Below are 57,671 nucleotides of genomic sequence, written 5' to 3' on the forward strand. Positions count from 1 at the left end.
TGATTCCGACGCTCTATGCGATGCCGTTCGTGATCAACAAGTTCCTGCCCGAGCGGCTGACGAGCTGGGTGCTCGCCACCTTTGCGCCGCGCCGCGCGATCAACCCGAAATTCCCGGCTTATTATTCGATGTGCTACGGCGATCCTGAGAAGATGGCGCGCAAGTTGAAGCAGATCGGATACAGCAAGGTCGAGGTGCGCAGCTTCTACGGCCATTTCTATTACGAGAAGATTCCGGTGCTGCGCGGTATCCACCGCTGGTTTTCGGATCTCGCCGCGCGCAATGAATGGACCCGGCTGAGCAGCTACGCCTATATCAAGGCAGAGAAGTGATCGGTTCTAACCCCCCAGCAATGGGTTGATCGGACGCCGCGTGACCGAGGCCGCACCGTCGTTGAAACCGCTTGCCGGCAAGGCGCTGGCGGCGACGCGCGATCCACTCGTGCGCCGTGCGGCGTGGCTGACGCTGCCGTTCGGGGTGCAGCAGGTGATCCGGCTCTGCACCAGCATCGTGCTCGCTCGTCTTCTGGCGCCGGAAATGTTCGGCGTCATGGTGCTGATCAACACGCTGCGCACCGGCACTGAATTGCTGTCCGATCTGGGCATCGGGCAAAGCGTGGTGCGCAGTCCGCACGCCAACAACCAGACGTTTCTCGACACTGCCTTTACCGTGCAACTGGCGCGGGGCGTATTGTTGATGACGGTAGCGTTGCTCGCAGCGTGGCCCGTCGCCCACGGCTATAACAACCCCGAACTTGCGAAAATCATCGTCGTCGCGTCGCTGACCTTCCTGCTCACCGGCCTCCAGTCGCCGGATTTGTTTCTGATGCAACGAGATATTCGCGTCGCGCATCGAGGCATCTTCGACATGGTGACCGTGGTGGCGTCGAGCGTCATCACGATCGGGCTGGCATGGTGGTGGGGCAACGTCTGGGCGCTGGTCTGGGGACTGGTGCTCAGCACCTTCTTTTCGACCGCGATGACCTTCGCCTTCGCGCCGCTCCGATTTCCGCGGCTGACCTGGCATCCGGAATATTGGAACGAGATTTTCCATTTCGGTAAATGGGTGTTCCTGTCGACCGCGATCTATTTCGCCGCGATCAGCACCGACAAGATCTATTTCAGCGCGGTGCTGCCGCTGGGCCTCGTCGGCATCTACGGCGTCGCGCGCACGTTTTCGGACATGTTGACGTCGCTGGCGCAGCGTTTCGGCGCGTTCCTGGTGTTTCCTAAGGTGGTCGAACTGCGCCAGCAACGTGGCGAAGTGTCGGAGGCGTATCAGCATAAAAGGCGGCTCGCGCTTGGCGCGATCGCCGTGGGGATCGCGGTCGCGCTGGCAGTGTCCGACCGCGCGATCCTGATACTCTACGATGCGCGCTATCACGCGGCCGCGTTCATTCTGCCGGTGCTGTTCGCCGGCGCGTGGTTTGCGGTGCTGGCGGCGTTCGGCGAATCCACGCTGTTTGGGCTTGATCGTCCGCGCGCCAGCGCTGCGGGGAATCTGGCGAAGTTCGTCATCATGATCGTCGGCCTGCCACTGGCCGTGGCGCGGTATGGCGTGTTCGCCGGGCTGCTGGTGTTGATGCTTGCGGAAGCCGGTCGCTGGGCGGCGTTGTCGGTGGCGTTGCGCGCGGAGCGGCTGACCTCGGTGCGCGACGATGTGCTGATGACCATCGGCGTGTTCGTGCACGCGGTGATATTGAAGGCCGGGCTGGGGGCGATCGGACTGGTGCCGACGTTCCAGCAATGGTGGGCGTTGGGCGCATCCGTCCATGGCTGACGGCGCGACCTCGATTGGCATCGTCGCGATCGGTCGCAACGAGGGGGAGCGGCTGGTTCGCTGCCTTGCGTCGATCCCGGCGGGCGTGCCGACCATTTATGTAGACAGCGCCTCGACCGACGGCAGTCCGGAGAGGGCCCGGGCTGCCGGGGCGACGGTCCACTCGCTTGACATGGCGCGACCGTTTACCGCAGCGCGCGCGCGGGCGGAGGGCGTGGCGGTGCTGTTCGACCGGCATCCCGGCATCGAGTTCCTGATGTTCGTCGATGGCGATTGCGAGATCGAGAAGGACTGGCTGAAGATCGCCGCCGATTTCCTCGAGCAGAACACCGATTTCGCCGCTGTCTGTGGGCGGCGGCGCGAGCGTTTCCCAGAGGCGAGCTTCTACAACGCGCTGGCCGATTACGAATGGTCACAACCGGCGGGGGAAGCCGAGGCTTGCGGCGGCGACGCAATGATGCGCGCGTCGGCCTATCAGGCGGTCGGCGGGTTCGATGCGAAGATGATCGCGGGCGAGGAACCCGAATTGTGCGGACGGCTGCGCGCGGCGAAATGGCGGATCATGCGGCTCGATGCGCCGATGACGATCCACGACGCGGCGACGTTCCGTTTCAGCCAATGGTGGAAGAGGGGCGTGCGCAGTGGTTTCGGCTATGCCCAGGCGTGGCGCGTGACGCGCGCACAGGGACAGCCGCTCTATAATCGCGAACTCAGCCGCGCCTTCGGCTGGGGGGCGATCTTGCCGCTCGTCAGTATCGTTGGCGCGGTGGTGATCCATCCGCTTGCCGTGCTGCTTTGGCCCGGAATGAATCTACTGCAGATCGCGCGCTGGTCGCCGCGCGTCGGGGTGCGGCACGCGACGCTCGCCGCAGTGGCGCATTTCGCCGAGTTGGCCGGGGCGCTGCGCTATATCGGGCGCGCCCTGCGTGGCGATGCCGGCGGAACACTGGTCTACAAATGAATGGCGAGACCCTGACGGTCGGGTATGTGATGACGCATTACCCTCGCAACGCCCAGACGTTCATCGCTGGCGAGATCGACGGCGTGCGTGCGGCGGGGGTCGAAGTCGCATGCTTCGCGATGAACCGGCCGGACGCGCGAGAGTTGGCGGTCGTGGGCGCGCAGGAAAAAGCGTCGGTGACAACCTATTTGAAGGACAGCCCGCTCGGCGCGATCGGCGACGCGCTGGCGATCACGCTGCGCCATCCGGTGGGAATGAGCCGGATCATTGGCGCTGCGATCAACAGCGGGGGCGGCAGCGTGAGGCGGACGATCCGCCGGCTGGCGCATCTGGCCCAGGCGGCGCGGCTGGCGCGCGTGGCGAAGGCGCAGGGAGTACGGCATCTTCATGCGCATTTCGCGCTCGCCCCGGCCACGATCGCCTGGTTCGCGAGCCGGATGATGTCGCTCGACGGGCAACCGGTCGGGTTCAGTTTCACGATCCACGGTTTTCACGATTTCGTCGATCCGGGGGAGACTCGACTCGACCTTAAGGCGCACGCCGCCGACGCTGTCGTGTGCATCAGCGATTTCACGCGCGGGCAATTGTTCCTCAACAGCGATCCGGCGGTCTGGCCGCGCGCGCGCGTCATCCGGTGCGGCATCGATCTGGCCGCGTGGCAGTTCGCGACTCCCGAGCGTGTTGCAGGGGCGCCGACCATTGTCGCGCTCGGGCGGCTGTCGGCTGAAAAGGGCTTCGGCATCCTGATCGAAGCGCTCGCGCAACTGCAGGAAGCAAAGCTGCGGCTGGTCGGCGACGGTCCCCAACGCGCCGTATTGACCGCGCTGGCGGATCGGCTGGGGGTGTCCGAACGCGTGACCTTCGTCGGCGAACTGCCGCCAGAACAGGTTCGTGCCGAACTGCGCGCCGCGGACATTTTCTGCCTGCCGTCGTTCAGCGAGGGCTTGCCGGTGTCGATCATGGAGGCGATGGCGGCGGGTGTGCCGGTCGTTGCCACCTGGATCGCGGGGATACCCGAACTCGCGCAGGACGGCGTGACCGCGCTGACTGTGCCGCCAGCACGCGTCGATGCGTTGGCGGAGGCGTTGCGCCGGCTCGCCGACGATCCTGCGCTCGGCAGGAAGCTGGCGGATGCAGCGCGTGCGCGGGTCGAGGCGCATCACGATCAGGCGATTAACGGTCGGGCGATGGCCGATCTGCTGCGGAGCCTTGTAGCATGAACGACCGCAAGCTGAACGTCGCCATCGTCGGCTGCGGCGCGATCGCCTACGAGCATTTGCCGTTCGTCGCCGCGACGCCCTTCGCGCGGCTAGCGGCCGTGTGCGACACCTCGCCCGCACTCGCCGCGGCGGCGGGAGAGCGGTTCGGGGCGGGGGTGATCCATACCGATGTCGCCGCGATGCTGGCCGATACGAGCCCCGACATCGTCCACGTCCTGACACCGCCGCACACGCACGATTCCATCGTCCGCCAGTCGCTGGCTGCCGGCGCGCACGTGCTGTGCGAGAAGCCGATGACGGGAACCGAACGTGAGACGGCGGACTTGCTGGCGGCAGCAGACACGGCGGGTCGCAAGCTCGTGGAAAGCCGCAACCTGTTGTGGAACGATCCGATCCTGACGCTCCAGCGGATGATCGCGGATGGCAAGTTCGGCCGCGTCACCGAATGCGATATCCTGTTGTCGCTCGATTTCCTCGCGGGGCCGTTCGGCGACCGCAACCTGTCGGGCATGGTCGATCTGCCGGGCGGGGCGGTGCACGATTTCATGCCGCACTTGGTCTATACGTTCCAGATGCTGGCGGGACTCGGCGACGACTATGAAGTGCGCGGATTCCTGCAGAATCGCAGCGACAATCCGCGCGCGCGGTTCGATCATCTCGACGCGCTGATCGACGATGGCCAAGTGCGCGGGCGGTTGCGCGTCGCGACCGACGCCTATCCGGAGGCGTTCCGTGTCGTCATCCGCGGGACCGAGGGAACGGCCGAGACCGACCTCTATAACCCCTATCTGCGCTATGACGCCGCACCGAACGTCGGCAAGCGCGCGCCGTTCGGGCAGGTAGCCAACGGTCGCAGCCTGAAGAAGGCGGGGTGGACCAATTTGCGCAACAAGATCATGCAGCATGGGACGATGCACGGCCTGCCGCGCATGGTCGAGGCGATCTATCACGCGGTCCTGGACGGGACGGCAATGCCGATCACGCCCGCAGAAATGATCGCAACGGCGCGGCTGTGCGATCGGCTGGTCGCTTTGGGCGATCCACGATGAAGGTTCTGGTGACGGGCGCCGGCGGCTTTCTAGGCCGTGCGGTCGTGGCGGCGGCGGCGCGTGCGGGGCATCACGTTGTCGCGATGGTGCGTCCTGTCTCGGCCGGGCGAGGTGGCTATCCGGACGGCGTGACCGAGGTTGCGGGCGACTTGCGTCAGCGGGGGGCGTGGACCGGGGCAATCGGCGACGTGGATGCGGTGGTGCATTGCGCGGCGGCGTTTGGCGATTTGCCGTCGCAACTGGCGGGGACGGTACTAGCGACCGAGAATCTACTCGGTGCGCTGCCGGTGACGCTGCGCCGGTTCGTGCACGTCAGCAGCTTGTCGGTCTATGACTTCGACGCGCCACGCTTAGGGGGCGTTCTTGACGAGGAAACGCCGCTCGAGACCGCTGCGCTGCGCCGCGACGCCTATACGCAGACCAAGTTGCTGCAAGAGCGGTTGGTGCGCGAACATTCCGCCCGCGTCGGGACGAAACTGGTCGTGGTGCGGCCAGGGGCGATCTATGGCCCGGGCAAGGATTGGGAAGCCGGAACGGGGCTGAAGGTCGGGCGGTTCGATCTGGTCTTTGCGCCGCTGGCGAAGATGCGGCTGATCCATGTCGACAATTGCGCCGATGCGATCGTCGCCGCGCTGACTGCGCCACTCAACGGGCCGCTCACCGTCAATCTGATCGATCCGGAGCAGCCGACGCACTGGCGCTATCATGCGCTGGCCAAGCGCGCGGGCGTGCCGACAGGCGTGGCGATCCCGGTGCCGTATCTCTTCGTGCTCGCTTTGGGCGGGTCCGCGCGGCTGGCGAGCAAATTGTTCTTCCGTGGCCGCGCGCGATTACCTGAACTGCTCGATCCGCCGCGCCAGCGGGTAAGGTGGCGGCCGCTCAGCTATCCCAACGCGCGGGCGCGCGCTGCACTGGGCTGGGCGCCGCGGATCGGGTTGCAGGACGGCGTCGCCACGCTGGTCACGACGCCGAGCATCTCCGGCTGACGCCGCTAACGGCTGTCCTTCAGGGCGCCCTTGGTCTTGTCCACGACCAGTTCGCCGCGTTTCTCATCGGCGCGTAAGACAGGCGGCGGCGCAGCACCGGGAGCGTCGGGCAGCTTCGGCTTGCCGAGCAAGTCGTCCTTCACGAGCGTGCGGTTTGGCGACAGCACGCCCAAGGGGTCAGTCGTCTCACCGCTGCGGCCGACGCCGACCAGTTCAGCGTCAGGATCGGCATTCGGATCGATCTCCGGCAGCAGCGTCGGCAACACCTCGGCGCTGGCGTTGTAGCGTTCGCCAAACCCGGCGGGTCGGCCCAGCCCGCCGCGCATCGTGTAGAAAATGTGCGCCCCGATCGTCGCCACCTTGTCGAGCGATCCGGCCCAGTACGGCACGACATAATTGGCATGGTAATGCGTCGATAGGCCGACCGACCGCTCGACCGCGCCCGACAATGCCGCCAGCGCGATGCGCCGGGCCGATGCCCAGCCGGCGATGCTGGGCTGGCGCGCCAAGCTGCCGTCGCACGTGAAGCTGAACTGGCATCCGGTGCGCTGCTCCGATCCCTGGAACACCACGCCGCAGACCGAGTGAGGGAAGATGGGGCTGCGCATGCGGTTGAGCACCACCTGGGCGACCGCGCGCTTGCCGGTGTCGCTCTCGCTCGCGGCTTCGTAGTAGATCGCCTTGGTTAGGCAATCGAGCGCCGCGTTGGTGCCGCCGGGTGGCTCGATCGCGGCGGGAAGGAAGAAGGGTCGCGCGAAGCTGGTGGGCGTGCTGTCGAGCGGGCGCGCCGCGTTGAGCGCCACGGCGTCGGTCGACGTGATCGCGAGTGGCGTGTTGGTCAGGAGAGTCCTGATCTCATCGGCGGACGGCGGGACCGGCAGCGTGGCCGCGGGCGTATTCCGGTGCGGGAAGCCGAACCGCTGTGCGACGTCGCGCTGCACCAGCAGCGAGCCCATGATGACGAGCAGAATCGTCGCGACCAGCCATAGCTCCCGGCGGGTCGGCATCGCATGTCGGTGGATCACGGTCGCCATGTCACCCGCTCAGCGCGCCAGATTGTCGGCGATGACGCGATCGAGCGCCTGCGCAAGCCGCCGATCATTCTCGTCGGTGAAATGCGTATCCGGTAAATAGTTGGCGGGATTGTTAGGGTCCACGACCGTATCCGAGCTCAAATAGGGAATCCTGTCGCGCTGGATCGTCATGCGCAGCGCCCGGAACAGTTGATTCCCATAGCCGTAATTATTGACGATATAAATGACTGGAAGCTGACCGTTGCGGCGCGCCGTCGCGGCGAATTCGGCGATGATCGCGTTGGCGACCTTCACCGCCTCGCTGTCGGGGTTGAAGCTCTTCGCGGTCAGTACGTCGCTCGCGGTTTCGCGGTCGCGCTTGTTGATCCAGGCGCGCCGGGCAAGGCGCACCAACGTCGAATGGTCGAGCGGCGTCGCGCGGAACATCAACGGATCGTAGAACGGGTCGTAGCGCTGGAACTTCGCCACAGCCGCAGCCCATTTCTGCGGATCGTTCAGCGTCGCGGTATAGTCGGCGAACGATTCATAGGGCGGCGTGACGACCTGCAGCTTGCCCGCGCCATCGATGAAATAGCGATCCTGCGTGTAGGCGAGCGGGAAGCTGACGTTCCATGTCATCGGCGTCATCGAGGTGATTTCGGGAAGTGTCGAGGACATGATCGCGAGGACCACGACCTTGCTGGCGCGGTTGCCCGTGTCGCGCCGGAACGCGCCGAACGACCAGTTAGTCGTCGCCCCCGGCCCGGCGACGGTGCGCACGGCGTAGTTGGGGAATTCGCTATGCAGTGCATCGGCCAGGCGGACGGCGTGCGACATGCCATAGACGGTGATCGGGACCGCGCCGGGTTGGGCAGGGCGTTCGACCGCCTTGAGCGGACTGTACCAACCGGCCAGCGTGATCGGCGCGGTCTGGTTCGGGTCGGCGCGCGTCATGCGGCGGACGCGGGCCTCCATCGACCGGCCGTAATCGAAGAACAGTTGCAGCTTGCCCGGATTGACGTTCTTCACATCAGCCGGGAACGCGAACGCGAGGCTGGCGCCGACGTCGAGCACGATCAGCCACAATAAGGCCCAGAGCAACGTCGCCCAGCGGCGGCGGCGCTCGCGCGGCGCGTCGGCCTCAGAACTGGAAGTAGATGAACTGTGCGGGTGCATTGCTAGAGCCCATGACCAACAGGAACGCCATCGCCGCCATGGCGAAGCCGACCGTCCAGGCCGGATAACGCTGATAGAAACGGCCGTCGCCGCCGGCCCGATACTGCCCGATTTCCCAAGTCGCCAGCACGACGATGCCGAGCAGGGTCGACAGCGGCGGCAGCGCGGCGGACAGGCGGAGACCACCCGCACCGGTCAGCAGCGTGCGGGTGAACGTCGCGATCTGATCGAACGAATGCGCGCGGAACAGCAGCCAGCCGTAGAGCGTGACGATGCCGAAGCCGAGCGTCTTGAGCACCGCCTCGATCCGCCCGTCGGGGCTTGCCGGGCGGCCCTTGCCACCGGTCAGCACGCGATGCGCGCTGAGCGCGGTGCCGTGATAGGCGCCCCACAGGATGTAGTTCCACGCGGCGCCATGCCACAGCCCACCGAGGAGCATCGTCAGCATCAGGTTGCGGCAGGTGAACGCCATGCTGCCGCGATTGCCGCCCAGCGGCTTGTAGAGATAATCGCCGAGCCAGGTCGACAGGCTGATGTGCCAGCGATTCCAGAAATCGCGCGGGCTGCGCGCGAAATAGGGCAGGCGGAAATTGACCATGATGTCGACGCCGAACAGCTTCGCGGTACCGCGCGCGATGTCCGAATAGCCCGAGAAATCAGTGTAGATCTGGACCGCGAACAGGATGGTGCCGACCACGACCTCCAGCCAGCTGACCGGGCCGGAGCTGTTGAAGATCTGGTCGACCGTCATCGCCGCGCCGTCCGCGATCGCGATCTTCTTGAACAGGCCGAGCAGGATCAGGAACAGGCCGCGCGTTGTTTCGGTAAAGCTCAGCGTGCGCGGCTGGATGATTTGCGGCAGCAGGTGGCGCGCGCGTTCGATCGGGCCGGCGACGAGCTGGGGAAAGAACGCCACGAACAGCCCGAAGTCGAGGAAGCGTTCAACGGGTTTCAGCTCGCGTTTGTAGATGTCGATCGCGTAGCTCATCGACTGGAACGTGTAGAACGATATACCGACTGGCAGGACGATGTCGAAATGGCGCGGCTGGGCGGCGATGCCGATGTCGTTGAGTGCGGTGACCGCACTGTCGACGAAGAAGTTGAAATATTTGAACGTCCCCAGGATCGCCAAATTGACGCACATGCTGAGGATCATCGAATATTTGCGGCGTTTGTCCTCGGGCAGGCGCGACAGCCACGCGAACGCTCCGGCGGCGAGGGCGAGGCCGAGCGGCAGGTAGAGCAGCACCGAGGGCATCGCGGTGCTGATGATGGGCCCGGTCGCGTGCATGCCGACGGCGGTCCGCACCAATGTGCCAAAATTGCACCCGACGAGCAGGAACGCACCGACGGTGAGGAACGTCAGCGGCAACCACACCTGCTGCCGCGTCATCTTGGCGCGTTCGAGGATCAGCCCAGTCCAGAAATCCAGACAGGTCGACACGATCATCAGGAACAGGAAGCGCCAGTCCCACCAGCCGTAGAACAGGTAGCTCGCAGCGAGCAGCATGTAATTCTGTGCGCGGAACGGCAACACGCGATACAATGCGTATACGACCGGCAGGAACACGGCGAAGGTCAACGAATTGAACAGCATCGCCCTTGCCTTATTGCCCCTGAAAAGCCCTACCTACGCGTCTGGTTCACGCGCCATGACTGCGGCTATCCGGGTCGAACTAAGCTGTCCAGATTGTTAACCCTGATACGGGGTTAACGGGCGTGTCAGTGGCCGTCGCCGTCGATCTTGTTGGGGCCGATCGGTGGGAATTTGAGCACTTTGAAGACGTAGACTCCGACCAGAACGAGCACCAGGCCCGCGCCGATCTGGCCGACCGGTTCCAGATAATGGTTGCCCAGATAGTTCGAGACCGCGCAGCCGAGCGCTGGGAACAGATATTCCATCAGGTGGTCACGCGTGCGTTCTTCGACGGACCGCTGCAGCATCAGCACGACGAGCCCGCCGAAGCAGATGATCGTCACCCAATCCCAGACAGTTTCCATCGCCGTGCAAGCTCCCCGTTCGGGCTGGCGATCGCGTTCCCGGCGACCCATGGCCCATGCCTTTGCAGCTAAAGCACCATGGCCCTATGTCAATGCAAAGGCGATGTAACGATTCGACACAGCGCTTATTGCGGCGCGCATTGTCGTATTGCCTGAAACAACGATTGGATGGCATTGGGCACGCGTATATCGCGGCGCGAGCGGCGGTTTGGGGATATTGTTCGCGCATGCGCATCCTATTCGCCCTGCCGGGTTTCCATGCCCAGGATCGTGGCGCCGAAGTGGCGTTGCTGTCGGTCGCGCGTGAGCTGGCGCGCGGCGGGGACGAAGTGACGGTGATGGGTGGCGGGCCGGAGCGACCGGGTGAAACCTATCGATTCGTCCATGTGCCGATCATCGACCGGCGGAAGTTCGAGAAGTGGCTGCAATTCCCGCCGTTCCGGTCGGACGTGATGTGGGAGGATGCGACCTTCGCCGCGAGCCTGCTGACCAGATACAGCCCCCGCGACTATGACGTCGCGATCACCTGCAACTTCCCGTTCTCGCATCTGGCGTTGCGGCGGCCGACCACGGGGCAGGAACCGCTGCAGATCTTCGTGACGCAGAACGGGGATTGGGCGGCGCGGAGCGACAAGGCCGAGTTCCGGCTGTTCCGCTGCGACGGGCTGGTGTGCACCAACCCCGACTATCAGGAAGCCAACAAGGATCGCTGGCCGACCGCGTTGATCCCCAACGGCATCGACATTGCGCGCTATGACGGGGTGGCGCCGGATCGCGCCGGGCTGGGCCTGCCGGAGGGCGTGCCGATCGTGCTGATGGTCAGCGCGATGATCGATACCAAGCGCGTCGCGGACGGCATTCGGGCGGTCGCGAAACTGCCCAACGCGCATCTGGTGGTGGCAGGCGACGGGCCGTTGAGGGCCGACGTCGATGCGCTGGCGGCGCAGATGCTGCCGGGGCGGTTCAAACGGTTGACCCTGACCGCGCCGGACATGCCGCGGCTCTATGCTTCGGCGGACGCGTTTCTCCACATGTCGCTGCTCGAATCGTTCGGGAACGTGTTCGTCGAGGCGATGGCGAGCGGGTTGCCGATCGTCGGGCATGACACGCCGCGGTTGCGCTGGATCGTTGGGGATCGCGATACCTTGTGTGACACCGAAAACCTCGATGCGGTCGCGGATGCGCTCAAACGGGCGCTGGCGACGGGACGTGGCGCGCAGGACCCGCGGTCCGACGAATTCGCCTGGCCCAAGATCGCGGAGAAATATCGCGCGTTCCTGACGGAGTTGCTCGATCGCCGGAAGGCGGGTTGATGCTGCTGACGATCCTCGCCTGGCTGCTGGCGCTGGCGGCGGCGGTGCCGCTGGCGATCTTCGTGCTGGAGGTCGCGGTCGGGCTGCCCAATGCGCGGCGTCGGGCAGCGGCGGGGTCGGGTGGCCGTGTGGTTGTCCTGATCCCCTCGCACAACGAGACGCTGGGGGTCGCACCCACGATCGAGGCGCTGAAGGCGATGGCGCCAGCGGGCACTCATATTCTCGTCGTCGCCGACAATTGTTCGGACGACACCGCCGCAGTGGCGCGGGCGGCAGGCGCGGAGGTAATCGAGCGTAACGACGCGACCGCGCGCGGCAAGGGCTACGCGCTGGCGTTCGGGCGCGATCACATCGCGAACGGCGAGGCGCCCGACGTGGTCGTGGTGATGGACGCCGATTGCCGGCTCGCGCCCGGCAGCGTCGAGGCGCTGACCGCAGCGGCGATGCGGGGCCAGCCGGCTCAGGCGATCAATCTGATCGCGCCCGATCTCACGGCGATGCCGATGACGCAAATCGGCAGCTTCGCGATGGTGGTGAAGAACCTCTATCGCTCGCGCGGGATGACGCGGATGGGCGGGTCGGCGCTGCTGACCGGGACCGGGATGGCGTTTCCGTGGAAACTGTTCGCGGCGGCGGATTTGGGATCGGCGTCGCTGGTCGAGGACTTGGGACTCGGGATCGAACTCGTGAAGGCGGGGCATGCGACGTTGCTGGTCGAGGAGGCGGGAGTGTCGAGCGCGCCGCCACCGCCCGATGCCGCGCTCGCACAGCGGACGCGGTGGGAACACGGCTTCATGCATACCGCGCGCAACACAGCGATGCCCTTGCTGGGGTCGGGGTTACGTCGCGGCGCGCTGAAGGAAGTACTTCTCGCGTGCCATCTGCTCGTGCCGCCGTTGGCGTTGTTGTTGATGGTGGCGACTTTGGTGCTGGCGATCACGCTCGGCCTTTGGGCGGTCGGCGGGAGCATCATTCCTGCTGCGATGCTCGCAACGATCTATGCCACGGCGCTCCTTCTTGTCTTTATCGCCTGGCTTCATGGCGGACGGCGCTGGTTGAGCGGAACGGCGTTGCTGACCGCGCCATTATACATCCTGTGGAAACTGCCGATCTATCTGGGCTTCGTGCGCCGTCGTGAGACCGAGTGGCGCCGCACCGAGCGCACGGACGGATAGGGTGTCCCGCAGGCCGCGACGCTGGCGCCGGGTGGTGGCGTTGGGAGGCGCGGCGATGCTCGCGCTGCCTTCTGTGTCGGCAGGTGGGCAAAGCGTCTCGGCCTTCACTCCCGACCCGATCGTCGCGCCCTCGCCGGAGGGCCTTCCCGACATCCCGACGAATTTCGACCGCGCGACCGAAATCGAGCGCGATCCCAGCCCGGTGGCGCGCGACAATAATGTCGAGGGCGCGTTCCGCTTCATCTGCCAGCCGGGCCAGCTTAACTGGGACGACCCGATCGTCTATCCCGGCCAGCCCAATGCCAGCCCGCATTTGCACCAATGGTTCGGCAATGCTCTCGGCAGTGCCCTATCGACCTACGAGTCGCTTCGGCGTGCGGGCGAGAGCAGTTGCATGGGGCCGCTCAACCGATCGGCCTATTGGATGCCGGCGATGCTCGACGGCCGGGGGCATGTGATCCGGCCCGACTGGATCTCGATCTATTACAAGCGCGTGCCGAACAGCGCGCCGATCTGCGGGAAGAACGGCGCGAACTGCCGCCAATTGCCGCGGGGGTTAAGATATATTTTTGGGTTCGACACCAAACGGATGACCGACCGCCAGCCCGAGAACTTGTTGTTCCACTGGAAGTGCGTGACGCCGCAGAACAGCTATATCGGCGGGCAGGAGACGCGGTTCGACAAGCTCGACTGTCCGGCGGGCAACAGCCTGATGGTGACGCTGTCGTCGCCCAATTGCTGGGACGGCAAGCGGCTCGACAGCCCCGATCATCGCCGCCACATGGCCTATCAATTCTATGACGGCACGCGCCCGGACGCGGTGTGTCCCCGGTCGCATCCGATCATCGTGCCGCAATTCACGATCGGCGCGGTCTATGCGGTCGGTGCGGGGGAGCGAATTCAGGACTGGTTCCTGGCGAGCGACCGCATGGTGGGGATGCCGCAAATGCCACCCGGCAGCACCTTTCACGCTGACTGGTATGGCGCGTGGGACGAGCCGACGCTCAAGACCTGGACGGCGAACTGCATCGACAAGGTGCTGAGTTGTTCGGCGGGCGAGCTTGGCGACGGGACGATCATGCGGCGGCGGGCGGGGTATACTCTGGTTGCCGATCCACGGCTCGTGCCCGCGCCGCCGCGCCCGGAGGGGCCGATGGACGCTATGCCCGGCATGACCGGCATGAAGAAATAGGTCCGCGAAAGTTTGTCTTAAGGACTTGGCCGTTATCGTCGCGGTCCGGCGGCACGGGGGCCGTCACGGAGACCTAGCGGATGGCCGCACAACGCAAGCTCGTCGATCAGAACCTGACTGCGTCGCCCGAAGGCATCGCGCTGGTCGAACGCGCGCCGATGGAAGACTATCGGTCGCCGCGTGCGCTCGATGGCACGCTCCCGACCTCGCCGGCGATTGTGTTACAGGAAGAGCTGGCCGCGCGCATATCGGGCGGCGAAGCAGTGCTGGAGAGTGGCGACGTCAAAAAGTGGCCGATGCCGCTGCGTATCGCGACTATCGTGGGACTCAGCCTGGCGTTGTGGGCCGGCGTGGTTTTGGGCGCGGTCGTAATTATAACCTGATTGGTTATATTTCTCTTTCCTACAGAATATCGACTCCTGTAGCGCCCAGTCCTTAGGGCGCCGTGCGGTTTCGCTTGGCAGGCCCTCTCGGAAAGGGCCTCCATGACGAACATTTTCCCGAATACTTCCTTGGTCGTAACTTTGCGGATCGCTCGCTGATGGCGGGCCTCGGTCTTTCGCTACCCGACGTCGCGAGCCGCCGGTCGGGCACAAGCGCGCCGCCGGTCGCGTCCGTCGCGATCACCAATATGGTGATCGAGGGTGACAGCCAGAGCAGCACCTCGCCCGACCAGTCGACCAATCGTGACGCCTTTTACAGCTACGCCTATGCCGATGATCCCGCCAATACCGGCGTGACCTTCCACATCCGCGCGCAAGTTAGCCGGACGGTGGGTGGGCCGGCATATAGCGGTCCGCCGCCAGAGGGCGCGGACACGGGCACGCCGACCGGCAACACGTTGCTCGATCATCGCGGCGAGGACGTTGGCTATGCCCCGCAACTGCTGACGGCGATGCTCGGCAGCAACGATCTCGGCACCTTCTCGGTCGGCAATATGATGGCGAAGTGGCTCGCTTATGCGCCCACGGTGCGCGCGGCGGGGATCAAGCTCGCCGTCGTCGCGCCGCCGCCTTATCACCCCGCAAACGGCAGCTATGCGACGTTCAATCCGCGCTGGGTCGATTATATCGATCGGCTGCGCGATCCGGCGATCCGCGCAGCCTTTGCCGACTATTACATTCCGCTCGGCGAGCATCCCGACTTCCGCGACCCCGCGACGGTCGATGCGATGTTCAATGCGAGCGACAAGCTGCACATGACACCGGGCGCGAGCGTCATCACGTCCGGGCAATATCGTGCGTACCAAGTCTACAAGGCGGCGGTCGACACGATCCGCGATGCCGACCGCACCTATGCCACGTCGATCTACGGTGCGGCCTGGCCGGTGAACGAGACCAACCTGGCGCCGGGCGCGACGATCGTGCGGCGCGTCATCGTCAGGGGCATCGCTCATGCCGGGCTGACCTCCGGCGCGAGCGTCAGCGGCCCGGCGGGGACGACGATCGCGCTGAATGGCGGCGCGCCGGGATTGCTCGTCGGTACCAGCAGCGGCAACGGCCGCGCGCTCTACAATGGCGACGTGCTCGACATCGCGATCCCGCTCAGCGCGCTCAACAGCACCGCGGTCAGTATTGCCCTGACGATCGGCGGCGAGACGCGGACGATCAGTTATACGACGACCGCCAACGTGACGCCGGCGAGCTACGCGCATCAGGATGTCGTGGGGCAGACGGCGACCGATTCGGTCCACACTTATGCCGGGTGCGCGTTCGACAATGTCGGTATCGGCCTGATCGCGGTGCGCGGGCCGACGCCCAGCGGTATCAGCGTAGGGGGCGTCTCGGCTACGCGCCAACGCGTGCAGACGACGCCGTTCGGCGGCAACCTGTCGCTGTGGACCGTACCGATCGGCGCAACGGGCGCGCAGAGCATCGTCGTCACGTTCGCTTCCCTCACCGGCCAGTCGGTCGTTTCGTGGGGTGTTGTCAAAGGCGCGGATGCAACGATCCAGCAGACGAGTCCGGCCGCCGACGGCGCGGGTCCGGGCAGCGAATCGTCACCGCAATCGACCGCCAGCCTGACCGTGCCCGCCAACGGAATCGCGATCGGCTTCCTGGGCGAATATGGTGGGGCCTCGGTCACGCCGGCGACGGCGGGCAGCGGCACGACGCTGATCGATGAAGGCCAGAACACCTATCTGGGCGAGACGCTGGGCATCGCGGTGGCGACGCGGACGACGAGCGGCGCGATCAACTTCGTCGCGGCGTTCGGTGACTATGCGCGCGCGGCGCTGGTGTTCAAGGCGGCGGGGACATGACCAGTCAGCGCGGCCGGCGCGCGCCGCGCCATCGCCACCAGATCGCGAAGATCGGCGGGCCTTCGACCAGATAGCGGCGCCACAACCTGCGCGGCTCGCTGAGCAAGCGGAATGCCCATTCGAGTCCCAAACGCTGCATCACGCGCGGCGCGCGGCGTTTCGCACCGGTCAGAAATTCGATCGACGCGCCGATGCACAACGCGACGCCGCGCGCCCTGCCGCTTTGCTGGATCCGGTGCGCGACGATCTCGCTCTGTGGTGCGCCGATCGCGAACAGCGTCAGGTTGGGCTGCTCGGCCTCGACGAAATCGACGATCGCCTGTTGGGCGGACGCATTGTCGCGCACGCCCATCGGCGGCTCGAAATGGCGGATGGTTGCGTCGGGGAGCTGTGCTTGCAGCCACGTCGCGTCCCGGGCGCTGCCGCCGATCAGCGCGACGATCGTGCCTGTCGGCATGCCGCCTTCGATCAGGACGCGCGTCAGGTCGCTGCCCGGCACGACCGGCAGCGCCAGGCCAGACAGGCCAGCGAGTTTCGCGAGGATGCGGCTGTCGTTGATGCACAGGTCGGCCTCGCGCTCGGCCGCGGCGAACGCAGCGTGCCAGGGCGCGTCGCCATTGTTGTGCAGCCGGACCATGTGATCGACGTTGGGGGTGACGACATAGCGGAATCGCGGCGCCGCCAGTGCATCACGCACCCAAGCCGCGACCTGGTCGATATCCAGCGCCGCAAAGTGCAAGCCGAGGAACCCCACGTCATCGCGCGGCGTCGCGCCGCTGTCGATCACCGCCAGCTACTGCCAAGCAAGGGGTTCGGGCGGCGCACGCCGGGGGGCAGATCGATCACGAACGTCTTGCGCGCCGCCGCTTCTCCAGCCTTGGCTTCGTTGAGACAGATCTGGTCCGACAGCCTTGTGCAGATCTTGCCCAGCAACACCCAGCCGCTGATCTTCGCCGGTGCCCGCTGAGTCAGCCGCCGCGCGACATCCGCCGCTTCGCTGACGTTGCCGTTATTGACCAGCCACGCGGCGTAATGAGCCACCGGCTTGCTATCGAGCGGCCGGGCGCGCGTGCCGTCCAGGAAAGCGCGGCGAACGCCCGCCGTATCGCCCTTGGACGCATAAGCGCGCGCGAGCAGATCGAAACCGTCGCGATCGGGGCACTGGCTGGCAATCTGTTGCGCGGCGACGACGGCGTTCGCCGCCTGGCCGCGACGGATCGAATCCTCCACGCGCACCGCCAGCGCGTCGCAATTGTTCTTGTCGCCCGCCAGCACGCGTTCGGCGGCGGAGACGTCCGATCCGCCGCTCTGGACATACGCGATCCGCGCCCGCAGGCCATCGGCTTCGCCGCCGGGCGTCGACCCGATCAGGTCGCCTGCGGTCCGGCCGTCGTTCGCCAGCAGATAATAGCGCGCCGCCATCAGACGCGCGGGCACCGCGCCGTTGGTCGCGAGCGTGGCGACCTGATCCGGGCTCAGCGGAGCCGGATCATACTCCGTCCAAATGTCGTTGAGCCGATCCATCGCGTCGCGATTGCCGCCGCTCTTGGTCAGCAGCGCCCAGACCCGCTCCCGGGCATCGTCGTTCCGGCCGAGCTTGTAGTCGACATTGGCCTCGTCGATCGTCAAGTCGACATTGTCTGGAACGATATTACTGAGCGCCTTGAACTGCTGCAGCATGACGTCTGAATCGCCCTGATCGCGCGCGTTTTCCAGCAACGCCGTGACCACCATCTGGGTCGGGCCGTTCCGCTTCAGCGCTTCGGTCAGCAGGGTCAGCGCTTCCGGCCGCTTGTTGTTGAGGAACATGGCGCGCGCCTTCAGCACCATTCCCGCTTCGTTGTTCGCGTCGACCCTCAGCATGTGATCGCCGACCGCCTCCGCGCCGTCAAAATCCTTGCGGCCGATCAATTGCACGCCCTTGACCAGCAAGGCGGGGAGATTGTCCGGGTCCGCCACCAGGATGCGGTCGGTCGCGGCCGACGATTCCTTGTCGCGGCCCATCGACGCGCCGATCTGCGACACGGCCTGCAACGCTTCGGGGTTGTTGGGATCGATCGACAGCGCCAGACTGTAGGCCTCGAACGCGCCCTGATAGTCCTTGCGCGCGTAGTTGATCCGTCCGTTCAGGATCTGGAATTCCATCTGGTCGCCGCGCAGCGTGATAGCGTGCGCGATCGCCATTTGGGCGCCCATCACGTCGCCGGCGTCGAGCAGCGCCTGTGCACGTGCGGCCTCCGCATAAGCCTGTTTAGTGCGGTCGCCGCAGCCACTTATTAACACTGTGGCGGATAATGCCACAATGACACAGTGGCTCCGCAAACGGGTTTTCAGGCGGGTTTTGGACTGGAAGGCGAACATTCGCGCTGCTATAGCGCCGCCATTATCCCAGTCGAGCAGAATGGAGTTCAAGTATTGCGTTTTTGCGAGACAGGGGTGGGGCGGCAAGTCGCGGCCATGGTTAAGATAATCGGGTGCGCCGCAGCGTTGATGGCAATCCCGTTTTCGGCGCCGGCCTTCGCGCAAGCTGCTGCAGACCCCGCAGCTTCGGGTCAATCCAGCTATACGATCAATATCGGCGATGAACTGGAGATCTACGTCTGGGGCGAAGAGCGGCTTCAGCGCGTTCTTCACGTATTGCCCGATGGTACGATTGCCTTTCCGCTGGTCGGTCAGCTCAAGATTCAGGGGCTGTTGCCCCAGGCCGTCGAGAAGCTGGTGAGCGAGCGCCTCAAAAGCCAATATAAGGGCGACGTGCCGAACGTCACGGTAACGGTGCGGTCGGCCGCCGGCCTGTCCTTCTCGGTTGTCGGCAAAGTTCGTTCGCCGGGCTCGTTTGCGCCCGGTCGTTTCATTAACGTCCTCGATGCGGTGAGCTTGGCCGGGGGGCCGGCGGAATTCGCCAACCTCGACGGCGTGACGATCATCCGCCACAAGGGCGATCAGCTGATTACCTTCAAGGTCAAGCTGGGGTCGCTGTTCAAGGGTAGCACCGGCGGCGGGGTCCTCGACAAGAACAACATTGTCCCGCTCGTCGCGGGCGACATCGTCGTCGTTCCGTAAATCCAACGGCGGCGGCAAGGGGGTTTGGGAACATGCGTAGTCGAGTAGTTCGGCACGCCGGACGGTGTATCGGGCTGGCCGCCATGGCCAGCGCGCCGGCGATCGCGCACGCGCAGGATATTCAGGCGAGCGCGGTGGCGTCCGTCGGCGGTTCTGCAGAGAGCAATCCCTACAACGAAGCGAATCCCGGCGGCGCGGCGGTCGCGGCGACCGCGGAAATCCGCCCGACGCTGATCGCTCGCGATGAGCGCACCACGGTCGCGGTCAACGCGATGGCGCAGTTTCGTCAGTTCCTTCGGCGGTACGGACTGGAAGACAATTATTCGGTCGATGCCAGCATCGTGCGGCGTCAATCGGAATGGCTGACTCTGCGCGGAACCAGCTCCTTCGCTTACACGCAAGGCGGTTTCAACGGCATCGGCCGGCCCGGCCTGTCCGTTGTTGGGCCAACGCCGATCAATCCAGACCCGCTCGATCCGACGCCGGTGGTAGACCCTTTGACCGGGCTGAGCGACGTTAACATCCTGGGTCAGCGCACCCGGATCACGTCATACGGTTCCGGGGTCGGAGCCGACTTCGTACTCGGGGCCTACACCAACCTGTCGGCCGATTTCGATGCGCGCGCGATGCGCTTCGGCTCGATCGGCTATGACGAATACAACACACTGCACGGCGGGTTGAACCTATCACACAAGCTCAACGAGTCTATCTCGGTCGGCCTGATCGGCGGATATAGCGTAACCAACTATCTCAGCCTCGCCCAGGGCGATGCGCGGACGGCTGATTTTCTTGCGTCCGTGGACACTCGTTTAGGCCCCCGCTGGACGGCGACGGTGGCCGTGGGCGGTTCGTTCACCACGATCGATGGACGCGGCGGACGGCCCGACATCAAGTATTCGTCGATTTCGACGCGGTTGAAGCTTTGCTGGCAGGGCGAGTTTTCGCAATTCTGCCTCGGCGGGCAGCGAAGCCCGCAGCCGGCGGCCAATGGCAACGTGCGCGTTTCCACCACGATCAATGGCGATTTCTCGACCCGCTTATCGGAACGGGGGCGGCTGTCCTTGACGGGATCCTACGCACAGACCGGCCGTTCGCGTGACCTCATCACCGGCGGGCAACCGGCGCTCGATTTCGCGGCGGGATCGGCGCGCTACGACAATCAGATCAACAACAAGCTGACGGCGTTCGTTTCGGCCAGTGTGTCGAAGACGTGGTCGCCGCAGGTTCAGCGCAAGGCGAATGTCGGTATCGCCTTGGGGTTGCAGTATTCCTTTGGGGCTGGGCAGTGAACGATTATTATAGCGGAGACGACCAGAGCGTAGTGGCCGCAAGCGATGGCGGCTTCATTGCGCAGCTGCCGTCGATTGTCTGGCAGCGCCGATGGTTCCTGATCGTGCCGGTTCTCGTCGCGGCGATCGCGGCGCTGGCCACGGCGTTCCTGTTGCCCAGGGTGTACGATTCCACCGCCACCTTGCTGGTCCAGTCGCCCAGCTTGCCGAACGACGTGATCGGCACGGGCAACGACGCCGACCTGATCAACCGCCGGATCGAGAGTCTGCGTCAGCAGATCGTTACGCGTCCCAAGCTGCTCGCGCTGATCGAAACCAACGATCTCTATTCCTCCGACCGCGCGCGCAAGCCGTTGTCGCAGGTCATCGACACGATGCGGGACGACATCACGCTCACGTCGATCGACGCCAATCTCAACGCCAGCAAGCCCGAAGACCGGACGATCGCGTTCAAGCTGTCGTTCGCTTATTCGGATCCGACCAAAGCCCAGGCTATCGCGCAAAGCCTGATGGAACAGATTGTCGAACTCAATTCGACCGCGGACGTCGCGAACGCCAACCAGGCCGTCCAATTCCTGACCGAACAGGGCAACAACCTGAAGCGTGAGATAAGCGGGCTGGAAGAACAGATCGCAAAGCTGAATCTGCAATATGGCGGCGTCCTGGCGCGGTCCAATACGCCGATCGGCGGCAACAGTGTCGGGTACGACATGCAGATCGCCGACCTGATGCGCGCGAACCAGACGCTGCAATTGCAGAAATCGGACGTCGCCACGTCGGATCAGCGCGACCCGGCGGTGACCGCCGCCGAACAGGCTCTGGCCGCGGCGCGCGCGCAATATTCGGAGGATCACCCGGACGTCCGGCTCGCGAAGGCGCGGCTGGCGGAGGCGAAGCGCCTTGCGACCGACAGCATCAAGAAGGTGCCGGTCAACAATATCGACGAGCAGATCAAGTTCAACAACGAGCAGATCGCGAAGCTGCGTGCGGCCAAGGCCCAGGAAATGAGCGCGGTGTCGGCGACGATCAACTCGCAGTCGCGCGCGCCCGCCGTGCAGCAATTGACCCTGCAACTGCAGCAGAAGCTGGACGGCCTCTACAAGCAATATGACGCGATTTCGCAACGCCTGATGACTGCGCAGGCCGGCGCCCGCGCCGCCAACGAGCAACTCGGCGAACGGCTGGTCGTGGTCGATCCGCCGGTCGTGCCGGACAAACCCGCGTCGCCCAACCGCCTGCTGATCATCGGCGGTGGCATCGGCGCCGGCCTTGGCCTCGGCGTCCTGCTCGCGCTGTTGATCGAAATGTTCCTGCAACCCGTCCGTACGCCGGGATCGATCTCGCGGATTACGGGCAGCCCCACGCTGGCCCTGATCCCCGTGATCGCCAGCAGCGGCGATGAGCGTCCCTCCCTCGCCGAGCGCGTATTCCGCAACCCGTTCCGCCGCCGACCCAAGGAAGACCAAGAATGACCGATCCCGTGATCGCCCCGACGATGGGAACGGCCGGATCTTCCGCGACGTCCGCCGCGCGTCCGCTGATCGCGTCGATCGATCAGGTTCCGGTCCTGGGCTTGTCGCGCGAACAGCTCGAGGATCAGCGGATCGTCGGGTTCAACAACCGCGATCGCCGCTCGCGCGCCTACCACTTGTTGCGCGCGCAGGTCGGGAAGATCATGGCGCGCAACAACTGGCGGATGATCGGCGTCACCAGCGCCACGCCGGATGCGGGCAAGACCTTCACGTCGATCAATCTCGCGGCATCGCTGGCGGCGACCGCCGGGACGACGGTGATGCTGTGCGACCTCGACCTTCGCCGGGGATCGATCTGGGATACGTTCGGCAACCCAACGAATACGGGGCTGAGCGACTATCTAGAGGGTAAGGTCGACGATCCTGCCGAACTGGCGCTGCGGATCAACGACAGCAAGCTTGTGGTGGTGCCGACCGTCAGGAGCGCAGCGCCGTCGAGCGAACTCCTCACGACCGGCCGGTTCCGCGCCTTCATGGAACGCCTCCGCGCGATGCCGCAGGACGTGCTGGTTATATTCGACTTGCCGCCGGTGTTCGCTGACGACGACGCGATCATCTGCATGCAGTATCTCGACGCATATCTACTGGTGGTCGATCATGGTGTTTCGACCGCGCGCCAGATTACCGAGGCGGTCCGGCTGCTAGATCCCGCGCCGTGTCTCGGTACGGTGTTGAACCGCTACAAGGGCGGATTCGCCGACCCTTATGGTTACGGCTATGGTGATCGGTACGGGATGAGAACGTACGACTGACCGCGATATATAAGACGGGCAGCGGGCGTTTGTCGGCTCCCGATGAGAGAGGCAGACAGGCAGTCCGGTTCGGTATGACAAAGTGCAACAAGCGATGACCGACGACCCCCATCACGCGCCCGCGCGCGCCGAAGCTGCGGATTCGGACCCCGTCGCGGCACCCGGCGTGTCGTCGGCCGCTGCATCGGCCGTGTCTGCGACGCGGCCTGGCGCGGCATGGTGGCGCGGTCCGGCGCTGCTGGCTGCCGTCGTTCTGCTTGCCGGCGTCGCTGCGGTCGCCTTGCCCACCATGCTGATGGTCGCGCGGGAAAGCTGGTCGACCGAACAGGGTGCCCATGGCCCGATCGTGCTTTTGACCGGCGTCTGGTTGCTGTTCCACGCGTGGAAGGATGTCGGTCCGATCGCGCCGCCGCCCTGGTGGCGTCCGGTCGCGATCATGCTGCCGCTGCTCGCGCTCTATGTCCTCGCCCGCATCTCGCAGATCGTCGAGATCGAAGGGTATGTGATGTACGCGGTGCTCCTCAGCGGATTCTACGCGATCGTGGGCGGCGCCATCATGAAGCGGCTGGCGTTTCCGTTATTCTACCTGGCGTTCGTCTTTCCGCCGCCCGACACGGTCGTCTACGCGCTGACGCTGCCGATGAAGATCGCGATCACCGAGACCGCGGTCTGGCTGCTGTCGATGTTCGGCTATCCGATCGGATATACCGGCGTGTGGATTCAGGTCGGCCAGTATCAGTTGCTGGTCGCAGCGGCCTGCGCCGGGCTCAATTCGATCATTTCGCTGTCGGTGTTGGCGACTTTCTACATCTACGTACGGCACGCGGGGAACCTACTACGCGCGTTGGTGCTAGCGGTGTTCATCGTGCCGGTCGCGATGGCGGCGAATTTCGTCCGCGTGCTGATCCTGATCCTGTTGACCTATCACGCTGGCGAAGCGGCGGCACAGGGCTTCCTGCACAATTTCGCGGGTCTTACGATGTTCGCGGCGGCGCTGCTGATCCTGTTCGGCATCGATTCCGCGGTCGGACCCTTGCTCCGCAAGTTCGCGCCCGCGCGGACGCCCGCGAAAGAAGGGCTGTTCTGATGAGCGATACCGAACAGACCGGCGTTGGTCCCCGCGTCAGCCGCCGCGCATTCTTCGTCGGCGGGGCGATGCTGGCGGCCGGCGGCGCGGCCGCGGCGCGCATCCCGCAACCCAACGCGCCATCGATCGGGATCGACGCCTTCAAGGCGCTGGTGCCCGACACGGTCGGCGCGTGGAAGTTCCAGCAGACCAGCGGCCTGGTCCTACCGCCCGAGGACGCCTTGTCGGCGCGGCTGTACGACAATCTGGTGACGCGGGCTTATACGGGACCCGACGGGCAAGTGATCATGCTGTTGATCGCCTATAAGAATTATCAGGACGGCGTGCTGCAGATTCACCGGCCGGAAATCTGCTACCCGGCAGGCGGTTATACGCTGTCGCCGACGATGGAGACCCTGATCCCGGTCGGCGGGGGCCGGACGATGCCCGCCAACGCATTTTCGGCGAACGGCAACGAACGCAGCGAACAGGTGCTATACTGGACGCGGATCGGCGAGGCCTTTCCGGTCAAGTGGTCGGAGCAGCGCCTGGCGGTGCTGCGTGCCAACCTGGCACGCGTCAACCCCGACGGCATGCTTGCGCGCGTGTCGATGCCGAACGACGATATGACCATGAGCAGGCCGTTGATGATCAAGTTTATCGAGGACTTGCGGGCCGTTGCGCCGCCGACGCTGCGTCGCATCCTGTTCGGCCCGCTGGCCTGAGGGACATCACCAACCACCGTTTTTCGAATTCCAGATGAAGGACAGAAGGACATGACTCGAGTTTCTCACCGCACGCTGCTTTCGCGCCGCCGCGGCTGGTTGTTGGTGGCGGTCGCCGCCACCTCGCTGCTCGCAGCATGCCAGAAGGCGCCGACCGGCCAGGTCGTCGCCACCGTCGATGGCAACGAAATCACGCTGACCGAGTTGAACGCCGAACTGGCGACGATGCAGATTCCGCCCAACGCGGACAAGAAGCTCGTCCAGAACGCGGCGCTGGAGCGGATCATCGAGCGTAAGCTGCTGGCTAACGCCGCGCGTCAGGAAGGGCTCGACCAGAACCCCGATTTCATCGTCCGCCGCCAGCAGACGGAGGACGCGCTGCTCGTCCAGATGCTAGCCAAGAAGATCGCTGGCGGCCTGAAGACGCCGGGCGCGGGCGAGGTCAGCAAATATATGGCCGACAATTCGAACATGTTCGCGGGGCGGACCATCTACGCGGTCGACCAGATCCAGTTCGATACGCCGAAGCGGCCCGATGCGCTCAAGGAATTGGGCGCTGCGCACTCGATGACGGATGTGGTCGCTGTGCTCGACAAGAACGGCATCAAATATGATCGCGGCAACGCGCAGATGGACTCCGCGATGGTCCCCGCGCCGATGATGGCGCAGATCCTGAAGGTTCCCGCCGGCGAGCCGTTCGTGGTGCCGTTGGGGCCGAAGGTTACTGTCAGCGTGATCACGGGCAGCAAGCCGGCGCCGATGGCGGGTGATCAGGTGCGTCCGGTCGCGGTGAACGCGGTCAAGAACGCCGAACTCGGCAAGATGCTGCAGCAGCGTCTGTCGACCGAGCGGGGCAAGGCGAAGATCCAGTATCAGCCTGGCTTCTCGCAGCCTCCAGCCGCTGGCGCTGCGCCGTCGCCGGCGGGTAGCGCGCCCGCCAAGTAATCTCGGCCGGCTCCGGCCTCGGCGTTCGCAAGGGGGGCGAACCGTGGCGATACTGACCGAAGGCGTAGCCCGGCACCACGCTGCGATACCCGCGCTGGACGGGCTGCGTGCAGCGGCGATCATCATCGTAATGTGTTCGCATATCGGGCTGCAACGGGTCGTGCCGGGGCAGTTCGGCGTGACACTGTTCTTCTTCCTCAGCGGCTACCTGATCACGACGTTGCTGCGGGCCGAACTGCAGGAGAGGGGGCGGATCGATTTCCGTCGCTTCTACCTGCGCCGCGTCGTCCGCATCCTGCCGCCCATGTATATCACAATCGGCTTCTTCGTCCTGCTGTCGCTCGCTGGGCTGATACGGCCGCTGGCGTGGTGGGGATTGCCGTTCGACTTCGCGTTCCTGACCAACTATTTTCCCCTCAGCGGTACGCCGATTGGCCTATGGTCGCTCGCGGTCGAGGAGCATTTCTACTTCGCCTTCCCGCTGACGCTGGCGCTGTTGGCGCGGCGGGTCAGCTTCGCGCGATGCGCGGCGATCTTTCTTGGGTTCTGCATAGTCGTGCTGGCGGTCCGCGTCTGGGAAGTGAGCCGGCTGGCCGACTTCGTCGATGTGAATTTCTGGACCCACACGCGGATCGATTCGATCCTGTTCGGATCGATAATGGCGCTATGGAACAACCCCGTGGCGGATGACGACAATGTTCTGCCCGTCGGCGTCGCGGGCTATGTCGTTGCTGCGGCCCTCCTGATCCCGACTTTCTTGGTCCGCGACGAAGCGTTTCGCCAGACCTATCGCTACACGATCCAGGGTGTCGGACTGATGGTGCTGTTCAACACTGCGATCCGTGACACCGGGCTGGTCTGCCGGCTGCTCAACAACGGTTTCACGAAGCACGTCGCGATTCTCTCCTACACGCTTTACCTCGTCCATAGCGGCCTCATTCAGGCGTTCACGCCGAACGATGACACGCATCCCCTCGCACCCACGCTCGCCGCGCTCGCCCTTGCCGTCGGCTATGCGATGCTAATGCACCGGCTTGTGGAACGGCCGCTGAGCAACTGGCGGCGCAAGATCGAAAAACGGCGGCCCGATGACAAGGATGGCGGCATGCCCGTCACAAAGAGCGCGCCCGCGGCCTGATTATCAGGAAATGGTCGGGAAGAGAGGATTCGAACCTCCGGCCCCTGCCTCCCGAAGGCAGTGCTCTACCAGGCTGAGCTACTCCCCGACGGAGTGACGGACGGGCGATGCTTCGCGACCGTCCGTTGCTTGGAAGGCGCGCCTATACCGACGCATTACCTAACGTGCAAGCGGATGAATCACGCATTCCGGGCCGCCAGCATCGCGTCGATGCTAGTGAATTTCTCGCGCGGGGATCCGTCGCGCGCGGCGGCATTCTCCGCCGCCTCGATCTTCTGCCAGTCGCGGAAAGTGACGACGTCGATGCCGCGTTCGGCGAGGATCCTGTCGAGGCCGGCGCGGCCCGCCTTGCCGCTGGCGTCGATCGTGTCCTGGACAATGTGTTCGGCGATCAGGAACCCGTCGGGGCGGTTGGTGCCGATCGTGCCGGTCGGGCCGCGCCGCGCCCAGCCGACCGCGTAGAGGCCGGGGCCGATCCGTCCCTCGACATTGGCGAAGCGGCCGAGCTTGGCGTCATAGGGCACGCCCTCGATCGGCGGGGTGCGATAGCCGATGCAGCTCACGACCAAAGCCGCGGGGACGGCATAGGTCTCGCCGGTGCCGTGCGCGCCGCCGTCCGGGCCGATTGCGGTCCGCTCGACGATGACGCGCTCGACCTTGCCGCCGCCCTCAATCGCGACGGGCATCGCGTAGAAATCGAAGTCGATCGTGATCGGTTTTGCCGCCGCGTCGATCGTCGCGAAATTGCGGAGGTGCGTGACCGATTTGCGCAAGCCGGGTTCGAGCGGCGCGTCGTCGGCCTCGGGCGGCAGGTCGGCGGGATCGACATGGGGGGCGGCGCGGGAAAGGTGGCCAAGTTCGCCCAGCTCCTTGGGCGTCATGGCGATCTGATGCGGGCCGCGGCGGGCGAGGATCGTGATCGTCTCGTGGCTCGCGGTGCCGAGGTGGTCGAGCGCATGGCTGACAATATCCGACCCTTCGAGCTCCGCCGCTGTCTTGGCGAGGATGCGCGCGACGTCGAGCGCGACATTGCCCGCGCCGACCACCACCGCGCCAGGGCCGCTCAGCACGGGCGCGAGATCGGCGAAGTCGGGATGACCGTTATACCACCCGACGAACGCCGCCGATCCGACCACGCCGGGCAGATCGTCGCCGGGGATGCCGAGCGGCCGGTCGGCGGGTGCGCCGGTCGCCATCACCACGGCGTCGTAGAGATCGAGCAGTTCGGGAATCGATACGTGCTCCCCAACGGTCACGTTGCCGACGAAGCGGACATTGTCGCTGAGCGCCGTCGCTTCGTAGCGGCGGCTGACGCCCTTGATCGATTGATGGTCGGGCGCGACTCCGGTTCGGATCAGGCCGTAGGGAACGGGCAGGCGATCGATGATGTCGACGCGCACGTCGTCGCCGAACTGTTTCTGGCATGCTTCGGCGGTGTAATAGCCTGCAGGGCCGGACCCGATGATGGCGACGTGGCGCATAGTCTCTCCCGCTTGGTTGGATAGAAACTAGCGCCACGCCGCATCGTGGCAAGCGGATCGCGCCGATGCGCTTATTGCGTCGGAGCCAGCCCTGTATTGAGCACCCAGCCGACATTGTCATTCTCGTCGGCGACTTCCCACCACAGGCCGTTCTTGTTGCCGGTCGGATAGACGATCGCACCCGGCGGCAGCGTGCGGACGACCTTGGCCGTCCCCATCGCCGAAACGCGCATCACGACCGGCCGTTGCGCCTGGAAGGTCTTGGCCGGTGCGGCCTCCGCAGTGCCCGTGTCGCCGGGCTGGACCAGGCCGAGTTCGGTCACCATCTTGGTATAGGCCTGGATGAACGCGATCGTGATGATCTTGCCGATGTCGGTATTGTCGTAACCGCCGCCGACCGCCGCCGCGCCGCCCGATCCCCAGAACCCGCCACCGCCGCTGGCGAAGCTGAGGCTGTTCTTGGCGGCATAGCCGTCCACGGTCGCGAGCGTTTCTGTCGTGCGGACGTTGGTCAGCGACAGGACGGTGTTGGCCTCCATCTTCTTGCTGCGGATCCCGCCGATCAGGCCGCCGACGCCGCCGCCGATGATCCCACCGACCGCGGCGCCCGCGCCGCCGCCGCTGACGTTGCTGTTGGCGCCGGAAATCTCCGCTATCAGCACATAGTCCGCCGCCTTGATCTGCCCGTTGCCGACATTGGAGCCGCGTTGCAGCCCCAGATTGCCGCCGATGTTGCGCTCCCGCTCGGCCGCCTGCAGCCCGGAGCCGCGATCGACGATGTTGAAGCAGCCGGATCGCTGCACCAGGACCTTGAGCAGTTTTTGGGGAGGCGCGAGCGAATATTGCGTCCAGGCGCGCGGATCGTCACCGTCGACGATCGAGACCGTACCAAGCTTGCGCTTGCACCGCGGCACGTCGTTCATCGTTTGCTCTTGCAGCTTCTGGCCGCTGCTCGGCTTGGCCATCTTGCTCTGGGCCAGCGATTCTCCGCTCGACAGACACAATGCGAGAGCGGCCATGGCCGCCGTCGAAGTTCTGATCATTCCTATCTCCCTAGTTGAATACCCCATTCGCGGCCGCGATGGCGGACGACGGGCGCATAGTCCGGCCCAGCCCTTCGCGATCCCCAAGCCCGAACGATTTACCAGAGCGCCGAATCGCACGATAGGTGTTTTCCGCCACCCTCGACCATGTCGCGATCGCTCGATATGGCGGGCCGATGACGTCGTTCGACATTGCCCACGCCTTCTTGAGCGAGATGTCGCTTATTCAATGGGCGGCCGCCAGTCTCATCGCCATCAACGTTTGGCTCGTCGCGCGGCGTAGCATCTGGAACTACGCGTTTGGGATCGCCGGGGTCGCGATCTACGGCTGGATTTTTTTCCACGCCAAGCTCTACAGCGACATGCTGCTGCAGGTCTTCTTCCTTATTCTCAACGTCTATGGCCTGGCCCAATGGCGTAAATCCCAGGCCGACGCGGGCGAGGTCGTCGTCGAGAGGATGGGCGTCGGCCGACGTTTTGCTTGGGCCGGCGGGATCGCTGTGGCGGTCGCCGCGTGGGGCTGGCTGATGCATGCCACCACTGATGCAGCGCTACCTTATTGGGACGCGAGCGTCGCGATGACGAGCATCGCCGCCCAGATCCTGATGGCGTTGCGCAAGCTGGAGAATTGGTGGCTATGGATACTCGCGAACGTGCTGTCAGTCGGACTCTACAGCTATAAATCCGTGATCGACCCCCTGCATCCGCTCTGGATCACGACAGGTCTCTATATCGTTCTGCTCGGCATGGCGATTTGGGGGCTGGCGCGCTGGCAAGCGGCGCGGCAAGGGGCCGCGGCATGAAACTCCGCTCCATCTGTCTCCACGGCCCCGAAAGCACCGGCAAGTCGACGATCGCGCCCGACCTGGCGCGGCATTTCGGCTCGGCGTGCGTGGTCGAATATGGCCGTACCTATACCGAGGCGTTCGGAACGGGATGGACGATGTCCGATCTGGTGGCGATCGCGCAGGCGCACGACGCGCAATCGCGTTCGGCGATCGCCAGCGGGCGTACGCCGGTGATCCTCGATACCGATCCGCTGATGACGCAAGTCTGGGCGGAAATGCTCTATGGCAAGCACGATCCGTGGTTCGACGCCTGGACCGGGACGGCCGACCTGTACCTGTTGTTCGACATCGACCTGCCATGGGTTGAGGACGGGACGCGCATGTTCGGCACGCCCGAAAAACGGCAGCGCTTCTTCCATCTGTCTAAGGAAGTGCTCGAACGCCGCGGCGTACGCTGGGCGCTGGTCGGCGGCGAGGGGGAGGAGCGTTACCTGAATGCGCTCAAGGTGATCCTGGGGACGATGTCCGCTTGATCCTTTGGCGTTTGGCGTCGCTCCTGCTAGGGGCGCGCCAATCATGACCACGCCTCTCGACAAGATCCGCAATTTTTCGATCATCGCGCACATCGACCACGGGAAGTCGACGCTCGCCGATCGGTTGATCCAGCGCACCGGCGGTCTGTCCGATCGCGAAATGTCGGCGCAGGTGCTCGACAATATGGAGATCGAGAAGGAGCGCGGCATCACCATCAAGGCGCAGACCGTGCGCCTGGAATGGAAGGGCTACGAGCTCAACCTGATGGACACGCCGGGGCACGTCGATTTCGCCTACGAAGTGTCGCGGAGTCTGGCGGCGTGCGAAGGCGCGCTGCTGGTGGTGGACGCGGCACAGGGGGTCGAGGCGCAGACGCTCGCCAACGTCTATCAGTCGATCGAGCACGACCATGAGATCGTGCCCGTCATCAACAAGATCGACCTGCCAGCCGCCGAGCCGGAAAAGGTGCGGGCCGAGATCGAGGAAGTGATCGGACTCGATGCTTCCGGCGCCGTGCTGGCTTCAGCCAAGTCCGGGATTGGGATCGAGGAAATCCTGGATGCCGTGGTCGAACGCATTCCGGCGCCGAAGGGCGACGCGACCGCCCCGCTGAAAGCGATGCTGGTGGACAGCTGGTACGATCCCTATCTCGGCGTGATGATCCTCGTCCGCGTGATGGACGGGGTGCTCAAGAAGGGCCAGCAAGTTACCTTCATGCAGGCCGGTACGACGCACCTGATCGATCGCGTCGGCTGCTTCCGCCCCAAGATCGAGCAACTGACCGAGCTTGGGCCGGGCGAGATCGGCTTCATCACCGCGCAGATCAAGGATGTGGCGCAGGCTCGTGTTGGGGACACGCTGACCGATGCCAAGCGGTCTGCCGCCGAGGCGCTGCCGGGCTTCAAGGAAGTCCAGCCCGTGGTGTTCTGCGGCCTGTTTCCAGTCGATGCCAACGACTTCGAGAAGCTTCGTGAGTCGATTTCGAAGCTGCGCCTCAACGACGCCAGCTTCTCCTTCGAAATGGAGACGTCGGCCGCGCTCGGCTTCGGCTTCCGCTGCGGGTTCCTGGGGCTGCTGCACCTAGAGATCATCCAGGAGCGGCTGACGCGCGAATACGACCTCGACCTCATCACCACCGCGCCGTCGGTGGTGTACCAGATCGAGCTGACGCACGGCGGCGGGCATATCGAACTGCACAACCCCGCGGACATGCCGGAGCCGAACAAGATCGAAAGCATCGCCGAGCCGTGGATCGAAGCGACGATCTACACGCCCGACGAATATCTCGGCAGCATCCTGAAGCTCTGCCAGGACCGGCGCGGCATTCAGAAGAACCTGACCTATGTCAGCGGTCGCGCGCAGGTGACCTACGAATTGCCGCTCAACGAAGTGGTGTTTGATTTCTACGACCGGCTGAAATCGCTGTCGAAGGGCTACGCGAGCTTCGACTACCATCAGATCGGCTATCGCGAGGGCGACCTCGTCAAGATGGGCATCCTGGTCAACGAGGAGCCGGTCGATGCGCTGAGCATGATCGTGCACCGCGCGACCGCCGAAGTGCGCGGGCGCGGCATGGTCGAGCGGCTGAAGGAACTGATCCCGCGCCACCTGTTCAAGATCCCGATCCAAGCGGCGATCGGCGGCAAGGTCATCGCGCGCGAAACGATCAGCGCGATGCGCAAGGACGTGACCGCGAAATGCTACGGCGGCGACGCGACGCGCAAGCGCAAGCTGCTGGAAAAGCAGAAGAAGGGTAAGGCGAAGATGCGCGAATACGGTTCGGTCAGTATCCCGCAGGAAGCGTTCATCGCCGCGCTGCGGATGGGGGATGAAGGCTGACCCCGCGCGAGCTCCTCGACGTCGCGAAGATACCCGGAACCAACGACGAACTGCGCCTTTTCCGGCGCGGCGGCGATTTCATGATCGTGCTCGATCGCAACGAGCTGATGAACAGCCGGATGAGCGGGTCCGAGGAAGCGCTCGCGACGATGACCGCGGAGCGGCTGAAGGGGCGGGCGGCGCAGCACTGGCTGATCGGCGGTTACGGCATGGGCTTCACGCTGCGCGCCGCGCTGGCGGTGGTGGGCGACAAGGCACGCGTCACGGTCGCCGAACTGGTGCCGGAGATCATCGACTGGGCGCGCGGGCCAATGACCGAACTGGCCGCCGGATGCCTCGACGATCCGCGCGTGGCGGTAGTCCGCGACGATGTCGCCGCGCTGATCGACGACGCGCAGGGAGACCATGACGCGATCCTGCTCGACGTCGACAATGGCCCCGACGGGCTGACGCGCGCCAGCAACGGGCGGCTCTATTCTGCCAGGGGACTCGACGCGGCGCGTGCCGCACTGAAACCGGGCGGCGTGCTGGCGGTCTGGTCCGCGGCGCCCGATCCGCGTTTCGCTCGCCGGCTCAAGGACGCCGGATTCGCCGTCGAGGAGGTGGTTGTCCGTGCGCGCAGCAACGGCAAGGGGCCGCGCCACGTCATCTGGTTCGCGACCCGGATCTGACGAAGGGTTCGCGTAGCCCGCGCGTTGTCATGCCGGGACGTCGGAACAGGTCAGCAAAGCTTGTGTTTCCAGCCGGTCCGTTCGGACGATCCCCGTGTAACTGTATCGAGAGGTCCGCCATGAACAAGTTGATTACCGCGGCCATGGTCGCCAGCACCGCCGTCGCTGCCTTTGCCGCCGTTCCGGCCGAAGCACGTGAAGGCTGTGGCCGCGGGTGGCATCGTGGGGCTTATGGCCGCTGTATTCCTTATCGCCCACCGCCCGGCGCCGTCGTCGCCGCGCCCAGCGTGGGTCTCGTGATCGGCAATTACTATCACGGTCGCGGCTATTGGGATGGCCGACGGTACTGGCAGCATCGCTATCGCTACAATAACGGCTGGCGCTACCGGTAATCGTTCCTTCAAACGGCGGGTTCACCATGAACCCGCCGCGTTGGCGCTTTTTCATCCTATCGCGCTTGAAGCGCGCGGCGTGCGGTGCCACGACGCTGCACGATGTCGACCCCCGGCGCGCCCGTCTTCTATGATCCGTCAGGCCGCCGCCGCCGCCGCTTTGCGCTGGGCGTCGCGTCGTTCACCGCGCTCCTGTTACTGGCCGTCGTGCTGTTCTCGGTCTCGATCGGGATCGTGCCGGCCCAGCCGTTGCTGCCGTTCAGTTCGGAGCATCCAAGCCACAAGGTCGACCTGCCCCGCGACACCGTCCTCAAGCGGACCAAGCGGACGATCGACTGGTACGCCCGCCGCCTGACCGGCGAAACGCGCGCCAAGGCGGCGAAGGACGCCGGCAACGTGCCGCTGGCGATCGCGTTTCACGTGCCGTGGGACGCGCAATCGGCGGAATCGCTGCGTCGGCACGTCGACGAACTCGACTGGGTGATCCCTGGCTGGGCGTCGATCACCGGGCCGCAGCACACGATCACGACCTTTCCCGATCCCGCCGGCCGTGCGGTTCTGAACGCCGCGCCGCGCCGACCGCTGATCCTGCCGATGATCCAGAACGCGATCCAGGGGAAGTGGGACGGCGGTGGGATGGCGGCGTTGCTCCACGACCCAAAACAGCGCGCCGCGTTGCTCGACCGGATCGAACCTTGGTTGGCGGCGAACCACGCGAGTGGTGCGTTTTTCGACTTCGAAGAACTGCCGCCGTCCGCCCAGGCCGATTACCTCGCATTCCTGAACGAGGCGAATACGCGGTTCGACAAGCATGGCTGGCTGATCGCGATGGCGGCACCGCTTGGCGATCCGTCGTGGAACCTACCCGCCTATGCGAAGATCGTCGATCGCGTGTTCCTGATGAGCTACGACGAACACGAACTGTCGGGTCCGCCCGGCCCGATCGCGTCGCAGGCATGGTTTGCCAAGGTCGTCACCGACGCCGCACGCGGCATTCCGGCGTCGAAGCTGGTCGTGGCGATCGGCAATTACGGTTACGACTGGTACGGTAAAGGCGGCGACCCGATGACCGTCGAGGAAGCGTGGCAGGCCGCCCGCGAATCGGACGCGATGCCGATATTCGACCGCGCGACCGGCAATTCGGGCTTCGCCTATGAGGATGACGACGGCAAACACGTCATCTGGCTGCTCGATGCGGCGTCGGCCTATAACCAGATTGCCTTCCTGCGCCGCGCAGGGATCGGCGGCGTGGCATTGTGGCGGCTGGGGGCCGAGGATCCCGGCCTGTGGTCCTTGTTCGGGCGGTCGCATCCGACCTTGCCGCCAGCATCGTCGATCACCGACATCCCGCCCGGCACCGACGTCGATATTGAGGGCAAGGGCGAGATCCTGAAGATCGGCGCGGTGCCGACTGCGGGCAAGCGCGACATCGTCACCGGCCCCGGCGGCACGATCATCGACGCACGCTTCCTCACGTTGCCCAGCCAGTATCTCGTCCAGCGCACCGGCTATCGCCCCAAGGAGATCGCGCTGACCTTCGACGACGGGCCCGATCCGGTATGGACGCCAAAGATACTCGACGTGCTGAAACGCGAGGGCGTACCCGCGACCTTCTTCATCGTTGGCGAGAATGCCCTGACCGAACGCAGTCTGCTGAAGCGGATCATCGACGAAGGGCATGAAGTCGGCAGTCACACCTACACGCACCCCAATCTGGCGGGTGCATCGGATACCGAAACCGACGTTCAGCTCAACACGACGCAGCGGTTGTTCCAGGCCTTTACCGGCCGCTCGCTCAAACTGTTCCGCGCACCCTATTTCGGCGACGCCGAGCCGACCACCGCCGACGAAATCGGCCCCGCGCTACAGGCGCAGAACCGGGGCTACATCTCGGTCGGGCTGCACGTCGATGCCGAGGATTGGCAGCGGCCCGGCGTCCAGGCGATCGTCGACAATGTCGTGAACGGCGTGCTGAAGGGCGACACCGGCTGTTCGAGCGGCGGCGAAGATGAGTGCAGCCACAATATCGTGCTGCTCCATGATGCGGGCGGCGACCGGTCGCAGACCGTCGAGGCCTTGCCGATCATCATCGACCGGCTGCGCGCGCAGGGCTACACGTTCGTGCCGGTGTCGCGGCTCGCGGGCATTCCGCGCGACGTCGCGATGCCTCCGATTTCGGCGAGTGATCGGACGGCGGCGGAGGTCGATCTCTTTCTGTTCGGGACGCTGGGCGCGATCGTGACGGCGCTGGGCTGGATATTCGTCTTCGCGATCTCGATCGGCATCCTGCGCGCGGTCGTGCTGTCGGCACTGGCGCTGATCCAGGCGCGGCGCGAGGGGCGGACGATCTTCCCAGCGATCGATCCGGACCGTTTCGTGACGGTGATGATCCCGGCGTTCAACGAGGAGGCGGTGATCGAACGATCGGTCAGGACCGTGCTCGCATCGACTGACGTAAAGATAGAAGTGATCGTGATCGACGACGGATCGAAGGATCGGACGAGTGCGATCGTCGCGGAACAGTTCGCCGACGAACCGCGCGTGCGGCTGGTCACGCTCGAAAATGGCGGCAAAGCGCGGGCGCTCAACCGCGGACTCGAGCTGGCGCAGGGCGAAATCGTTATCGCGCTCGACGCCGATACGCAGTTCGAGCCGACCACGATCGCGCGGCTGGCGCGCTGGTTCGTTGACCCCCACCTTGGCGCGGTCGCGGGGAATGCGAAGGTCGGGAACCGGGTGAACCTGATCACGCGGTGGCAAGCGCTCGAATATATTACGGCGCAGAACCTGGAGCGCCGCGCGCTGTCGAGCCTCAACGCCATGATGGTCGTCCCCGGCGCGGTCGGTGCGTGGCGTCTCGCGGCGGTCCGCGAGGTCGGCGGCTATCCGCACGATACGCTGGCCGAGGATCAGGACCTGACGATCGCGATCCAGCGCATGGGTTGGCGTGTGTCCTATGACCAATATGCCGTCGCCTGGACCGAAAGCCCGGAAAGTTTCGCCGGCCTTGCCAAGCAGCGTTTCCGCTGGGCGTACGGTACGCTGCAATGCCTGTGGAAGCATGGCGGGATCATGCGGACCGGACGGCCGCGCGGCCTCGCATGGATCGGGGTACCGCAGGCGATCATATTCCAGGTGCTGCTCGCCGCGATCAGCCCGATCATCGACCTCGCGTTGCTCATCAGCATGGTCACAACTTGGTTTGCAATCGAAGCGCATGGTTGGGCGCAGACGCAGACGAGCCTCGACAAGATGCTTGCTTATTGGCTGATCTTCACCGCGATCGACCTACTCTCGGCGATCGTCGCCTTCGCGTTGGAGCGGCGCGAAAAATGGCGGCTGCTGTGGCTGCTGATCCCGCAGCGCATCGGCTATCGCCAGATCATGTATTATGTCGTGCTGAAGGCGATCACCCAGGCATTGCGCGGGCCCAGCGTGGGGTGGGGCAAGCTGCAGCGGACGGGCCGGGTGCAGGCGGGGTGAGCATCGGGGCGAACGTCACTCGCCGCTTATTGATCGCCGGTCTTGCTGTGCTGGGATTGGGGGCAGCACCGTCGCCGACTGCGCCGCTGGTACTGGCGGCAGCGAGTCTGCAGGAATCGCTCAACGCGGCCGCAGACCAATGGGCGCGGGCGGGGCATCCGCGCCCGGTAATCTCGTTTGCGGCGTCTTCCGCGCTGGCACGGCAGATCGAGGCTGGGGCACCCGCCGACCTGTTCGTGTCGGCCGATGAAGAGTGGATGGATTTGCTGGCGACTAGGCGGCTGATCGCGGCGGGAACTCGGGCTGATCTCGTCGGCAACCGGCTGGTGGTCGTTGAGCCGGCGGGACGGCGGACGGCGGTGCCGCTCAACGGAGCGCGGCTGGCGCGGCTGCTGGGTGCGGGGCCGCTGGCGATGGCGGATCCCGATAGCGTGCCGGCGGGCAAATACGGCAAGGCGGCGCTGACCAAGCTCGGCGCCTGGGATGCCGTCGCCCCCCGCGTCGTGCGCGCCGAGAATGTGCGTGCCGCCCTCACATTGGTGGAGTGCGGCGCGGCGCCGTTCGGGATCGTCTACCTCACCGACGCCAGGGCGTCGTCGAAGGTCCGCATCGCGGGCATCTTCCCGGTCGCGAGCCATCCGCCGATCGTCTATCCGATCGCGCGAATTGCGAGTTCGACCAATCCGGAAGGCGAGGGGTTCCGCCGCTTCCTGCTTTCACCGCGCGGCCGGGCGATCTTCGCGCGGTTCGGGTTCGCGGCGCCGGGGAGGGCGCGCTGACGCCCGCCGAATGGAGCATCGTCGCCTTGTCGATCAAGGTCGGCCTGGTCGCGACGCTGGCGACGCTGCCGGTCGCGTTCGCAATCGCATGGTTTCTCGCGCGGGCGAAGGTGCGGGGCAAGATCCTGATCGAAGCGGTCGTCTACCTTCCTCTCGTCGTGCCACCGGTCGTGACCGGATGGATGCTGCTGCTTGCCTTCGCGCCCAAGGGACCGCTTGGTGCGCTGAGCGGGGAAGTGCTGTTCAAATGGACCGGCGCGGCCGTCGCGGCGGGTGTGATGGCGCTGCCGCTGATGGTGCGCGCGATGCGGCTGTCGATCGAGGCGGTCGATCACCGGTTGGAAGGCGCTGCGCGGACTTTGGGCGCGGGACGCTGGCGCGTGTTTCGCACGATCACATTGCCGCTTAGCATGCCCGGCGTGCTGGCCGGGACGGTGCTGGGGTTCGCACGCTCGCTCGGTGAGTTCGGTGCGACCATCACCTTCGTGTCGAATGTGCCGGGCCAGACGCAGACGCTGCCGCTCGCAATCTACGCGGCACTCCAGCGGCCCGATGGCGACGCCATCGCGCTCCGTCTTGCGGCGCTATCGATCGTGATCGCGCTGGCGGCGCTGGTGGTGTCCGAACTGCTCGCGCGGCGGATGCGTGCGGCAATGATTCATGGCGTTTGATCTCGACGTCGCCAAGCGGCTCGGCGAGACCGAGGTTGCATTGCGCCTTGATGCAAAAGAGGGGATCACCGTGCTGTTCGGGCCTTCCGGCGTCGGCAAGACGAGCGTGCTCAACATGATCGCCGGGCTGCTCCCGCCGGATCGGGGGCATGTCCGCGTCGGCGGGCGTACGCTGTTCGACTCGGCGACCGACGTGCCCGTCCAGCGTCGCCGGGCTGGTTACGTCTTTCAGGATTCGCGGCTGTTTCCGCACATGCGCGTCGCGGCGAACCTGCACTATGGGGGCGCACGCGCGTCGATGGTCGATGCGATCGCGCATATGCTCGACATATCGCACTTGTTCGATCGCTGGCCGCGCACGCTGTCGGGAGGCGAGGCGAAGCGTGTCGCGATCGGCCGCGCGTTGCTCAGCGATCCGGCATTCCTGCTGCTCGACGAGCCAACCGCCTCGCTTGATCGAGTTCGCGCGAGCGAGGTCGAACGCGCCATCGCCGACGTACGGGATGAACTTGGCCTGCCTATCCTGATGGTAACCCATGACCGCGCCGAAGCCGAACGGATCGCGACGGGGATCGTGGAAATGGAGCGTTATATCCCCCCGAGATAGTCGCGTTTGCCAATCGGCACGCCCTTCATGCGCAGGATGTCGTAGGCGGTGGTGACGTGGAAGTAGAAGTTGGGTAGCACGAACCCGAGCACATAGTCGCGCCCGGTGAAGGTGAATTCGCCGTTCGGGAATTTGAGGACAACCGACGCATCCTCGCGACCATTGATCGCCTCGGCGGGGACTGTGTTCACGAAGTCGATTGTCTTCTGGATGCGTGCCTGCAGGTCGTCGAACGTCGTCTCGTTATCCTCCATCACGACGTTTTCGACCTCGCCGAGCCGCACCATGCAACCTTTGGCGCTGTCGCTGACGCGTTGGATTTGCGACACCAGATTGCCCATGTCCTCAATCAGTCGGGCGCGGAGCAATTCCTGTTCGGGCATTCCCGTCTCGGTGGCGAAGGCGCGTGCTTTGTCGAGGATCTTCGATAGCGACGTGAGCGCGCGGACGAATGTCGGTGCGGTAAGCGTGTGCAGGTCGGTGGCCATCGATCCCCTCCGTTTCTGGTGTCGCGCCTAGATGGGGCGGCCCGCGCAAAAAGAAACCGCCGCCCGGACATTTCCGGACGGCGGTATTCCTTGTTAGCGAAAATACGCCGAACTTAGCCGATCACTCGGCCTCGTTCAGGTAGTCCCCCGCAGCCGCGTCACTGCCGTCGCCGGATGCTTCGACCGATGCGAGCGCGTCGCGGGTGCCCCCGGCGTCGCGCGCCGAACGGGCCAGTTCCGCTGCATGCTCTTCTTCGGCCGAGTTCGGCGCGATCAGCGCATCCTGCAGCGCACGCTGCTGGACACGCAAAGCGGCGTCACGGCTCGAGGCGGCGACACGCAGGCGGTTCATGCCCGCGCCGGTCCCGGCGGGGATGAGGCGGCCGACGATCACGTTCTCCTTCAGGCCGATCAGCGTGTCCTGTTTGCCCTGGACCGCCGCCTCGGTAAGGACGCGGGTGGTTTCCTGGAACGACGCCGCCGAGATGAAGCTGCGAGTCTGCAGCGACGCCTTGGTGATGCCGAGCAGGACGGGCTTGCCCTCCGCCTTACGCTGCTTCTTGTCGAGCTTCTCGTTGGTCTCGTCCATTTCGGCACGATCGACCTGTTCGCCCTTCAGCAGCGTGGTGTCGCCACCGTCGGTGATCTCGACCTTCTGTAGCATCTGGCGAACGATCACCTCGATGTGCTTGTCGTTGATCTTCACGCCCTGCAGTCGATAGACTTCCTGGATTTCCGCAACGAGATATTCTGCCAGCGGCTCGACACCCATCGTCTCCAAGATGTCGTGCGGATCGGGCGAGCCGCCGATCAGGTTATCACCGCGCTTGACGTAGTCGCCTTCCTGAACGTCGATGACCTTCGACTTAGGCACCAGATACTCCACGACCTCGCCGCCATCCTCGGGCTGGATGCCGATCTTGCGCTTGGCCTTGTAGTCCTTGCCGAACACGACGCGGCCCGAGACCTTGGCGATGATCGCCGAGTCCTTGGGAATGCGGGCTTCGAACAGTTCGGCGACGCGCGGCAGACCGCCGGTGATGTCGCGAGTCTTTGCCGACTCGCGAGCGACACGGGCGACGACGTCACCGGCCTGGACCGTGGCGTTGTCGTCGACCGACAGCACCGCGCCCGGCGCCAGCATGTAGCGCGCGGCCTCGCCGGCATCCGACCCGGTCAGGGTCAGGCGCGGACGAAGGTCTTCCTTGGCCTTGGCGCCGCCTGTCGTGCGGTTTTCGGTCACGACGCGCTGGGCGATGCCGGTGGCTTCGTCGGTCTGCTCGGTGAGCGTCTTGCCCTCGATCAGATCGACATACTTCACCGTGCCGCCGGTTTCCGTGATCACCGGCATGGTGAACGGATCCCATTCGGCCATGCGGTCGCCCTTGGTCACGATGTGACCGTCGTCGAACATCACGTAGGCGCCGTAGGGGATACGATCGACCGAAAGCTCACGGCCGTCCATATCCTTGATCGCGATCTCGCCCGAACGGGAGAGCACCACGCGGCGGCCGCGTTGATCGACGATCAGGCGCAGATCGCGGAACTCGACCGTGCCGTCGGCATGCGCCTCCAGGTTGGATGTTTCGTTGAGCTGTGCTGCGCCACCGATGTGGAACGTGCGCATCGTCAGCTGCGTGCCCGGCTCGCCGATCGACTGCGCCGCGATGACGCCGACCGCTTCGCCGATGTTCACCGGGGTGCCGCGAGCGAGGTCACGCCCGTAGCACTTGCCGCAGACGCCGATCTTGGCTTCGCAGACCAGCGGCGAGCGGATCTTCATGCCCTGGATGCCGATCGCTTCGATCTGCGCGATCATCGGCTCGTCGAGCAAGGTGCCCGACGGGATGACGACCTTGCCGGTCTTCGGATCGACCACGTCCTCGGCCGTGGTGCGGCCCAGGATGCGTTCGCCGAGCGACGCGATGACCGAGCCGCCCTGGACGATCGCGCGCATTTCGAGCATGCGCTCGGTGCCGCAATCCTCTTCCATCACGACGCAGTCCTGCGACACGTCGACCAGGCGGCGAGTCAGGTAACCCGAGTTCGCCGTCTTCAACGCGGTGTCCGCGAGGCCCTTGCGAGCGCCGTGGGTCGAGTTGAAATATTCGAGGACGGTCAGGCCTTCCTTGAAGTTCGAGATGATCGGCGTCTCGATGATCTCGCCCGACGGCTTGGCCATCAGGCCGCGCATGCCGGCGAGCTGCTTGATCTGCGCCTGCGAACCGCGGGCACCCGAGTGCGCCATCATGTAGATCGAGTTGATCGGCTTCTCGCGACCCTTGTTGGGGCCGTCCTCATACTTCTTGACCGCCTTGATCTCGTTCATCATCGAGTTGGCGACCTGGTCACCGCAACGCGACCACGCGTCGATGACCTTGTTGTACTTCTCCTGCTGCGTGATCAGGCCGTCCTGATACTGCTGCTCGAAGTCCTTCACCTGCTCGCGCGTCTCGTCGACCAGCTTGTCTTTGTCCGGCGCGATGATCATGTCGTCCTTGCCGAACGAAATGCCGGCGCGGAACGCGTGACGGAAGCCGAGCGCCATGATCGCATCGGCGAACAGCACGGTCTCCTTCTGGCCGGTGTGGCGATACACTTCGTCGATGACGTCGGTGACGTCCTTCTTGGTCAGCAGGCGGTTGACCGTTTCGAACGGCACCTTGTGCGACTTGGGCAGGGTTTCGCCGAGCAGCATGCGGCCCGGCGTCGTCTCGAACCGCTTCATGTGGCTGACGCCATTCTCATCGGTCTGGGGCACGCGGCTGGTGATCTTCGTGTGAAGCGTCACCGCGCCGGCGTTGAGCGCCTGATGCACCTCCTGCATGTCGGACAGGATCATGCCCTCGCCGGGCTCGCCTTCCTTCATCATCGACAAGTAATACAGCCCCAGCACCATGTCCTGCGACGGCACGATGATCGGCTTGCCGTTCGCCGGCGACAGGATGTTGTTGGTCGACATCATCAGGACGCGCGCTTCGAGCTGGGCCTCAAGGCTCAGCGGAACGTGGACGGCCATCTGGTCACCGTCGAAGTCGGCGTTGAACGCCGAGCAGACCAGCGGGTGGAGCTGGATCGCCTTGCCTTCGATCAGCACCGGCTCGAACGCCTGGATGCCCAGACGGTGGAGCGTCGGCGCGCGGTTCAGCAGAACCGGGTGCTCGCGGATCACTTCGTCCAGGATGTCCCAGACTTCCTTGCGCTCCTTCTCGACCCACTTCTTCGCCTGCTTCAGGGTCATGGACAGACCCTTGGCATCGAGACGGGCGTAGATGAACGGCTTGAACAGCTCGAGCGCCATCTTCTTCGGCAGGCCGCACTGGTGCAGCTTGAGCTCCGGACCGGTCACGATGACCGAACGGCCCGAATAGTCGACGCGCTTGCCGAGCAGGTTCTGACGGAAGCGGCCCTGCTTGCCCTTGAGCATGTCGGACAGCGACTTCAGCGGACGCTTGTTAGCGCCCGTGATCGTGCGACCACGGCGGCCATTGTCGAACAGCGCGTCAACGGCTTCCTGCAGCATGCGCTTTTCGTTGCGGACGATGATGTCCGGCGCGCGCAGCTCCATCAGGCGCTTGAGGCGGTTGTTGCGATTGATCACGCGGCGATACAGGTCGTTGAGATCCGACGTCGCGAAGCGACCACCGTCCAGCGGCACCAGCGGGCGCAGTTCGGGCGGGATGACCGGCACTACTTCGAGAATCATCCATTCGGGGCGATTGCCCGATTCGATGAAGCTCTCGACGACCTTCAGTCGCTTGATGATCTTCTTGGGCTTCAGCTCCGACTTGGTCGTCGCCAGCTCTTCCATGAGCGCGACCTTCTCGCCCTCGAGGTCGAGATTCTCGAGCATGATGCGCACGGCTTCAGCGCCGATCCCGGCGGTGAAGGCGTCCTCACCATATTCGTCCTGCGCTTCGAGCAGCTCGTCTTCGGTGAGCAGCTGATAGCGCTCGAGCGGGGTCACGCCCGGCTCGATCACGATATACGCCTCGAAATAGAGCACGCGCTCGAGCTGCTTGAGCTGCATGTCGAGCAGCAGGCCGATGCGGCTCGGCAGCGACTTCAGGAACCAGATGTGCGCGACCGGCGCGGCCAGCTCGATATGGCCCATGCGCTCGCGGCGGACCTTCGAGACGGTCACTTCCACGCCGCACTTTTCGCAGACAATGCCCTTGTACTTCATGCGCTTGTACTTGCCGCACAGGCACTCGTAATCCTTGATCGGACCGAAGATGCGCGCGCAGAACAGGCCGTCACGCTCGGGCTTGAACGTGCGATAATTGATAGTCTCGGGCTTCTTGATCTCGCCGAACGACCAGGAGCGGATGCGGTCCGGGGACGCGATGCCGATCTGGATCTGGTCGAAGGTCTCCGGCTTGGCCACCGGGTTCGCGAAGTTGGTCAGTTCGTTCATTTTTCAATTTCCTCTAGGGAAAAATCTCTGGGCGGTGGGGAAGGGGCCTCTGCCGTCGGAGAGCAGAGGCCTAAGCTTCACTCCGCCGCGATCGCGACGCCGTCCGAATCCACGCCGGGCTCGTCATTCTTGAGCTCGACGTTGAGACCGAGGCTGCGCATTTCCTTGACGAGCACGTTGAAGCTTTCGGGAATGCCGGCCTCGAACGTGTCGTCGCCCTTGACGATCGCCTCATAGACCTTGGTGCGGCCGACCACGTCGTCGGACTTCACCGTCAGCATTTCCTGCAGCGTGTAGGCGGCGCCGTAAGCCTGGAGCGCCCAGACCTCCATTTCGCCGAAGCGCTGGCCGCCGAACTGCGCCTTGCCGCCCAGCGGCTGCTGGGTGACGAGGCTGTACGGCCCGATCGAACGCGCGTGGATCTTGTCGTCGACCAGGTGGTGAAGCTTCAGCATGTAGATGATGCCCACGGTCACCTTGCGGTCGAACTGATCGCCGGTGCGGCCGTCGAACAGGTCCGACTGGCCCGACGTATCGAGCCCGGCCAGCGTCAGCATCGCCGACACGTCCGCTTCGTGCGCGCCGTCGAACACCGGGGTACCCATCGGGATGCCCGGCTTCAGGTTCTGCGCCAGCTCGACGATTTCCTCGCCTGAGCGTGCGTCGATGTCTGCGGCGTAATGCTCGCCGTAGATTTCCTTCAGCCGGTCACGGACGGCGGCCGGCATCGCGCCGCCCTTGGCATCCGGGTTCGCCTCACGCCATTCCTCGAGCGCCACGCCGACCTGCTGACCGAGCTGACGCGCGGCCCAGCCGAGATGGGTTTCGAAGATCTGCCCGACGTTCATGCGCGACGGCACGCCCAGCGGGTTGAGCACCAGGTCGACCGGCGTCCCGTCGGCGAGGAACGGCATGTCCTCGACCGGCAGGATGCGGCTGATGACGCCCTTGTTGCCGTGGCGGCCGGCCATCTTGTCGCCCGGCTGCAGCTTGCGCTTCACCGCGACGAAGACCTTGACCATCTTGAGCACGCCCGGCGGCAGTTCGTCGCCACGCTCCAGCTTCTCGCGACGGTCGTGGAACTTGTCGGTGATGACCTTGGCGGCATCATCGTACTGCACCTTGACCGCTTCGAGGTCGCTCTGGACCTTGTCGTCGGCAACGGCGAACTTCCACCATTCGTGACGATCGACCTGATCGAGCAGGTCCTGATCGATCACCGAACCCTTCTTCAGGCCCTTCGGCGTCGCGGTGGCGGTCTGGCCGATCAGCATCTCCCGCAGGCGCGACCAAGTCGCGCGGTTGAGGATGGTGCGCTCGTCGTCAGAGTCCTTCTTCAGGCGCTCGATCTCCTCGCGCTCGATCGCCATCGCGCGCTCGTCCTTGTCGATGCCATGGCGATTGAACACGCGGACTTCGACCACCGTGCCGGCGACGCCCGGAGGCAGACGCAGCGACGTGTCGCGCACGTCCGACGCCTTTTCACCGAAGATCGCGCGGAGCAGCTTTTCTTCCGGTGTCATCGGGCTCTCGCCCTTTGGCGTGATCTTGCCGCACAGGATGTCGCCCGGCTCGACCTCCGCACCGATATAGACGATGCCCGCTTCGTCGAGGTTGCGAAGCGCTTCCTCGCCGACGTTCGGAATGTCGCGCGTGATGTCTTCCGGCCCGAGCTTGGTGTCGCGCGCCATGACCTCGAACTCCTCGATATGGATCGAGGTGAAGACGTCATCCTTCACGATGCGCTCGGAAATGAGGATCGAGTCCTCATAATTGTAGCCGTTCCAGGGCATGAACGCGACGAGCGCGTTGCGGCCCAGCGCCAGCTCGCCGAACTCGGTCGACGGACCGTCGGCGATCACGTCACCGACATTGACCACGTCGCCCACCTTCACCAGCGGACGCTGGTTGATGCAGGTGTTTTGGTTCGACCGCTGGAACTTCATCAGCGTGTAGATGTCGACGCCCGACTTGCCGGCTTCGACCTCGCCCGTCGCGCGGACGACGATGCGGCTGGCATCGACTTGGTCGACGATGCCCGAACGCTTGGCCGAGATGGCTGCGCCCGAGTCACGCGCCACGGTCTCTTCCATGCCAGTGCCGACGAACGGCGCCTCGGCGCGAACCAGCGGCACCGCCTGGCGCTGCATGTTCGAACCCATCAGCGCGCGGTTGGCGTCGTCGTTTTCCAGGAACGGGATCAGCGAGGCGGCCACCGACACCAGCTGCTTCGGCGACACGTCCATCAGCGTGATGGTGTCGGGGAGCGCCATCAGGAATTCGCCCGCCTGACGCGCCGAGACCAGCTCCTCAGTGAACTTGCCGTCCTTGTCGAGTTCAGCGTTGGCCTGCGCAATCGTGTGCTTGGCCTCTTCCATCGCCGACAGATAGACGACCTCGTCGGTCACCTTGTTATCGACCACGCGGCGGTACGGCGTTTCGATGAAGCCGTACTTGTTGACGCGGCTGAACGAGGCCAGCGAGTTGATCAGACCAATGTTCGGGCCTTCCGGCGTTTCGATCGGGCAGATGCGGCCATAATGCGTCGGGTGAACGTCACGGACTTCGAAGCCCGCACGCTCGCGCGTCAGACCGCCCGGCCCGAGGGCCGAGACGCGACGCTTGTGCGTCACTTCGGAAAGCGGGTTGGTCTGGTCCATGAACTGCGACAGCTGCGACGAACCGAAGAACTCGCGCACCGCGGCGACCGCGGGCTTCGCGTTGATCAGGTCGTTCGGCATGACGGTCGACACGTCGACCGACGACATGCGCTCCTTCACGGCGCGCTCCATGCGGAGCAGGCCGACGCGGTACTGGTTCTCAAGCAGTTCGCCGACCGAGCGCACGCGGCGGTTGCCGAGATTGTCGATATCGTCGATCTCGCCCTTGCCGTCCTTCAGATCGACGAGGGTTTTGACCACCGCGAGGATGTCTTCGGTGCGCAGCGTCGTGACCGTGTCCTCGGCGTCGAGGTCGAGGCGCATGTTGAGCTTGACGCGGCCGACGGCTGACAGGTCGTAACGCTCCGGATCGAAGAACAGGCCAGCGAACAGCGCTTCGGCCGTCTCGAGCGTCGGCGGTTCGCCAGGGCGCATCACGCGATAGATGTCGGACAGCGCCTGTTCGCGTTCCTCGGCCTTGTCGGCCTTCAGCGTGTTGCGGATCCACGGACCGGTCGTGACGTGATCGATGTCGAGCAGCTCAATGCGGTCGATGCCCGCCTTGTCGAGCTTTTCGAGGTTCTCCGCCGACACTTCGTCGCCCGCCTCGATATAGATCTCGCCGGTCTTTTCGTTGATCAGGTCATAGGCGCTGTAGCGGCCAAAGATTTCCTCGGTCGGGATCAGCAGGGTCTCGAGACCGTCCTTCGCTGCCTTGTTGGCCGCGCGCGGGCTGATCTTCTGACCCGCCGGGAATATCACTTCGCCCGACTTCGCATCGACAATGTCGAACAGCGGCTTCTGCCCGCGCCAGTTCTCGGCGGCGAACGGAATCTGCCATCCGCCCTGGCCACGGACATAGGTCACGCGGTTGTAGAAGTGGTTGAGAATTTCTTCGGAGTTCAGGCCGAGCGCATAGAGCAGCGCCGTCACCGGCAGCTTGCGCTTGCGGTCGATACGGACGTTGACAATGTCCTTGGCGTCGAACTCGAAATCGAGCCACGAGCCGCGATACGGGATCACGCGCGCGGCGAAGAGGTACTTGCCCGAAGCGTGGGTCTTGCCGCGGTCATGGTCGAACAGCACGCCCGGCGAACGGTGCATCTGCGACACGATGACACGTTCGGTGCCGTTGATGATGAAGGTGCCGTTCTGCGTCATGAGCGGCATGTCGCCCATGTAGACGTCCTGCTCCTTGATATCGAGCACTGAGCGGGCTTCCGTATCCGGGTCCACCTCGAACACGATCAGGCGCAGCGTGACGCGCATCGGGGCGGCGTAGGTGATACCGCGCTGGCGGCATTCGTCGGTGTCGAACTTGGGCGGTTCGAGCTCGTAATTGACGAAGTCGAGTTCGGCAGCGCCGGCGAAATCGCGGATCGGGAAGACGCTGCGCAGCGTCTTTTCGAGACCCGACACGTAGCCGATCGACGGATCGCTGCGCAGGAACTGTTCGTAGGATTCGCGCTGAACCTCGATCAGGTTCGGCATCTGCACCACTTCGTGGATGTTGCCGAACACCTTGCGGATGCGCCGCTTCGCGGTGCCGCCTTCGATCGCCTTGGTCGCCATGGAGATATTTGCCTCATCAGCCTAGATTCGTGCCCCGGAACCCCGGGGCCAGGCACGCCACGACGCAAAAAAGCCGCTCATCCGAACTCTCGTTTTTCGAAAGTGGACGTGCAGCTTCTGGCGTCGTGTGAACCGACAGCTTCCAATACGATCGACACGGTGCGCGACGCCGCGTCATTTCCCGAAAGCTGTGGTGGAGGTCGGGATATAGGAGCGATGTTGGAAAGTGTCAAACCCGCGGGCGACGAATCCGCAAAAAAGTCAACGAAAAATTGAGAGAATTTTATTGTTTAGAATCAATGCTCTGTTGACAGAAATGCGAGTGTTGTCGTGGGACAAGGCATTCCTCAAGCGGAACCAGACTCGGGTTCCCTTCATTTTGACAGCGTCATGAAACAGCACTTTGCCCCCCGCTTCGCCCACGCCGTCGCGCCGATGCTGTGCGCCACCGCGTTCATCGCAACCCCCGCGTTCGCGCAGGAAACGACAGCCGCCCCGCCGGTCGTCGTGACACCGCCGCAATCTGCTGCCGTGCCGCCGCCACCGGTCGTGCGCACCGTGCCCGACACGCAGCCAGAGGCGGCCGCTTCGGCGACCGAGCCTGCCGCCGCGCCGGCGCCGCGTGCGGCGACCCGCGCAACGACGACGCCTACGGCGACGCGAATTACGTCTGTTCGCCCGGCACGGGTTCGCACTGCGCCGGAACCTGTCCCCGCGCCCATTGCGGTGGCACCCGAGCCTGCGGCCGTTGCCGCGCCGACGCCACAGCCTGAAACCGCAGCCGCACCCGAGGCCGAGCCGCCGACGGAATCCACCGTCGCGGCCGACACGGCGACGACGCGGACCAATACCGGCGTGCCGCTATGGGCATGGATCGGCGGAGGTCTCGCCGCGCTCGCCGTTATCGCAATCGGACTGTTCGCGCTGCGCCGTCGTCGCGTCGAAGAGGAATATAACGACGAGCCTTATGTGGAAGGGACGTATGTTGAGCCTGCTTATGTCGAGCCCGTCGCCGTAGTCCCGGTCGCCGAGCCGATGCCCGTCGCCAAAGTCGCGCCGCGCAAGGAACAGGAATTCCTGCGCCGAACAGGCGCTGTCGCGATCGAGCCGATCGCTGTCGCGCCGGACGAGGTTCACATCGTCGAGCCGACTGCGGACGATGTCGCGGAACTTACCGCTGCCGCTGCGCCGGTCGCGGAACGCCCGTGGCTTGAGTTCGCGATGCGCCCGGTCCGCGCCGGTACCAATGTCGATGAGGCGCTGGTCGAGATCGAGCTGACCGTCGGCAACGCCGGATCGGTACCTGCGAAGGACGTGCGGATTTCGACCTTCCTGCTATCGAGCGATCCGAACGGCACCGAAATGGAACGCCTGCTCGTGCAGCCGCCGACGGACGCCACGACGGATCCTGTCACAATCAAGCCAGGCGAGGGCAAGCGCATCGACGCGACGCTCGCACTGCTCAAGTCGGAAATGGGTGAGAACCTACCCGCCTCGTTCCGTCCGATCGTCGTCGCCGACGCCCGCTATACGCTCGCCGACGGCACTGAAGGCCGAACGTCCGCTTCGTTCGAAATCGGCGTGACGCCCGAGGGAGGGGAGGGGCTGAATCCGATCGAACTCGCCCGAGCGTCGATGTTCGACAATGTCGGCGCCGAGCTTCACGGCGAACCCCAGCACGCCTGATCCGACCGACTAGGCACGTAGCGCCCGTCCCGCCACTTGCGGGGCGGGCGCTTCGCTATCCCCCGTTGAACACGGTGCCGTAGCGTCCTACGACGCCGCATCTCTTCCTTCCAAGGAGTCGCATCGGCATGATGAAGAAGCTGGCGTTATTGCCCTTGATCGCTTTGGCGCTCACCCCTGCGCTGGCACAGGAAACGCCGCAGATGTGGCCGCCCAACGGCAACGACGTTCCCGCCAAGTTCACGCCGCCCGTCGATCCCGACGCCGATTATATCAAGCGCGAAGTTATGATCCCGATGCGCGACGGGACAAAGTTGTACACCGTTATCGTGATCCCCAAGGGCGCGACCAATGCGCCGATCGTGCTGACTCGAACTCCGTATAACGCCACGGCGCGCGCCCGGCGCTCGGGCAGTTCGTCGATGATCAACGCGCTCAATCTGTCCGACGAGGGGTTCGTGCGGAACGGTTATATCCGCGTCTATCAGGACATTCGCGGCAAGTATAAGTCGGAAGGGGGGTACGTCGTGACGCGGCCGGTCGTCGGGCCGCTCAACGACACCAAGGTCGATCATACGACCGACGCCTATGACACGATCGACTGGCTGGTGAACAAGGCCAACCTGCCCGAATCGAATGGCAAGGTCGGGATGATCGGGTCGTCCTACGAAGGCTTTACCGTCGTCATGGCGCTGTTGAAGCCGCACCCGGCGCTTAAGGTTGCCGCCCCCCAGAGTCCGATGGTCGACGGCTGGATGGGTGACGACTGGTTCCATTACGGCGCGTTCCGCCTCGCCAACATCGCCTGGCTCGGCGCGCAGACCGGCTACAAGGGCGAGGGCCGGGCGCCGCCGACCGGCGGCTGGGACGATTACGACAATTTCCGCGAGGTCGGCTCGGCGGGCGACTGGGCGAAGAAGTCGGGATACGACCAATTACCTTATTGGGAGCGCATGTCGGCGCACCCGGCCTATGACGAATTCTGGTCGGGCCAAGCGCTCGACGAGTTGCTCAAGAAGAACCCGTCCAACGTCCCCACCATCTGGGAACAGGGGCTGTGGGACCAGGAGGATATGTGGGGCGCGATCCACAGCTATGAAGCGCTGAAGTCGGTCGGCAAGACCGGCAACAACTTCATCGTCATGGGCCCTTGGCGCCACAGCCAGATCAACCGGGTCGGGTTCGAGCTCGGGCCGTTCAAGTGGAACGGCGACACCGCGCTGCAATATCGCGAGGACATGATCATCCCGTTCTTCAACCAGTATCTGAAGGACGGCCCGGCGGTGACGGTGCCCGCGGCGACGATCTACAATACCGGCGAAAACCATTGGGACCGCTTCAGCGAATGGCCGCTGGCGTGCGATAAGGGATGTCCGTCGCCGCTGACCCCGCTTTATCTCGGCGCCGATGGCGGGCTCGGGTTCGATGGCCAGGCGGCGGGGGGCGACAGCTATGTCTCCGATCCCGCCAAGCCGGTCCCGCATCTGCCGCGCCCAGTTAATTTCAACGACGGTCGCTGGGGCGACTGGCTGGTGCAGGACCAGCGCAGCTATGACGGCCGCCCCGACGTGATGACCTATTCGACGCCGGTGCTGACCAAGGCGGTCCGCGTGTCGGGTGCGCCGATCGCAGACCTGTTCGCCAAGACGACGGGGACCGATGGCGACTTCGTGGTCAAGGTGATCGACGTTTTCCCCGCGGAGAATGCGACCGACCCGAAGATGGGCGGGTATCAGCTTGCGATCAGCCTCGACATCTTCCGCGGGCGCTATCGCAACAGCTTCAGCAAACCGTCGCCGATCCCCGCCAATCAAGTGCAGGAATACAAGTTCCGCCTGCCCACCGTGAATCACGTGTTCCTGCCGGGGCACAAGATCATGATTCAGGTGCAGTCGAGCCTCTTCCCGCTCTATGATCGCAATCCGCAGAAATACGTGCCGAACATCTTCTTCGCGAAGAAGTCCGACTATCAGAAAGCCACAGTGACGATCATGCGTGGTGGAAAGACGCCGAGCCAAGTGTGGCTGCCGGTCGTGCCGCTCGCCCCGCCGCAACTGATGCGCTAGGGGAGCCGCTTGCCGTGTTTGGCGGCGGTTCAGGTAGAAGTCGGTAGGCGTGATCGGGATGAAGGGGTGCGGGGTGCGGAAGCGTGCGGGAGTGTGGCTCGCCGGGGCGGCGGTGCTGCCCGCCCTGGCGGCCGCACAGACGACCTCCGGTGTGCCGCAGACCGATCCCAGCCTTGACCGCTTCAGCCTACCGCCCTCGACCCGCCCGAGCCCGCGCCCGACGCCGACCTCTGGCCCGATCGTCGCGCCGCTGAGTACTCCCACATCGGCTGCACCGGTCGTCGTCGCGACGCCGACCCCCGCGCCCCGGCCGACGCCAACCCCTAAGGCGACGCCGAATAATGCTTACACCGCCGACAGCATTGCCGGTGTCGTAAACGTCATCACCAAACGTGAGATAACCGGCACAGTCCCGACGCCTACGCCGACCCCAGTCCCGAGCGCGACTCCCGACGCTATGCCGTCCCCAACTGCGACCACCAGCTCAACGCCGGAGGTCACGCCAGTTCCCGCGACTACCGAGCCGTCGTCCGATGGCCTGTCGATGTGGCTGCTCGCCGCGATCGGCGCGGGTGTCCTTGCGGTGGTTGCGCTTGGCGGCTTCTTGCTTGGTCGGCGGCGTAGGGCACGCGAAGACGATATGGTCGAGCCTGTCGCCGCCGTCGCTGCCGGACCGGTGGCGCCGCCACCCTCGCCCGAACCGCCCAGCGGGCATGTCACCATCCCCGCTCGTCGCCGTGCCGCCGAGGAAGCGGAGCCTCGGCTCGAGATCAGCCTGATCCCCAAACGCGCGGGCACCAATCTGACGAGCGCGGCGGTCGATTATCGCGTCATTATCCGTAACACCGGTTCGATCGCCGCCCGCGACATCCGCTTCGCCATGTACATGTTGAGCGCTAGCGCGCGACAGGCGCAGGACCTCCAGATGATCTTTGCGACCAACATCGAACAGCCGCTGGTCGCGCCGTTCGAACTGGTTCCCGGCCAAGACGTGGAAATGTCGGGCATGGCACTGCTGGCCCGCGAGCAGGTCAACGTGATGACGATCGACGGCAAACCGTGGTTCGTGCCGGTGCTGGCGATGAAGACCGAGTATCTCTGGGGCGAGAACGTCGGCGTGCCGGGCGTCGCCACCGCCGCGCATATGATCGGCATCGATCGCGGGGAAGGGGCGAAGATGGCGCCATTCCGCCTCGACGGCGGGCCGCATATGCACCCCGAAGTGGCGGAGCGTAAGGTCGCGTGACGGCTAAGACCTACGACGAAGTCGTTACCGGCCGCCGCAGCATCCGCGGATACAAGCCCGATCCCGTGCCGCGCGCGCTGATCGAGGAAATCATTGCGCTTGCCATGCGCTCACCGTCGTCGATGAATACCCAGCCATGGAATTTCTACGTCTTGACGGGCGAACCTCTCGACCGCATCCGCGCAGGCAATACCGAGCGGATAGTCGCCGGCGTCCCGCAATCGCGTGAGTTTCGCACCGGCCAGCCCTTCGCTGATCAGCATCGCGAGCGCCAGATCGGCGTTGCCAAGCAACTCTTCGCCGCAATGGGCATCGCCCGCGATGATGCCGAGCGCCGGCAGGATTGGGTGCTGCGCGGGTTCCGACAGTTCGATGCGCCGGTCTGCGTGATCGTGACCTATGACCGCGTGCTCGACGGCAGCGACGACACCCCGTTCGATTGCGGCGCGGTCGCGACGGCACTGGTCAATGCGGCCTGGTCGCGCGGGCTGGGCGCGGTGATCAACAGCCAGGGGATCATGCAATCGCCGGTGGTGCGCGAACATGCCGGCATCGCCGACGATCAGGTTATCATGAAAAGCATCGCGCTCGGTTGGCCCGACGAGGACTTTCCCGCCAACGCGGTGGTCTCGACCCGCAAGTCGGTCGAGGAAGCGACAACCTTCGTGGGATTTGACGACTAGCGCCGAGCGGCGAGGATCGCGTCGCGCATAGCGGGGTAGAGCAGATCGTTGCCGTGGCCGCTGAGATGGTCGCCGTCGAAGAACAGGGGGCGCCCAGTCTGGTCGAGCGCGTGGCATGGGTTGGCGGGGCAGAGGATGGGGAAGGGATCCCATATTTTGAGAGCGGGATATTGGCGGGACAGGTCCGCCATCGCGCCCAAGACGTGCCGACGGAGCATGAGCGCTCGGTCGCGCGCTATCGTCAGGCCGCCGGCGCAGATCGGGTTGGCGCGATCGTACCAGTCGGCGCAGCGGAACGGTGGCGCGGGGAAAATCGGCTTGGGCGCTTCGATGACGACGCGGAACCCCATCGCCTGCAATCGAGCGAGCGTCGCCCGCGCTTCGGCAAGCGCGACGGGCGAGAGCGTGTTGTCGACGGGCGTGTCGTGCTCCGCGTCGTGGCCGAACTGGTTGATCAGCCGGGTCAGTCGCAGGCCGGGCAGGAATACGACGTCGCCGGGGCGGCCTAGCGCGCGCAGGTCATCGAAGAAGCGGCTGTAGAAACCAGCGCAGCGGTGCTTCACGTCCATCGGTTGGATCAGGCGCAGGAACGGACAGCCCGGGTGGAAATAGCTCGCGACCGGCACGCCGAGTTCGGCAGCGAGTTGGCGGTAATTGGGCGCGTAGGCGGTGTTGTGGGAGTCGCCAATGGCGAAGACGCGAAAGCCCGCCGTGGGTATCGCACAGCTACTCGGCGTCCAGCGATCCGCGTCCCGGTCGCGCCCTATCGTCACGGCGCAGTGCGTGAGGGCGGGGTTCAGCGCGTGGCGCTCGTCGGCATACCAGGTCGAGTGATCACGGGTGACGCCGATCGCCAGCAGGTCGCTGCGCGCCAGCATCCCGAATCCTAGCGTGGCGCAGGCGAGCGTACCGATCGCCATACGCCCGACGATAAACCTGGGCGCACCGTTGGCGGCCTTGCCTTTGCGGCGGAGGGGGCGCTCGATCAGGAAGTAGGATGCGGTCGCCAACAGCACCGCCAGGACTAGCGCGGCGAACTGAAGACCGAGCGTTTCGAGACCCACGGTCCAGCGGAACATCACGAAGACGGGCCAGTGCCAGAGGTAGAGTGAATAGGACAGCCGTCCGATCGCAACTGGACCCTTGCTTGCGAGGATTCGAGCGATCCCCGTGTCGGGAGACGCGAGAACGCTGGCGATCAGCCCGATCGTGCCGACCACCGGCAGGATCGCGAGCGGGAACGGAAAGCCATGCTGATCAGGCAGTGCGAGTGCTGCTCCGACCATCAATATGCTGACACTTACCAACGCCGCGCGCCGCTTCGCTGGCCACGCTACTAGGACCGGCAGCCACTGTGGCATCCGGAGGCAGAGGATCATTCCTAGGCCGAGTTCCCAGAACCGGCCGACGATCAGGTAAAACGCATATTTCTGGTCGATCACGGTCAAGACGCCGCAAAGCGCGAAGGACGCCAGCGCGGCCCAGCCGATCACTCGCACTGCCCGGTCGGCGTCTAGCTTCGCGCTGTCGAGCCTTTGGTGCCAGAACAGGATGAGCGGGAATACCAGATAGAATTGTTCTTCGACACCCAACGACCAAGTGTGCGTGAACGGGTTGAACGCCGCCTGCACCCCGAAATAGCCGTCAGTATCCGTCGCCAGGATGATGTTGGATAAACCAAAGAACGCGAAGCGCGCGGTCTGCGGCACTGCGCGGCTGAGCCATGCTTCGGGCACCAGCATCTGGTTCACGAGGATCGCGACGAGCAGCATCGCGAGTAGTGCAGGCATGATGCGAACGAGGCGTCGCGCATAGAAATAGGACAGCATCGCCGGCAGCCGATCGAAGCTCTTGCCGATCATGGATCCGGTGACGACGAAACCCGAGATCGCGAAGAAGATGTCGACGCCGGAAAAGCCCCCCGGCAGCAAACCTGGGTGCAGGTGAAAGGCGACGACGGACAGCACGGCGAGCGCGCGCAGTCCGTCGATTGCTGGAATGTAGCCCAGCGGGTGCCGGGCGGTAGCGATGCTCAAAACGTAAATCCCCGGAACGGCTTAGGGGCGGTTGGGGGATAAGAAAAGGGCGGTCCGGTTGCCCGGGCCGCCCTCTTTCTTTGGCTTGGCCGTCACCGGAGTTAATCCGGTGACGTCGGACGCTGGCGGAGCCAGCGCCGGCCGGCCTTGTGCGGTGGGATTTAGCGGCTGCTAAATCCTCTCCGCTAGCGGCTTACTTCAGCTCGACGGTCGCGCCGGCTTCTTCAAGCTGCTTCTTGATCTTCTCGGCTTCGTCCTTGTTGACGCCTTCCTTGACAGCCTTCGGAGCCGACTCGACCAGCGTCTTGGCTTCGGTCAGGCCGAGACCGGTGATGGCCCGGACTTCCTTGATGACGTTGATCTTCTTGCCACCGTCGCCGGTGAGGATCACGTCGAACTCGTCCTTGGCTTCTTCGGCCGGAGCCGCGCCACCGGCGCCGCCGGCGCCCGGGGCCGCAACCGCAACCGCGGCAGCGGCCGAAACGCCCCATTTCTCTTCGAGGAGCTTCGAAAGCTCAGCGGCCTCGAGCACCGTCAGTTCGCTCAGCTGGTCAACCAGCGCGTTCAGATCTGCCATGATAATCTCCGTTCAATATTCTGATGATTGGACCCCGGCTTGCGCAGGGGCGACTTCGTCGACTTAAGCTGCTTCCTTGGCCCCATAAGCACCAAAAACGCGAGCCAGCTGACCGGCCGGCGCCTGGGTGATGCTGGCGAGCTTCTGCGCCGGTGCCTGAATCAGGCCGACGATCTTCGCACGCAGTTCATCCAGCGACGGCATGGTGGCCAGAGCCTTCACGCCTTCGGGGTTGAGAGCCGTCGCGCCCATCGCGCCGCCGACGATTTCGAGCTTGTCGTTCGTCTTGGCGAAGTCGACCACCACCTTGGCGGCGGCGACCGGGTCGATGGAGCTGGCGAGACCGACCGGTCCCGTGAGCATGTCGCCCAGCGAGAGATAGTCGGTGCCGTCGAGCGCGATCTTGGCAAGCTTGTTCTTCGAGACCTTATAGGTCGCACCGGCCTCACGCATCTTCGTCCTGAGCTGCGTCGACTGTGCGACGGTCAGGCCGAGGTTGCGGGTGACGACCACCACACCAACCTCGGAGAAGGTCTGCTTGAGATCGGCGACGGCCGCGGCCTTTTGAGCACGATCCATGCCATTCTCCACGTTTTGGTCGCACGGCAACAGCGCCGAACAACCGGTTCACAAGTCCAACGATGGGGAATGGGATGCCGCGCGGTAAGGCACGACCGGCCGGCGAACCGGCGATATATCCTGTCCCCGTCTCGGCAAGAGATTAAGCCGGAAACCGGCACTTGCTGTCTCGGACGGTGTCCGGGTGAACCCGGACGAGGGCGCGCCTATACGGGGATACGCGCGAAAGTCAATTCGCGATCAGCGCAGGCGCACCAGCATAACGTCGAGCGCTTGCAGGAAGCGCGAGCGATCGGCCTTGGAGAAGGCGGAGGGACCGCCGAGCTGTTCGCCGCCCGCGCGGAGATCGGCCATGATCGCGCGGGTCGCGACGGCGCTGCCGATTGAACTCGTGGTGAAGGGCCTGCCGTTGGGCGCCAGCACCGATGCGCCCGCTTTCAGACAGCGATCTGCGAGCAATATGTCTGCCGTCACTACCACTGCGCCCGGCCCGGCGCGCTCGGCGATCCAGTCGTCGGCGGCATCGAACCCGTCGCTCACGATGACGCGATGGATCAGCGGATGTGCGGGCACCCGGATCGGCGAATTGCTGACGATCGTGACCGGCACCTCGAGCCGCCACGCGACCTTGTAGATCTCGTCCTTCACCGGGCAGGCGTCGGCATCGACCAGGATGCGGCGGGTCGCCATGGGCGTCAGCTAGGCCGGCGCGGGGCGCCCTTGCCGGCGGGACCCTTG

The 57,671-nt window shown here is 64.9% G+C and carries 48 protein-coding genes and 1 tRNA gene (2 of these 49 running past the window's edge); 32 read left to right on the forward strand and 17 right to left on the reverse strand.

The genetic code is table 11. The annotated features are described in order from the left end of the window. The 6 genes in view from J0J06_RS01715 to J0J06_RS01740 are tightly spaced (at most 40 nt apart) and all read left to right on the forward strand, a layout consistent with a single transcriptional unit that may run on beyond the window. Nucleotides 1-332, forward strand: partial view of a methyltransferase domain-containing protein gene (locus J0J06_RS01715; RefSeq protein WP_294039634.1) — the 3' end only. Its footprint begins 376 nt before the window's first position; the window shows 332 of its 708 coding nt (coding positions 377-708); its start codon lies off the left edge, out of view; it ends in the stop codon at nt 330-332. Between the two features lie 40 nt (nt 333-372). Then, complete coding sequence (locus tag J0J06_RS01720) at nt 373-1,779, forward strand: oligosaccharide flippase family protein (protein WP_294039635.1); 1,407 nt, start codon at nt 373-375, stop codon at nt 1,777-1,779. Then, entirely contained in the window at nt 1,772-2,740 is a 969-nt protein-coding gene (locus J0J06_RS01725) for a glycosyltransferase (protein WP_294039636.1), read from the forward strand. Before J0J06_RS01720 ends, J0J06_RS01725 begins: the two co-directional genes overlap by 8 nt. A gap of 29 nt (nt 2,741-2,769) precedes the next feature. Further along, the gene (locus J0J06_RS01730) at nt 2,770-3,960 is read left to right on the forward strand and encodes a glycosyltransferase family 4 protein (RefSeq protein ID WP_294039637.1); all 1,191 of its coding nucleotides are present in this window, start codon (nt 2,770-2,772) and stop codon (nt 3,958-3,960) included. After that, complete coding sequence (locus tag J0J06_RS01735; protein ID WP_294039638.1) at nt 3,957-5,009, forward strand: Gfo/Idh/MocA family oxidoreductase; 1,053 nt, start codon at nt 3,957-3,959, stop codon at nt 5,007-5,009. The genes J0J06_RS01730 and J0J06_RS01735 overlap by 4 nt, the downstream gene beginning before the upstream one ends. Beyond that, nucleotides 5,006-5,995: an NAD(P)-dependent oxidoreductase gene (locus tag J0J06_RS01740; RefSeq protein WP_294039639.1), complete on the forward strand. Its 990-nt coding sequence runs from the start codon at nt 5,006-5,008 to the stop codon at nt 5,993-5,995. Before J0J06_RS01735 ends, J0J06_RS01740 begins: the two co-directional genes overlap by 4 nt. 5 nt (nt 5,996-6,000) lie before the next feature. Here the strand turns inward: J0J06_RS01740 and J0J06_RS01745 are convergent, their stop codons facing one another. The 4 genes from J0J06_RS01745 to J0J06_RS01760 form a co-directional block, all read right to left on the reverse strand. Then, a complete protein-coding gene (locus J0J06_RS01745) occupies nt 6,001-7,002 on the reverse strand; it encodes a cell wall hydrolase (RefSeq protein WP_294039640.1) in 1,002 nt (333 codons plus the stop codon). 36 nt (nt 7,003-7,038) lie between these two features. Then, entirely contained in the window at nt 7,039-8,184 is a 1,146-nt protein-coding gene (locus J0J06_RS01750; RefSeq protein WP_294039641.1) for a hypothetical protein, read from the reverse strand. Then, the gene (locus tag J0J06_RS01755; RefSeq protein WP_294039642.1) at nt 8,150-9,781 is read right to left on the reverse strand and encodes an MBOAT family O-acyltransferase; all 1,632 of its coding nucleotides are present in this window, start codon (nt 9,779-9,781) and stop codon (nt 8,150-8,152) included. Before J0J06_RS01755 ends, J0J06_RS01750 begins: the two co-directional genes overlap by 35 nt. A gap of 125 nt (nt 9,782-9,906) precedes the next feature. Continuing rightward, on the reverse strand, nt 9,907-10,185 hold the full coding sequence (locus tag J0J06_RS01760; protein WP_294039643.1) for an XrtV sorting system accessory protein: 279 nt from the start codon (nt 10,183-10,185) through the stop codon (nt 9,907-9,909). A gap of 227 nt (nt 10,186-10,412) precedes the next feature. Here J0J06_RS01760 and J0J06_RS01765 point away from each other — a divergent pair, with 227 nt between their 5' ends. From J0J06_RS01765 to J0J06_RS01785, 5 genes are all read left to right on the forward strand, one after another. Then, a complete protein-coding gene (locus J0J06_RS01765) occupies nt 10,413-11,498 on the forward strand; it encodes a glycosyltransferase family 4 protein (protein WP_294039644.1) in 1,086 nt (361 codons plus the stop codon). Next, nucleotides 11,498-12,673: a glycosyltransferase family 2 protein gene (locus tag J0J06_RS01770; RefSeq protein ID WP_294039645.1), complete on the forward strand. Its 1,176-nt coding sequence runs from the start codon at nt 11,498-11,500 to the stop codon at nt 12,671-12,673. The genes J0J06_RS01765 and J0J06_RS01770 overlap by 1 nt, the downstream gene beginning before the upstream one ends. Nucleotides 12,674-12,728: 55 nt before the next feature. Beyond that, entirely contained in the window at nt 12,729-13,865 is a 1,137-nt protein-coding gene (locus J0J06_RS01775) for a DUF1996 domain-containing protein (protein ID WP_294039646.1), read from the forward strand. An 80-nt stretch (nt 13,866-13,945) separates the two neighbouring features. Beyond that, nucleotides 13,946-14,248, forward strand: a complete 303-nt coding sequence (locus J0J06_RS01780) for a hypothetical protein (protein WP_294039647.1) — start codon at nt 13,946-13,948, stop codon at nt 14,246-14,248. A 158-nt stretch (nt 14,249-14,406) separates the two neighbouring features. Continuing rightward, nucleotides 14,407-16,125: an SGNH/GDSL hydrolase family protein gene (locus J0J06_RS01785; protein WP_294039648.1), complete on the forward strand. Its 1,719-nt coding sequence runs from the start codon at nt 14,407-14,409 to the stop codon at nt 16,123-16,125. 4 nt (nt 16,126-16,129) lie between these two features. Here the strand turns inward: J0J06_RS01785 and J0J06_RS01790 are convergent, their stop codons facing one another. Together J0J06_RS01790 and J0J06_RS01795 are read right to left on the reverse strand one after the other, a co-directional pair. Beyond that, a complete protein-coding gene (locus J0J06_RS01790; RefSeq protein ID WP_294039649.1) occupies nt 16,130-16,912 on the reverse strand; it encodes a WecB/TagA/CpsF family glycosyltransferase in 783 nt (260 codons plus the stop codon). After that, nucleotides 16,909-18,408 carry a tetratricopeptide repeat protein gene (locus tag J0J06_RS01795; protein ID WP_294039650.1) on the reverse strand — a complete coding sequence of 500 codons (1,500 nt, stop codon included), beginning with the start codon at nt 18,406-18,408 and terminating at the stop codon, nt 16,909-16,911. The genes J0J06_RS01790 and J0J06_RS01795 overlap by 4 nt, the downstream gene beginning before the upstream one ends. A gap of 27 nt (nt 18,409-18,435) precedes the next feature. Between J0J06_RS01795 and J0J06_RS01800 the strand changes: the two genes are divergently transcribed. The 8 genes from J0J06_RS01800 (at nt 18,436) to J0J06_RS01835 (ending at nt 26,635) form a co-directional block, all read left to right on the forward strand. Further along, nucleotides 18,436-19,188: a polysaccharide biosynthesis/export family protein gene (locus J0J06_RS01800; protein WP_294039651.1), complete on the forward strand. Its 753-nt coding sequence runs from the start codon at nt 18,436-18,438 to the stop codon at nt 19,186-19,188. 83 nt (nt 19,189-19,271) lie between these two features. After that, nucleotides 19,272-20,477 (forward strand): hypothetical protein, encoded by a 1,206-nt coding sequence (locus tag J0J06_RS01805; RefSeq protein ID WP_294039652.1) that lies wholly within the window; start codon nt 19,272-19,274, stop codon nt 20,475-20,477. Next, entirely contained in the window at nt 20,474-21,949 is a 1,476-nt protein-coding gene (locus J0J06_RS01810; protein ID WP_294039653.1) for a Wzz/FepE/Etk N-terminal domain-containing protein, read from the forward strand. Before J0J06_RS01805 ends, J0J06_RS01810 begins: the two co-directional genes overlap by 4 nt. Then, nucleotides 21,946-22,761 (forward strand): CpsD/CapB family tyrosine-protein kinase, encoded by an 816-nt coding sequence (locus tag J0J06_RS01815; protein ID WP_294039654.1) that lies wholly within the window; start codon nt 21,946-21,948, stop codon nt 22,759-22,761. Before J0J06_RS01810 ends, J0J06_RS01815 begins: the two co-directional genes overlap by 4 nt. A gap of 94 nt (nt 22,762-22,855) precedes the next feature. Continuing rightward, a complete protein-coding gene (gene xrtV, locus J0J06_RS01820) occupies nt 22,856-23,848 on the forward strand; it encodes an exosortase V (protein WP_294039655.1) in 993 nt (330 codons plus the stop codon). Next, nucleotides 23,848-24,552 carry an exosortase-associated protein EpsI, V-type gene (gene epsI / locus J0J06_RS01825; RefSeq protein ID WP_294039656.1) on the forward strand — a complete coding sequence of 235 codons (705 nt, stop codon included), beginning with the start codon at nt 23,848-23,850 and terminating at the stop codon, nt 24,550-24,552. The genes xrtV and epsI overlap by 1 nt, the downstream gene beginning before the upstream one ends. Nucleotides 24,553-24,603: 51 nt before the next feature. After that, nucleotides 24,604-25,497: an EpsD family peptidyl-prolyl cis-trans isomerase gene (locus tag J0J06_RS01830; protein ID WP_294039657.1), complete on the forward strand. Its 894-nt coding sequence runs from the start codon at nt 24,604-24,606 to the stop codon at nt 25,495-25,497. A 43-nt stretch (nt 25,498-25,540) separates the two neighbouring features. Next, entirely contained in the window at nt 25,541-26,635 is a 1,095-nt protein-coding gene (locus tag J0J06_RS01835; RefSeq protein ID WP_294039658.1) for an acyltransferase, read from the forward strand. An 11-nt stretch (nt 26,636-26,646) separates the two neighbouring features. Here the strand turns inward: J0J06_RS01835 and J0J06_RS01840 are convergent. The 3 genes from J0J06_RS01840 to J0J06_RS01850 all read right to left on the reverse strand — a co-directional run bounded on the left by J0J06_RS01840 (nt 26,647) and on the right by J0J06_RS01850 (nt 29,159). Beyond that, nucleotides 26,647-26,723 (reverse strand) — tRNA-Pro (locus J0J06_RS01840). 91 nt (nt 26,724-26,814) lie between these two features. Beyond that, entirely contained in the window at nt 26,815-28,116 is a 1,302-nt protein-coding gene (locus J0J06_RS01845) for an FAD-dependent oxidoreductase (protein WP_294039659.1), read from the reverse strand. A 71-nt stretch (nt 28,117-28,187) separates the two neighbouring features. Beyond that, nucleotides 28,188-29,159, reverse strand: coding sequence for a CsgG/HfaB family protein (locus tag J0J06_RS01850; RefSeq protein ID WP_294039660.1), 972 nt, complete (start codon nt 29,157-29,159; stop codon nt 28,188-28,190). A 176-nt stretch (nt 29,160-29,335) separates the two neighbouring features. On the opposite strand from J0J06_RS01850, the gene pnuC reads away from it, so the two are divergent. The 9 genes from pnuC (at nt 29,336) to J0J06_RS01895 (ending at nt 38,923) form a co-directional block, all read left to right on the forward strand. Beyond that, nucleotides 29,336-29,962, forward strand: coding sequence for a nicotinamide riboside transporter PnuC (pnuC, locus tag J0J06_RS01855; protein WP_294039661.1), 627 nt, complete (start codon nt 29,336-29,338; stop codon nt 29,960-29,962). Further along, nucleotides 29,959-30,480 (forward strand): ATP-binding protein, encoded by a 522-nt coding sequence (locus tag J0J06_RS01860; RefSeq protein WP_294039662.1) that lies wholly within the window; start codon nt 29,959-29,961, stop codon nt 30,478-30,480. Before pnuC ends, J0J06_RS01860 begins: the two co-directional genes overlap by 4 nt. A 43-nt stretch (nt 30,481-30,523) precedes the next feature. After that, nucleotides 30,524-32,320, forward strand: coding sequence for a translation elongation factor 4 (gene lepA / locus J0J06_RS01865; protein WP_294039663.1), 1,797 nt, complete (start codon nt 30,524-30,526; stop codon nt 32,318-32,320). Continuing rightward, nucleotides 32,317-32,991, forward strand: coding sequence for a spermidine synthase (locus tag J0J06_RS01870; RefSeq protein WP_294040799.1), 675 nt, complete (start codon nt 32,317-32,319; stop codon nt 32,989-32,991). The genes lepA and J0J06_RS01870 overlap by 4 nt, the downstream gene beginning before the upstream one ends. 119 nt (nt 32,992-33,110) lie before the next feature. Further along, the gene (locus J0J06_RS01875; protein ID WP_294039664.1) at nt 33,111-33,383 is read left to right on the forward strand and encodes a hypothetical protein; all 273 of its coding nucleotides are present in this window, start codon (nt 33,111-33,113) and stop codon (nt 33,381-33,383) included. A gap of 102 nt (nt 33,384-33,485) precedes the next feature. Beyond that, nucleotides 33,486-36,866 carry a glycosyltransferase gene (locus J0J06_RS01880; protein ID WP_294039665.1) on the forward strand — a complete coding sequence of 1,127 codons (3,381 nt, stop codon included), beginning with the start codon at nt 33,486-33,488 and terminating at the stop codon, nt 36,864-36,866. A 29-nt stretch (nt 36,867-36,895) separates the two neighbouring features. Further along, a complete protein-coding gene (gene modA / locus J0J06_RS01885) occupies nt 36,896-37,645 on the forward strand; it encodes a molybdate ABC transporter substrate-binding protein (RefSeq protein WP_294040800.1) in 750 nt (249 codons plus the stop codon). Beyond that, a complete protein-coding gene (gene modB, locus J0J06_RS01890; RefSeq protein ID WP_294040801.1) occupies nt 37,642-38,316 on the forward strand; it encodes a molybdate ABC transporter permease subunit in 675 nt (224 codons plus the stop codon). Before modA ends, modB begins: the two co-directional genes overlap by 4 nt. Continuing rightward, nucleotides 38,306-38,923 (forward strand): ATP-binding cassette domain-containing protein, encoded by a 618-nt coding sequence (locus tag J0J06_RS01895; RefSeq protein WP_294039666.1) that lies wholly within the window; start codon nt 38,306-38,308, stop codon nt 38,921-38,923. The genes modB and J0J06_RS01895 overlap by 11 nt, the downstream gene beginning before the upstream one ends. Here J0J06_RS01895 and J0J06_RS01900 read toward each other — a convergent pair. The 3 genes from J0J06_RS01900 to rpoB form a co-directional block, all read right to left on the reverse strand. Beyond that, nucleotides 38,905-39,411 (reverse strand): DUF1993 family protein, encoded by a 507-nt coding sequence (locus J0J06_RS01900; protein ID WP_294039667.1) that lies wholly within the window; start codon nt 39,409-39,411, stop codon nt 38,905-38,907. The genes J0J06_RS01895 and J0J06_RS01900 overlap by 19 nt on opposite strands. Nucleotides 39,412-39,532: 121 nt before the next feature. After that, nucleotides 39,533-43,828 (reverse strand): DNA-directed RNA polymerase subunit beta', encoded by a 4,296-nt coding sequence (rpoC, locus tag J0J06_RS01905; RefSeq protein WP_294039668.1) that lies wholly within the window; start codon nt 43,826-43,828, stop codon nt 39,533-39,535. Nucleotides 43,829-43,905: 77 nt separating this feature from the next. Then, nucleotides 43,906-48,060 carry a DNA-directed RNA polymerase subunit beta gene (gene rpoB, locus J0J06_RS01910; protein ID WP_294039669.1) on the reverse strand — a complete coding sequence of 1,385 codons (4,155 nt, stop codon included), beginning with the start codon at nt 48,058-48,060 and terminating at the stop codon, nt 43,906-43,908. Between the two features lie 390 nt (nt 48,061-48,450). Between rpoB and J0J06_RS01915 the strand changes: the two genes are divergently transcribed. The 4 genes from J0J06_RS01915 (at nt 48,451) to J0J06_RS01930 (ending at nt 53,741) form a co-directional block, all read left to right on the forward strand. Continuing rightward, nucleotides 48,451-49,746 (forward strand): hypothetical protein, encoded by a 1,296-nt coding sequence (locus J0J06_RS01915; RefSeq protein ID WP_294039670.1) that lies wholly within the window; start codon nt 48,451-48,453, stop codon nt 49,744-49,746. 128 nt (nt 49,747-49,874) lie between these two features. Next, nucleotides 49,875-51,812: a CocE/NonD family hydrolase gene (locus tag J0J06_RS01920; protein ID WP_294039671.1), complete on the forward strand. Its 1,938-nt coding sequence runs from the start codon at nt 49,875-49,877 to the stop codon at nt 51,810-51,812. A 73-nt stretch (nt 51,813-51,885) separates the two neighbouring features. After that, a complete protein-coding gene (locus J0J06_RS01925) occupies nt 51,886-53,058 on the forward strand; it encodes a hypothetical protein (RefSeq protein WP_294039672.1) in 1,173 nt (390 codons plus the stop codon). After that, nucleotides 53,055-53,741: a nitroreductase gene (locus tag J0J06_RS01930; protein ID WP_294039673.1), complete on the forward strand. Its 687-nt coding sequence runs from the start codon at nt 53,055-53,057 to the stop codon at nt 53,739-53,741. The genes J0J06_RS01925 and J0J06_RS01930 overlap by 4 nt, the downstream gene beginning before the upstream one ends. On the opposite strand, the gene J0J06_RS01935 is transcribed toward J0J06_RS01930, so the two are convergent. The 5 genes from J0J06_RS01935 to J0J06_RS01955 form a co-directional block, all read right to left on the reverse strand. Further along, nucleotides 53,738-55,777 (reverse strand): acyltransferase family protein, encoded by a 2,040-nt coding sequence (locus tag J0J06_RS01935; protein ID WP_294039674.1) that lies wholly within the window; start codon nt 55,775-55,777, stop codon nt 53,738-53,740. The genes J0J06_RS01930 and J0J06_RS01935 overlap by 4 nt on opposite strands. Before the next feature lie 193 nt (nt 55,778-55,970). Next, nucleotides 55,971-56,354, reverse strand: a complete 384-nt coding sequence (rplL, locus tag J0J06_RS01940; protein WP_294039675.1) for a 50S ribosomal protein L7/L12 — start codon at nt 56,352-56,354, stop codon at nt 55,971-55,973. A 63-nt stretch (nt 56,355-56,417) separates the two neighbouring features. Further along, entirely contained in the window at nt 56,418-56,933 is a 516-nt protein-coding gene (gene rplJ, locus J0J06_RS01945; protein ID WP_294039676.1) for a 50S ribosomal protein L10, read from the reverse strand. A 240-nt stretch (nt 56,934-57,173) separates the two neighbouring features. After that, a complete protein-coding gene (locus J0J06_RS01950) occupies nt 57,174-57,623 on the reverse strand; it encodes a YaiI/YqxD family protein (protein WP_294039677.1) in 450 nt (149 codons plus the stop codon). A gap of 5 nt (nt 57,624-57,628) precedes the next feature. Further along, nucleotides 57,629-57,671: the final stretch of a DEAD/DEAH box helicase gene (locus tag J0J06_RS01955; protein WP_294039678.1), read on the reverse strand. Its footprint extends 1,739 nt past the window's final position; 43 of the gene's 1,782 nt are visible here — the last part of the coding sequence; its start codon lies beyond the right edge, outside the window; its stop codon occupies nt 57,629-57,631.

Source organism: Sphingomonas sp., assembly GCF_017304615.1.
In the GTDB taxonomy this organism is placed as follows: Bacteria; Pseudomonadota; Alphaproteobacteria; order Sphingomonadales; family Sphingomonadaceae; genus Sphingomonas.

What these genes read in the sequence shown, in the direction of transcription:
- rpoC (WP_294039668.1), bottom strand. Translation starts at nt 43,828, where the DNA reads ATGAACGAACTGACCAACTTCGCGAACCCGGTGGCCAAGCCGGAGACC.
- J0J06_RS01735 (WP_294039638.1), top strand. Translation starts at nt 3,957, where the DNA reads ATGAACGACCGCAAGCTGAACGTCGCCATCGTCGGCTGCGGCGCGATC.
- J0J06_RS01805 (WP_294039652.1), top strand. Translation starts at nt 19,272, where the DNA reads ATGGCCAGCGCGCCGGCGATCGCGCACGCGCAGGATATTCAGGCGAGC.
- rpoB (WP_294039669.1), bottom strand. Translation starts at nt 48,060, where the DNA reads ATGGCGACCAAGGCGATCGAAGGCGGCACCGCGAAGCGGCGCATCCGC.
- pnuC (WP_294039661.1), top strand. Translation starts at nt 29,336, where the DNA reads ATGACGTCGTTCGACATTGCCCACGCCTTCTTGAGCGAGATGTCGCTT.
- J0J06_RS01760 (WP_294039643.1), bottom strand. Translation starts at nt 10,185, where the DNA reads ATGGAAACTGTCTGGGATTGGGTGACGATCATCTGCTTCGGCGGGCTC.
- epsI (WP_294039656.1), top strand. Translation starts at nt 23,848, where the DNA reads ATGAGCGATACCGAACAGACCGGCGTTGGTCCCCGCGTCAGCCGCCGC.
- xrtV (WP_294039655.1), top strand. Translation starts at nt 22,856, where the DNA reads ATGACCGACGACCCCCATCACGCGCCCGCGCGCGCCGAAGCTGCGGAT.
- J0J06_RS01830 (WP_294039657.1), top strand. Translation starts at nt 24,604, where the DNA reads ATGACTCGAGTTTCTCACCGCACGCTGCTTTCGCGCCGCCGCGGCTGG.
- J0J06_RS01785 (WP_294039648.1), top strand. Translation starts at nt 14,407, where the DNA reads ATGGCGGGCCTCGGTCTTTCGCTACCCGACGTCGCGAGCCGCCGGTCG.
- J0J06_RS01750 (WP_294039641.1), bottom strand. Translation starts at nt 8,184, where the DNA reads ATGCACCCGCACAGTTCATCTACTTCCAGTTCTGAGGCCGACGCGCCG.
- rplJ (WP_294039676.1), bottom strand. Translation starts at nt 56,933, where the DNA reads ATGGATCGTGCTCAAAAGGCCGCGGCCGTCGCCGATCTCAAGCAGACC.
- J0J06_RS01745 (WP_294039640.1), bottom strand. Translation starts at nt 7,002, where the DNA reads ATGCCGACCCGCCGGGAGCTATGGCTGGTCGCGACGATTCTGCTCGTC.
- J0J06_RS01900 (WP_294039667.1), bottom strand. Translation starts at nt 39,411, where the DNA reads ATGGCCACCGACCTGCACACGCTTACCGCACCGACATTCGTCCGCGCG.
- J0J06_RS01740 (WP_294039639.1), top strand. Translation starts at nt 5,006, where the DNA reads ATGAAGGTTCTGGTGACGGGCGCCGGCGGCTTTCTAGGCCGTGCGGTC.
- J0J06_RS01875 (WP_294039664.1), top strand. Translation starts at nt 33,111, where the DNA reads ATGAACAAGTTGATTACCGCGGCCATGGTCGCCAGCACCGCCGTCGCT.
- J0J06_RS01730 (WP_294039637.1), top strand. Translation starts at nt 2,770, where the DNA reads ATGACGCATTACCCTCGCAACGCCCAGACGTTCATCGCTGGCGAGATC.
- rplL (WP_294039675.1), bottom strand. Translation starts at nt 56,354, where the DNA reads ATGGCAGATCTGAACGCGCTGGTTGACCAGCTGAGCGAACTGACGGTG.
- J0J06_RS01915 (WP_294039670.1), top strand. Translation starts at nt 48,451, where the DNA reads ATGAAACAGCACTTTGCCCCCCGCTTCGCCCACGCCGTCGCGCCGATG.
- J0J06_RS01775 (WP_294039646.1), top strand. Translation starts at nt 12,729, where the DNA reads ATGCTCGCGCTGCCTTCTGTGTCGGCAGGTGGGCAAAGCGTCTCGGCC.
- J0J06_RS01850 (WP_294039660.1), bottom strand. Translation starts at nt 29,159, where the DNA reads ATGATCAGAACTTCGACGGCGGCCATGGCCGCTCTCGCATTGTGTCTG.
- J0J06_RS01770 (WP_294039645.1), top strand. Translation starts at nt 11,498, where the DNA reads ATGCTGCTGACGATCCTCGCCTGGCTGCTGGCGCTGGCGGCGGCGGTG.
- J0J06_RS01880 (WP_294039665.1), top strand. Translation starts at nt 33,486, where the DNA reads ATGTCGACCCCCGGCGCGCCCGTCTTCTATGATCCGTCAGGCCGCCGC.
- J0J06_RS01725 (WP_294039636.1), top strand. Translation starts at nt 1,772, where the DNA reads ATGGCTGACGGCGCGACCTCGATTGGCATCGTCGCGATCGGTCGCAAC.
- J0J06_RS01950 (WP_294039677.1), bottom strand. Translation starts at nt 57,623, where the DNA reads ATGGCGACCCGCCGCATCCTGGTCGATGCCGACGCCTGCCCGGTGAAG.
- J0J06_RS01815 (WP_294039654.1), top strand. Translation starts at nt 21,946, where the DNA reads ATGACCGATCCCGTGATCGCCCCGACGATGGGAACGGCCGGATCTTCC.
- J0J06_RS01920 (WP_294039671.1), top strand. Translation starts at nt 49,875, where the DNA reads ATGATGAAGAAGCTGGCGTTATTGCCCTTGATCGCTTTGGCGCTCACC.
- J0J06_RS01845 (WP_294039659.1), bottom strand. Translation starts at nt 28,116, where the DNA reads ATGCGCCACGTCGCCATCATCGGGTCCGGCCCTGCAGGCTATTACACC.
- J0J06_RS01755 (WP_294039642.1), bottom strand. Translation starts at nt 9,781, where the DNA reads ATGCTGTTCAATTCGTTGACCTTCGCCGTGTTCCTGCCGGTCGTATAC.
- J0J06_RS01765 (WP_294039644.1), top strand. Translation starts at nt 10,413, where the DNA reads ATGCGCATCCTATTCGCCCTGCCGGGTTTCCATGCCCAGGATCGTGGC.
- J0J06_RS01860 (WP_294039662.1), top strand. Translation starts at nt 29,959, where the DNA reads ATGAAACTCCGCTCCATCTGTCTCCACGGCCCCGAAAGCACCGGCAAG.
- J0J06_RS01895 (WP_294039666.1), top strand. Translation starts at nt 38,306, where the DNA reads ATGGCGTTTGATCTCGACGTCGCCAAGCGGCTCGGCGAGACCGAGGTT.
- J0J06_RS01780 (WP_294039647.1), top strand. Translation starts at nt 13,946, where the DNA reads ATGGCCGCACAACGCAAGCTCGTCGATCAGAACCTGACTGCGTCGCCC.
- lepA (WP_294039663.1), top strand. Translation starts at nt 30,524, where the DNA reads ATGACCACGCCTCTCGACAAGATCCGCAATTTTTCGATCATCGCGCAC.